The following is a 44,433-nucleotide window of genomic DNA, read 5'->3' on the forward strand; positions in this document are numbered from 1 at the left end:
AATATCTTCCCAGCCCTCGCTGCCTCCTATGACCGCCACCACTGTTAAAAACAGTACATCGAACAAGGGATAGGTAACTTTGGTTGCCTGTCGGTGGTCTTCAATACGTTCGAAGTGCTTGGTAAGGGAAAGAAGGCTCATGATAGGGTCTCAGCAAAAGAGAGTATAAGATCACAACGCCATCAAATTGAAAAGCTTTGCCCATTTGATTGGCTAAAATTTGTTCGCGATCTCACCCTGGGGTGCCGCCTTTGTACTCACGGGTTGTGATAATGAATATGCATTTGCCGAGTTTCGTTGTTTCTTAATTTCGTTAGGAAAAACCTGGTTTGAGCGGATATTGGTAGAGCCCGATTATCTGGCGGAGCTGCCTGAGTTTCCGATGAGAGATAATTTTCCCTATCCCTTTGTCGACGAATATGATTTGGTGGCTGGTCAATTATATGAAGAGCGTACCGGTGAGGAATTACCTTTTGTACCTTCGGCGGGGCGTCGCCCAGAAGGTAAGCGGTTTGATGACAGAAAGAGAATGTTAATCAAGCATTATCCAGGGCTATGTCAGCGATTTCCTTTCTGAATAGTGGCCTAGCAATGTCATGTAATTGCTTACATTTATTGAATATATATTGAGCGATTCTTTGTGGTAACATCTAGACTATAATCTGCGATCAATGTTTCCAGCTTAGGGGCGGGCCCCTATGGCTAATTAAGGAGGTCATAATGAGAATAAGAGGTTACGTTTCACTATTGGCATTAGCGGCGCTAGCGCTCGGTGGTTGCGCTCAACAATCGAGTGAAGTTACCCCTGAGGTGAGTCCAGTGACTCAGGCTGGCCCGGTCCAGATTGAGTGGCTAGATCCTAATAAATACACTGATATAACTTCATCCTCTGAGTTGCAATCACGTTTTTCTCAGCGGGTGTTTGACACCTTAACCGCCAATCTTGCGCAAGTGGCGACACCGGTACTCGAGCCGAATGAGAAACTGCAATTGGTGGTGACCAATGTAGACTTGGCGGGCGATGTGAGACCTACCTTTGGCGCGGCGCTCAATGATATTCGCATTGTCAGTAATTTATATCCGCCAAGAATTACCTTCACCTATAAAGTATTGAGCGGTAACCAAGTGGTGATGTCGGGGAGCGAGAAACTGCAAAATTTGGGTTTTCTAGATGGCATTCAACCGATCATCGAACGCCCTTTTATGTATGAGTCAGCGTTATTGACCACTTGGTTTAATCAAACGTTAGCGCCCACATTGCAAGGGACACCCCCCCAATAAACGTTAGCGTTTTTTCACATAAAAACAGCCGCAGATGCGGCTGTTTTTGTTGATTAACTTTGCTGTTTAAAGGCTTGCAGGGTCGATAAGACTAAGGCTAATTTTTTCACTAGGGCCTGTAGTTGCTCAGTATCAACGGCATCTTGCGGCAGCTGGGCTAACTCTTGGGCTAAATCTTTTACATACGGCAAAAAGCGTTTACTGTTGTGAGTAAAACCTTGCTCTGGCTTAAAAATAGTCGTGAACTTTGCGTGTCCAGCGTGTTGTAATGCATCCAGTTTGGCATCTGCATCGATGGCTTGACGGTAAGCAAGCTGCAGATTTTGCTGAAGTTGCTCCAGAATTCGTGAATAAGGCATAGGGTTCTCTCAACAAAGGTCAGTTAGGGATTATATATGAAATGGTCTGCACCTCGCAAAACTCCACTCCACATGCTGCTGATGGTTTTACTCTGCTGGGGAGTGGCGCCAGTCGGTCAAGCCCGCACGACGGAGGCTAATCCGGTATTTTATCGCTTAGAACATCTAGGTCAGACGTTATATTTACTGGGTTCTATCCATGTTGGGCAAGCCAGTTTTTATCCGATGCACCGCCTGATTGAGTCGGCATTCGCTGGCGCAGATACCTTAGTTGTCGAGGTCGATATTCGCCAGCCAATCTCGGCGCAGCAGCTCATTAAGTATGGCAAGGTGACGCCGCCGGCTCAATTGCCCGCGACCACACAGGCACTATTAGCGCAGTATTGCCAACCGCGTCAGGCCTTTTGTCAAAGTCTTAAGCCGTGGGCACCGTGGTTGCAATCATTGCAAATTGGCATGATGCGCTATCAAACACTGGGTTATCAAGCCCAGTTTGGGGTGGATCTCTATTGGCTCAACCAAGCTGCAGATAAGCGGGTGTTGGCTTTAGAAACCAGTGATTTCCAATTAGGCTTACTGGCTTCATTTACTGATCCAACCCAAGATTATTTAATGATTCAGGCCATCAGTGCGAGCGATGCCGATATGCTGGCCTTAGTTGATGCTTGGTATGAGGGGGATGATGAACAACTCGTCGAGTTATCGCAAACCCAAGTGTTAGCCTATCAGCAACAGAGTTTAGTCGAGCGTCTCTTATGGCAACGCAACCATACGATGGCGCAAGGGCTGCTGGAGATCATGAGCCAACATCAAGGTCAGGCGCCTATCTTTGCCGTTATCGGTGCTGCGCATGTGGTGGGGCCAAAATCGGTGGTGTCGATATTAGTCGAGCGAGGTGGGCGCTTGATAGATTGCCGTTTGGAGCCTAAACGCTGCGGGTCGTGAATATTAGCTATACTGATTAAAAAATGAGCATGGAGGCTTAATTTTGCAATCAACTTCTTCGCTGGTTTATCCTGGATTTGAAGAAATAAATCGCACTTGGGATAAAAAACACGGCAAATTTGTCGCAAGGGTAAATCCTGGTGAATATTATTTAACTGGGATAGATGAGCTAGTATTCACTCGCTTAGGCTCGTGTATTGCCGCTTGCATTTATGACAGCGAAATTAAGATTGGTGGGTTAAATCACTTCTTGTTACCCAAAGGCGGAAATTTAGATAGGGCTGATGACGCTGATAATTACTCGTGCCGTTATGGTAATTGGGCAATGGAGCAGCTCATCAATGGTATTTTATCTAAAGGTGGCAAACGCTGTAATTTAAAGGCCAAGGTATTTGGTGGCGCCAGCATTGGCAACCAAATCACCACCAATGTTGGCCAAATGAATATTGATTTTGTTTATCGCTACCTTGCTACTGAGAATATTCCTATTTTATCTCAAGATGTTGGCGGCACTTGGCCGCGCAAAGTCTTATTTAATCCGACCACAGGCAAAGTGCTGCTTAAGCGCTTAGCCAGCGAGCCAATTGAAGTTATTACCAAACAAGAAGGCCGCTACTTTACGAGTATTTGTAAAAAATCTCAAAAAGGCGACATTGAACTATTTGATTAGGTGCGTGGCTTGTGGCCAATAAAATGGACGTAACGGCCCAAGGATAAATAAGGCTCTTGTTGGCAATAGGCCAATTCCATGGCTAACACTTGCTCGAAACTCGCCGAAGCTGGTAAGGAGTGTTTAAGGTAGTCGTTTATCACTCTAACCCCTGATTGACACACTAATGATAATTGCCATTGTTGAAACCAAGCTCGGACCTCGTGAATAAAGAGCGGGTGAGTGGGGGTTAATCTGACTTTTTTCTTGATGTTGAAATCGGCGGCAACATAGTCAAAATTGCCTGAGATTAGCGCATGAAATCGCATGGCTTCTTTGTTAAAAAACATCAAAGAAAACAGACCATCATCATCGAGTAAGGTTAATAATTGGGTCAAGGTACCCTCGGCGTCACTGAGCCACTCGGCCACGGCATGGCATAAGATTAAATCAAATTTACCTGTGACATGCTGACTGAGATCTTGGATTGAACAGTGGATTAACCGCATGTCGATAGCCGGTTGTTTATTGGCTATTTGCGACTCAGCTTCGGCCAACATTTCGGCAGAAATATCGCACAGGGTCACGTGGTGGCCCAGTGCTGCTAATTGTTGACTAATAAAGCCAAAGCCACCGCCAGCATCTAAGATCCTTAATTTTTTGGTTTTTTTTACCTTGCATAGACTCTCAATATGGCAAGTTAAGTCACGCCATAACACGGCTGCACGGATCTTACCTTTGGGCGTGCCGTAAATGTTTTTAGCAAATTTAGAGGTGAGTGTATCGAAGTTTTTATCTTGCACTGGGGGAGTTAGCCTAGGGATCATTGCCTAAATTTTGCCACAGACCGATGATGCCGTCAGGTAAATCTCGATCAATTTTCGCTTGGCAGCGCCATTATCTGAGTAAATGTTAATCAAGCTGATTTTTGTATTAGATTAGCATATAATTTGGGGCTAATTTTTACACAGACACCATGCGAATATGCAACATATAGTTCACCTCAATGAAATGCCATCGTTATTCTCCCTTTATCGCAAGATCATGTTTGGTCGTAAGCCAGGCTGGAATAAAGAGCCGTTGGAATCTATTCAGGTGAATTGTGCGCAAGTGGCTATTAAGGCCGATGCGGTGGAACGTTATGCCTCTGTGTGTGGCTTTCAATTTGATGGTGTTTCTCTTCCGGCAACGTATTTGCACGTGTTGGTGTTCCGTTTACAGGCTGAATTATTTACCCATAAAAGTATTACCTTTCCCTTACTTGGAATGATCCACCTGAAAAATCGTATTCGCCAATATCGCGGCCTCACGATTAATGAACGGGTCGATATGAGCTGTGAGATGCGTGAAAGTCGCATTAGCGACGCTGGGTTAGAGTTTGATCTGTATGCTGTCGCCGAGGTGGATGGCAGTATCGTGTGGGAATCCGTATCAACCTATTTATATCGTTGCCCTATGGCTCATGCCAGTCGCAGTCGACCGCCAAAAGGGTCTGACATCAACTGGCAATCGCCACAACAGTGGCATTTGGATGATGACTTAGGCCGCCGCTATGCACTGGCATCGGGGGATTATAACTTAATTCATCTGCACCCTATTTTATCAAAACGCTTTGGTTTTGACCGAGTGTTAGTGCATGGCATGTGGTCGAAAGCTCGCTGTCTTGCCGCGCTGGAACCGGCCAGTATTGATCGTCCCTTTGAAGTCGAAGTGGCGTTTAAATTACCGTTATTTATGCCGGCGGATATTACCTTTGCTAGTGAATCGATAGCTGATGGCCATCGGTTTGAATTACGGGATATCAAAGGGCGACGTCCTCATTTGATTGGGCAATTGAACTACCTTTAATGCATAAGTAGGACTGTGGGGCTGTGCGCTTGAGCACGCTTATATTAGTAAAGTGCAACTGCCCCTTTGTGCTCGCCGATATTTCCTCTATGATCGTCACGCCCTTGCCGATCCATGAGAATAATAACTAGATGCTATCTGACATTGAAATTTCAAGAAACGCCCAACTACAACCAATTTCATCGCTTGCCCAACGGCTAGCGATCGCACCAGATGAGTTAGTGACTTACGGCCCCTATAAGGCCAAATTATTACCCAGTTTACTGACTCGACTGCAATCATCCCCTCGAGGTCGCACAATTATTGTGACGGCAGTGACACCCACCCCTTATGGCGAAGGTAAGACGGTCACCACCATTGGCTTGACCCAAGGTTTGCAAGCGCTGGATAAAAGCGCCTGCGCCTGTATACGTCAGCCGAGTATGGGGCCGGTGTTCGGGGTGAAAGGAGGCGCTGCCGGCGGTGGTTACGCCCAAGTCGTGCCAATGGAAGAGCTTAATTTACATCTTACCGGCGACATTCATGCCATTAGCAGTGCCCATAATCTGGCCGCGGCGGCCATTGATGCGCGCTTATTTCATGAAACACAGTTAGGGCCTGATGCTTTCGCGCTGCAATCAGGATTGGCGCCATTAAACATCGATCCGCAGCAGATTTTATGGCGTAGAGTTGTCGATCAAAATGATCGCAGTCTGCGTCAAATTGAGGTTGGCTTCGGGACTAACAATGGTCCGGTGCATGCGTCAGGATTTGATATTACCGCCGCCTCTGAATTGATGGCGATTTTGGCATTAAGCCGTGATTTAGCCGATATGCGGGCCCGTATAGGCCGAATAGTGCTGGCTATCTCCACCCAAGGCGAGTGGATTACCGCCGAGGACCTTGGCGTCGCAGGGGCGATGACGGTGATCATGCGCGAGGCGATTGCCCCAACCTTGATGCAGACCTTATCCGGTGCTCCTTGTTTAATTCATGCCGGTCCCTTTGCCAATATCGCCCATGGTAATTCATCGGTCATTGCCGATGAGATTGGGCTGCGTTTAGCCGATTATGTCGTGACCGAAGGTGGCTTTGGTTCTGATATGGGCTTTGAAAAATACATTAATATCAAGGTAAAAACATCTAATACACCGCCATCAGCGGCGGTGTTAGTGACCACTCTAAGGGCGCTTAAAGCCAATGGTGGTGATGCAGTTGCTGATATCAATGAGCCCAATCAACCGGCCTTAGATGCTGGATTTACTCATTTATGCTGGCACATTAACAATGTCAGTCAATATGGTATTCCGGTGGTGGTGGCGATTAATCGTTTTCCTAGCGACAGTGATGAAGAATTAGCGTGGTTGCAACAGCAAGTGGCGCAGACGGCGGCGTTTGGCTGTGAAATCAGTGATGCCTTTGCCCACGGAGCTTCCGGCGCTATGGCATTGGCAGCGACCGTGGTTGCCGCCTGTGAGCAACCGAGTCAACTCACTGAGTTGTACGACGCGAGTTTGCCACTGCTGACTAAGCTTGAGCTTCATATGCAGCGAGCCTATGGTGCAGCGGGCATAGCGTTAACAGAACAGGCACAAAGGCAACTGCAAGGCTTAGCCGCTGACTATGGCCATTTACCTTTATGTGTGGCTAAAACGCCGATGTCCATTAGTCACGATCCTAAGCAAAAAGGCGTGCCGAGCGATTTTGTGGTGCCAGTGACCGAGTTGCGACTACATGCTGGGGCTGGCTTTATTACCGTGCTGACAGGCAATGTCATGACCATGCCAGGCTTGGGGTTACGCCCCGCCTATTTGCACATCGATATTGATAGCCAAGGCGAGATCCAAGGGTTAGCTTAGGCCAGTCGAATACTGACTCGGCTCAGCATAAACAAGGCGCCGAACGGCGCCTTTATTGGGTTTTAGCAATTACTCTTGGCTATCTTGATGATAGATATGCACATCGCGCTGCGGGAATGGAATGGTAATACCTTCCTCGTCGAAACGTATTTTCACGGCTCGAGTCACATCCCAATACACGTCCCAATAATCTTCAGGTCGAGTCCATGGACGAACGACAAAATCGACACTGGAGTTGTTGAGGGTGTGAAGCTTCACTAATGGTTCAGGGTGTTTGAGCACTTTAGGGTGCGTGCTAATAATGTCCATTAGCACTTTCTCAGCGTGAGGAATATCATCGCTATAACCAATACCAAACACCAGATCGACTCGGCGTTCGCGTTCGGCAGTGATGTTATTAATGGTATCGCCCCAAATCTTATTGTTTGGAATGATAAGACGCTGGTTATCAAAGGTCATGATCGTGGTTGAGACCAATGTCATGTGGCTTACCTTACCAGTCACACCGGCAGCATTGATTAAATCACCAACATCAAATGGACGGTAAATCAGGATCATCATCCCAGAAGCAAAATTCGATAAAGTATCTTGCAGGGCAAAACCAATGATCACACCGGCAATACCAAAACCGGCCAGCAGAGGGCCAAGCTCAATCCCTAGCTGCGACAATGCGATCAACAGACCAATGGTAAAGACTACCTTGCCGGATAACTTAATAAAGAAATCTTGCAATAATTGACTGAATTTCAAACGCGAGTTGCTGACGGCGCGTTTCACTATGGTTTCAGCTAAGCGGCCAAATAGCATAGCCAGCATTAAAATTAAGCTGAAAATAACCAGTTTAAATACGAACGATGGACCATTATCGACCAGCTGGGTATAGCCTACGCCAAACCACTGCTCCAATAAGCCTTTTGCAACATCAGCGTTGATTAAGCCCTGGGTCAGATCTCCCGATACGCTGAATAACACTTTCTTTAAATCAGCGGTATTGTCACCCATGGAGTCTAGCAGGGTGATGGTGACATTTAAGCTGCTTGTGCTCTGATTAAGCCACTCATTGAGGGTGGTATGGCGGGCAACTAAATGGGCAGGAACATCCTTGCCAGCGGCACTAATTTCATTATTGACTAATTTCAGTTGTTGTTGAATATACTCGGCTGTCGAGGCCAATTTATGGCCGCGAACCAATAGGTCAGCACTGAGTTGCTGTTGTTGACTATCAGTATTCTCACCCAGTTGTTTCGCCCAATCTAAGGTTTGTAATTGCGCCTCAAAAAAGATATCGCGCTCGCTTTGACGGTTAGCGATTTGCAGCAATACCGATTGGTCGTTATTGGTGTCGAGTTTCTGCTTTAAGTCGTTTATATCATTATTTAAATAGGTATTAATTCTATTTAAAAAATCAAATTGCTGATTGATAAGCGGCAGGGTCGTGGCTTTATCGATATCAGCTTGGGCCATCAGCTTTTGAATATCACCACGAATGGCTTTGATATTACTCAAAATGGTGAACTCAGTGAGTTTTCTCAGTTCTCCTTGAGCGGATTTCAAAATGACGACTTCGTTATCCACACGTTGTTGCAGTGCGTGGATTTGTTGCAAACTGGCAGTATTGGCATCGGTGCTATCGGGCTCGGCTGCCACCATTCGGCTGCACGAGATGACCAATAGCAACAACAGCGACATTATTCTAAATGAAGCTTTTGGCATGGTGTATTCTTCCAAAATTAAACTGGGGCACAATGGTATTCGCTAACGCATGTCGCTGTAAATATTTGCTTCATGAGTTATCCCATCAGCCTAACAGAAAACAGCCAAAAGTGTGGGTTTGCGGGGTGTGAAGGCATCGACTCTCACGTGACAGCGCGGCTAGGATTACGACATGATGGCGTATCTGCTACACTAGCGAATCGAATTTTTATAAGGTTTCCCTATGATTTGCCCTCATTGCCATCAGGCATTTAAAACCCATGCTATTGAGATGACACGCGGGCGTGGCTTGGCGGTTGAATTTCAGTGCCCTAAATGCCAAGCATGGCTGGGTAAGAGTGCCTGGTTACAACGCGGTAAGTTACTAGGATTTTATGGTGCAGTAGCGATGGCGATTGTGGCTTACACTCAGCCGCACTTATTTGGCATGGCGCTGGTGGCTGGGATGTTTTGCGTGATTACCTTGATGGTGTCGCATTTAATGGATCAGTTACAGATCCGCGAAAAACCCGCCGAGTCTAAATAATCTGTTACAACATCGGCGACTTAGTGTGGGCTAAGTCGCTAACGGCTTAGCAGGGCTTAATGTACCACTTGCTCTTGGCTAGCTAATGACGCCTCAACCCAATAAATACCGCCTAAGATCCCTAAGGTAAACAAGCCGATGAAGGTGATAATTCCCCAGTTTGCTTTCAAAAAGTTAATCATCTTATCGCTCCAATGTTTCGATGTTGGCTAAATCATAGCCCGATTGACTTAATGATGTCTTAATTTCTGTTAACCTTGCTATTAACACTAGAGATCTTTTAGACTCTGCAAACAATTACAACTGTTACCAGTGGTAACAATTTGGGAGCGATGCGACTGTGCATACGTTAAGGGGAAGACATCAAGCCTTGATTGGGTTGCTATTAGCATCCTGGTTAATGCTATTTGTGTCGGCTCCGACCCATGCGCTAAGCCATTATGATGATATTGGATTTACCCATTGTGGTTTGTGTATCCATCATCATCAAATGCAAGCCTGTTTACCCCTGAGTGTCACGCCTCTGGCACTCAGCCCGCAAGTCTGTCCTCAGCAAGAACAGCCCAGCGTCTGCGTGTGGCGCCAGCACGTCAATCACTTCCAAGGCCGAGCCCCACCGCAACTCAAATGATTTTATAGTTAATTCTTAGCTCACAAGCCCGTGCTTGTGGAGCTTATTTTTGCATACAAATTTTTTGGGTATTGATATGAATTTTTTATTGTGTGGGCGTAAGCCATGGTGCGCTATTGGATTAATCGTCATGAGTGGCCAGTCTGTAGCCGCCAGCAGTGATACCAATAATCTGCAATTGAGTGCGGTGGTCAATGGGTATTATCAAGATGGCCAACAAGCCTTAGCCGAGTCGAGCGAGGGCTTTGGGCTTGGGGAAACCGAAGTATCACTCGGTGGCAATATTGATGACGCGTTTTATGGCAAGGTCACCACAGTGCTGGCCTACCACGATGGCGATACCGAACTTGAACTCGAAGAGGCCTTTATCCAGACGTTGGCCTTACCCGCGGGATTATCTTTACGCGCCGGCCGTTTTCTTTCCGATATCGGCTACTTAAACAGCCAGCATTTGCATACCGATGATTTTAGTGATCGGCCGTTGCCTTATCGCGCTTTTCTTGGCGATCATTATTTTGATGATGGGTTAAGGTTGGCTTATGTGATGCCGACAGACCTGTATTGGACCCTCGGGGTGGAAGCCTTCAGTGGTGATAAATTACGGGCAGCTGATCCTGAGGGCCATCGCGACTTTTCCAGCGTAGGTGTTTATACCGCCTTTACTAAGGTGGGGGGCGATCTTGGCCTCGAGTCGTCGTGGCAACTCGGGCTGAGTTATCTGCGCAATGAAAATGGTCGGGCAGGTGAGCACCATGAAGAGCATGCCGAGGCGGAAGGTGAGCATGCTCATGGTGATGAAGGCCATGATCATCAGGCAAAATATACCGCTGAAAATACATATATTATCGATGGCGTGTATAAGTGGGCCCCGCAGGGGAATAACAAATATCAACAGTTGACCTTAGCGGCCGAGTATTTTTATCTCACCGGCTTAAATGAGCATGCCGAGCTGGGCGCGGCCGATTATTTCAGTGGCTGGTACTTAAGTGGTCACTATCAATTTAGCCCCCAATGGTCGACAGGCTTGCGTTATAGTCGCGTCGACGTGCAAGAAAGTCACGATGAACATTTTGATGATATTGGCTATCAAGAATGGGATGTGAACCTCGCATGGCATCATAGTCATTTCTCTACCGTACGCCTGCAACTGACTCATCAAAACAATGACATGCTAGGCTTTGATGACAATATTGTTACCTTGCAATACGTCATGTCTCTGGGGGCTCACAATGCGCATCAATTCTAACTGGCTCGCCCTGTGTTTATGGGGCGCGAGCGTAGGTTTAGCCCATGGCGAAATAGCGATTTTTGCCTGCGAACCTGAATATGCGGCGTTAGCGAAGGAGCTGGCGCCAGAGGCGGATATTTATAGCGCGACGACGGCGCTGCAAGATCCGCATTTGGTTGAGGCGCGACCGAGCTTAATTGCCAAAATGCGCCGCGCTGATGTGGCCATTTGTGCCGGCGCTGAGTTAGAGGTTGGCTGGTTACCTATGCTGCAGCAGAAGTCGGCAAACCCTAAAATGCGCTCGGGCGCTTTAGGGCTATTTTTTGCCAGCGATCATGTCGAGACCTTAGATCAGTTAACGCGCACCGATCGCAGCATGGGTGATGTCCATCGCGCCGGTAATCCGCATGTGCATTTATCGCCACCGCGGATGCTAAAAATTGCCGAGGCCTTTAGTGCGCGCTTGCAAGCATTAGATCCAGATAATCAAGCACAATATCAAGCCAACCTGGTGCGTTTTAGTGAGCGTTGGCAGCAGGCAATGAGCCACTGGCAGCAGCAAGGAGAGTCGCTGGCGGGCATGAAGATCATTGGCTTTCACTCCAGCTTCCGCTATCTCTACGATTGGCTTGGCATCACGCAGGTTGCCGACCTTGAGCCTAAGCCTGGGGTATCTCCCTCTAGTGCGCACTTGGCAAGCTTAACTGAGCGAGCGGAACAAGGCGATGTCAGCGCGATTGTGCAGGCCTCTTACCAAGATAAGCGCCCAGGCGCGTGGTTATCTGAGCGCACGGAGATACCGGTGTTGGTGTTGCCGATGTCGGTTGGCGGTGATGATAACAGCCAAGATCTGTTTAGTTGGTATCAGAACCTAGTGACGCAATTGACGAGTGTGCGCTAATGGATAGCGCCTTGCTACTCATCCTGTTGCCGGCCTTAGCCGCCGGCTTACTGGTCCTCGCCACCCACGTGGTGCTGGGGCGGCAAGTACTCAAGCGAGGCATAATCTTTATTGATTTGGCCATTGCGCAAGTCGCCGCACTAGGCACCGTGATGATGCATCATAGCCATGTATTGAGTGAGATCCCATTGGCGACTTGGTGGATGCCGGCGCTATTTGCGTTAGCCGGTGCGGGGTTAATTGCTTGGTTAGCCCAACATTGTCGTGACGAGCTTGAAGCCATTATTGGCTGTATTTATGTGGTCTCTGCCGCGGCGGCGATGTTATTGCTGGCCAATGATCCCCACGGCGGCGAGTTACTTAAACAAGTGTTATCTGGCCAAATATTGTGGGTCAATTGGTCGCAATTAGTCGTCCCGGCCTTGGTTTCAGTGCTGTTGCTACTCTTATGGGCTTATCGGCCCAGCGTGCTCTATGGCAGCTATTTTTACTATACGTTTGCCATAGTGATTACCTTGTCGGTGGAGTTGGTTGGGGTCTATTTAGTCTTCTCTAGTTTGATTTTACCGGCGTTAGCAGTCAACCGCTTGAGTCACTACTGGTGGTTAAATGCCTATGCTGTCGGCGTGAGTGCTTATGTGGTCGGTCTTGGGTTGTCGACAGTTTTCGATGTCCCCGCTGGCGCCACCATCGTGCTGTGCTTGGCGCTGTTTGCGGTAATATTTCGCCTTTGGCGTCATTGGTTAATGGCAAAAAATTAACATAGCGTACACATGTATCTAAAAAAGATTGAGCGTCAGTAGCCCTATGGCTATACTGGCGCCTCAATTTTATAGGGAGCTTGTTGTGCTGTTAATCATCAGGTCTATCGTGCTTGCATTGATGTTATTGCTAGCATTTATATTCGGCGGTCTTTATTGTGTGCTAAGACCGCGCCATCGCGATAATGTACATATGTTCGCCAAGATTTTTTCTTGGGCCGCCCCAGTGGTTGGCATCAAGGTGATCACTCGACGCTCTCCCTTGATTAAAGACGAGCCTTGTATCTACGCGGCTAACCACCAAAATAACTACGATATGTTTACCCATACGGCGGTCGTTCCCTCAGGAACCGTTAGCTTGGGTAAGAAAAGCATTGTGTGGATGCCACTCTTTGGTCAAATTTATTGGTTATCAGGCAATATTTTAATCGACCGAAATAATCGCCAAAAAGCCTTCGATACCATGGCGCAAACGGCGGAACAGATAAAAAACAAATCGCTTTCGGTCTGGATTTTTCCAGAAGGCACGCGCTCGCGCGGTCGCGGCATTCTGCCCTTCAAGAGTGGTGCCTTTCATACGGCCTTAGCGGCGGGGGTACCTATCGTGCCGGTTGTCGCCTCATGCCAAAGCAAAATTAATTTTAACCGTTGGAATAACGGCGTGGTGATTATTGAGATGCTCGATCCCGTACCTACCAAAGACTTCGATAAGTCAGATGTCAAAGCCTTAGTTGCTCAGGTGCATCAATCCATGGCCACTAAGTTTGCACAATTGAGTGAAGAAGCCGAGCAGATGAGTGCCAAAGGCTAAATCTGGATGGAAATCCTAACGGTTCGCTCGATCTCAGCGGGTTTGAGTATATAATTGGCGGCAGATATTTCGGTAGGAGTAAACCATGTCATTACAGCAAGAGTTGCAAGAGCAATTCGAAGAAAACCGCGAAATCGTCGAGGCCTTATTGGCCGATGGTTCCGAGGCCGATGCTATTTATACGATTGAGCACCATTTCTGCTCAACCAATTTTGATAAATTAGAGAAAGCCGCGGTCGACGCCTTTAAGCTGGGCTTTGAAGTGAATGATGCCGAAGAAATGGAGCTCGAAGATGGGGGAACCATTTTCTGTTTTGACGCCATTGCCAAACATTTACTGAATGTCGAAATATTGGATCAAGCCTGTGAGCAATTGATGCAGTTAGCCGATAAGCACCATGTTGAGTACGACGGTTGGGGCACGTATTACATCGGTGACGATGCGGAAAGAGACGAAGACGACGAGCCAGCCGAATCCCCTTGGCATTAATGGGTCGTAAGATTGTAAAACACCGGGCTTGCCCGGTGTTTTACTGTCCGCACCACGCTAAGCGGTTGTACTCGCAGCGGCTTTTGAGGGGCGAGGGGGCTGGCCGCCGGCGCCTATGGTAGCGATTTTATCACCACTTTTGTCTGGGTTTATAGGGTAGCTGCGGCTGTTTGGTTTGACGTTGAGTCGCGATTTTTTGATTGCGACCCAACAACAGTTTGAGTTGGTACCAAGTCTCTCGGCCAAGTAAGCGCGATAACGAGGCAGACCAGCTGCGGTGGGTTGAGAATTTAATCGCCGCCAACGCATCGGGAGAATGTTCAGTTAATTGCTCAATCAATGTGATAGCACAATCCATGGGCTCGGGGCTCACCCGACTGACCAAACCCAGATGATGCGCTTCAGTCGCGGTGATGATATTGGCGGTCATGGTCAGCTCTAAGGCTTTGTCTTTAGGGACTAAGGTGCGCAACATCGCCAAACCTGCCATATCGGGCACTAATCCCCATTTCGCTTCCATAATAGACAAGCGGCACTCTGGACTCGCGATGCGAAAGTCAGCCCCTAAGGCGATTTGCATGCCACCACCCAAACAGTTGCCTTCGATGACGGCAACCACCGGCATGGCTAATCGCTGCCAGCCTAATGACACTCGCTGGGCTAAATTCGCCGCCCCAGGCCGCCATTTGACTAACAGTCGCAACGCTTGGCTTGGGCGCCTCATTACGCTGGCAATATCGAGCCCAGCACTGAAATTGTGCTCGGCACCATGCACTATGACGGCGCGAACATCCCGTCGACGTTTAAGTTGAGTGATGACTCTATCGATAGCTAAAAACATCTCAAAGTTAATGGCGTTGAGTTTTTCAGGGCGATTGAGGCACACATAGGCGACTTGCTTTTCAATGGTAAGCGTGACGAGTGACATACTGACTTTCCTTAGCTGAAACCTCAGAGCTAGGGTGACACTGAGTTTTTAACATTTTTATCACGAGCCATGGTGGTCAGTCCAGTTAAGTTGCTGTTTAACCTTCAACTCGAGATATCCAAATGTAGCGTAAGCAACTACACTTGGGCTATTGGATGTCGATTGAGTGAAGCGGTTTTTGGATGTTAGCTAGCGTCAGTATTGGCTTCACAAGATTTTTAAAGACCTTTATAAGGACATAACACTCCCATGACAACACAAGTGCTTATTTGTGATGATTCTGCCATGGCGCGCAAGCAGATGGCGCGCACACTCCCCCCCGATTGGGATGTCGAGATCACTTTTGCCACTAATGGTGAAGAAGGTTTAAAGGCCATTGTCGAGGGCAAGGGCGAAGTGGTTTTTTTGGATCTCAATATGCCGGTGATGGATGGCTATGAAGTCTTAGAGCAAGTCCAAAAACAAGATTTACCCGCTTTAATCATCGTAGTTTCCGGTGATATTCAGATTAAAGCTCATGAGCGGGTTAAGGCGCTCGGGGCGTTAGACTTTATTCAAAAGCCAGTCAGTGTCGACAGTATTCGTAATATCTTGATGGAATACGGCGTAATCGCTGAAAGCTGTGCTGTCAGTGAGCAAAATACCGAATTGGTCAAGGTTGATTTGCGCGATGCCTGTCAGGAAATCGCCAACGTGGCCATGGGGCGTGCCGCTGATTTGCTGGCCAAACTCCTCGATGTATTTGTGTTGATGCCCATCCCCAATGTGAATGTGCTGGAGGTCAGCGAGCTGACCATGGCGTTAACCTCGGCCAAAGATAACGAGAAGATATCGGCCCTTTGTCAGGGTTTTATTGGCGCCGGCATTCGCGGCGAAGCCTTGTTACTGTTCCATGATTCCTGTTTTAAAGAAATGGCCAAATTAATGCGCTTAAATTTGCCTGATAGCGAAGACATGGAAACCGAAGTATTGATGGACACCGGAAATGTATTAATTGGGGCATTTTTAAATGGCGTCGCCGAGCAACTCGATATGCATTTTAGTCAGTCGCATCCAGTTATTTTGGGGCGTCATTGCAGTTTTGATGAGTTGGTCAGTGAAAATTCATCAAAATGGCAGCGCACCTTGGCAATGGAAATCAACTATCAAATCGAAGATCATCAAGTGCAATGTGATCTCTTGTTGCTCTTTACAGAAGATTCAATACCAACCTTGAGTTACAAACTCGGCTATTTGTTGGATTAAGGGAATAACTATGGCTGACTTGGATGCAATGAATGAACTTCACTGGTTAATCGATATGGTGCAAACCATTGAGGTGGGACTGGTGGTGCTTGATAGAGACTACAACATTCAGTTGTGGAATGGGTTTATGGAAAACCACAGCGGCATATCCCCGAATGATATTAAAGGCGACAACCTGTTTAAACGCTTTCCAGACTTACCTGCCGATTGGCTAAAACAGAAGATGGAAACCGTTTTTACTCTAAAAAATCAAGCATTTATAAGTTATGAGCAACGCCCGTACGTGTTTCAATTTAGTAATTATCATCCGATCACCGGTCAAAGCCGCTACATGTATCAAAACTTAACCCTGTTACCGCTGACCTCGCTCACGGGGAAGGTTAGCCATATCAGTATTATCGTCTACGATGTCACCAGTATGGCGATGACTAAGCGTCAGCTCATTAAAGCCAAGAGCAGCATAGATCAGTTGCAGTCCGCGGACGAGCTGACCGGAATGATGAATCGACGTCATTGGTTACAAGCGCTTGAGCAAGAATTTAAACGCTGTCAGCGTTATCAAAGTAACGCATGTTTGGTGCTGTTTAATCTCGATAATTTTGCCCAAATCAACCATGATGTTGGCTTTGATTGTGGCGATAAGATTTTAGCTTCGGTCGCGCACAAATTAAGCCTAAGTGTGAGGGACACCGATTGCCTCGGCCGCTATGATGGCAATACATTTGCAGTGATCTTACCTAATACACCGCAAGATCAAGCCGAGGTGTTCTGTAAACGCTTTTTGCAAAAACTGGCCACCCATCCATTCAAACTCGATGGCCATTCAATCTTACTCACTAGCAGCGCTGCGGTGGTAGAATTTGGACCGGACTATGATTTGGCGCAGCACTGGTTATTGAAGGCTGAACAGCAGTTAAAACTAGCCAAGAGCAATGGGGGTAATGTTTGCCACAGCGCAGAGTCATGACCCTTAGTCGCCTAAACTGCTGCGGCTAAAACCATAGACTAAGGCCACACATTCTTGCCATGTGCTGGTTTGATTAAGCAGCAACTCTAATTGGTAGTGGCGGTAGCTGTTGGCTGGCTTTTGATATTTCACTGACTGTCGAGCTGCCGCTTGTTGCTTGGATAGCGGATGACCGTCATGGGTTTGAATATCCAGTAGCGGGACAGTTAACGCCATCATTTTCTCGACCAAGCGCTCATTGGCATCTGGCCATGGACTGTAAGGATTGATCACTACGAGCATGTCTGGGGTTGGTAGGCGTTGCTCGCTAAGCATGTTGATCACTATCGCGGCCGTATGATCCATGGCCAATAAAATCCGTTTACCTGGATACTGGCTCCCGATGGCGTCGAGCTGAGTTAATGTCTCGCTTAAATGTTGCTCGCGAGCCGCCATCGCCTCAGTCCACTGCGGCTCGCTCCAGCTCGGACTGGCATGGTTGGGCGCTAAGCTTAATTGGCTTTGGCCGGCTTGGGTGATAGCATCGCCACTGGTGGTGTGCGCCTGCATGGGCAAACTATCGAGCGCTTTGACATTAATGCTGGCCCAGCCGTGGTGGCTGATGGCCTTGCGCAGATGGTTTATTAGCCCAGGATTGTCGGCTTTGGTGCCTGGTGACGCTAACAAAATAATGGCGCCCCGCTGATCTTTGCCTTGCCAAGGGCGGACCAATACGGCTTTGGGTGCTCCCTCAACCTCGATGGATTTCACTTCTTCGGCCGTCAAATAATCATAGGCCGGCAGGCAGGTGGGAGAGAAGCTAGACAAGAGCAGCAGTGCGGCGAAACGCCTTAACGGTAAAGTGAGTGTCGACATCATCCCTGTCATGTAACTAACGCCCTATATCGCCAATAAAATCATACGCTGAAGTATAGAAGTTAGCCGCATAATACAACAGCCCCGCTGGCGGGGCTGGTGTCGTTAAGCTTAAGCGTGGCTGACTAATACCAATCGAATCGCGTCTAACTTTAACGGGCAATCATTGAGATATTGCGCCAATTCAGTCATTTGATTGTCGATATGCTGCAACTCTTCATCACGAATATTGGGGTTGACCGCTTTTAAGGTTTTTAAGCGGGCAAGTTCGTGTCCCAGTTGTTCATTCATGGTGTTGCGGGCGGTGATCAGCAGTTGATCTAGTTGCTGTTGCGCCACTTCTTCTGCCTTGGCAAATAATGGATGCAACAGGGTTTGCGAGGCACTGACCAACTTACCTCCGATATGGCGATTAACCGCACTTAATTGGCGATCAAAGCTATCATAGTCGACGTTAGCGCTAAGATTGTTGCCATTCTTATCCAACAACACCCGGATAGGGGTAGGCGGCAAATAGCGATACACTTGGCTGGCTTTAGGGGCACTGGCTTCGGCTAAATAAATTAACTCAAGGAAAATCGTACCCGCTGGCAAGGCTTTATTTTTTAAGACCGCCACACTGGTGGAACCTGTATCTGAGCCGGTAATTAAATCTAACGCCGTTTGCACTAAAGGGTGCTCTTGGGTGATAAGCGCAATATCGTCACGGGATAACGCGGTGTCGCGATCAAAGGTCACCGTAATGCCATCTTCCGGTAAGCCGGGATACGTTGGGAACATCATGTGCTCGGTTGGCTTAAGGATAATGGTGTTTTCCCCTTTATCCTCTTGATCAACGCCGATGATATCCCACAAACGGATCACAGCCGCGATGAGACTGGTGTTGTTATCGAGTTCGGTTAAGCGCTTCACTAACGCACTGGCCTTGTGACCGCCATGAGAGTTTATCTCTAACAGCTTGTCACGGCCTTGCTCCATGGCGTGCTTGAGGCTCTGATAGCGCGCTTGGGTGTCAGTGATAATGCTATCAATCGTGTCTTGATCGCAGGCAATCAAGGCATCCAATAAGGCCTCACCAAATTCGCTATAAAGCAAGTGGCCGGTAGGACAGGTCAGTTCAAAGGCATTTAATCCTGCCTGATACCAGTGCATTAACTGCTCTTGCGCGGTGTCTTGCAAGTAGGGCAGGTGAATTTCAACGTCATTTTGCTGACCAATTCGATCGAGACGACCAATACGCTGCTCTAATAAATCAGGGTTGAGTGGTAAATCGAACAGTACCAAGTGGCTAGCAAACTGGAAGTTGCGGCCTTCTGAACCAATTTCAGAGCAAATCAGCGCTTGCGCTCCACCGTCTTCTTGGGCGAAGAAGGCACCGGCCTTGTCACGCTCAATGATCGACATGCCTTCATGGAATACGGTCGCCAAAATCCCTTCGCGAGTGCGCAAGGCTTCTTCTAATGCTAATGCGGTTTCGGCTTGGCTGGCGATGATCAGCACCTTTTTACTGCGATGGCTCTTCAAGAAGTCAATTAACCAATCGACCCGTGGATCAAATTTCCACCATGAAGCGTTGTTATCATCGAAGGCTTGGTAAAGTTTTTCCGGGCTCAATACTTGGGCGATTTTTTGTGCTTGGCTCTTATAACCGCCCATCATGGCGTTAACGCGAGCGGCCGTGGCGTATTGTTCTGGCATTTGCTGTGGGTGAGCATGGAAAATACGTTGCGGGAAGCCTTTCACCGACGCACGACTGTTACGGTACAACACGCGGCCAGTACCGTGACGGTCGAGTAACTCTTGGAGCAGGGCGTCGCGGGCAGCACGACTCGCGTCGCTCGCGTCATTGACCGCTTGCAAGTGGGCGTCGACCTCAGAACCGGCTAAAATCTCGGTCAGCTGGCTGATTTGCGCTAGGCTTAATGGCTCGTTGGTAACTAATGAGGCCGCGGCATCGGCCACGTCTTTGTAATGCACTTCTTCTTGTAAGAAGGTGTCGTAGTCATAGAAACGATCGGGATCGAGTAAACGTAACCTAGCAAAATGACTCTGATGGCCTAATTGATCTGGGGTAGCCGTCAGCAATAACACCCCAGGAACCACTTCCGACAACGCTTCGACAATGCGATAGGCGCGGCTTGGCTCATCTTCAGACCATTCAAGGTGGTGCGCTTCATCAACCACCAACAGATCCCAGTCGGCATCCAAGGCTTGATCTAAGCGGCGCTTCTTGCGCAATAATTCCAACGAGCAAATGACCAGCTGCTCGGTATAAAAAGGGTTGTCATGGTCGGCATAGGCTTCGACGCAGCGATCTTCATCGAACACTGAGAAGCGCAAATTAAATCGGCGCAGCATTTCAACTAACCACTGATGGCGTAAAGTATCGGGCACCAGCACTAAGATCCGCTCTGCTCGACCTGTCATTAACTGTTGGTGAATGATCAAGCCCGCTTCAATGGTTTTACCTAAGCCGACTTCATCAGCCAGCAAAACCCGCGGGGCATGCCGACGTCCCACTTCATGAGCAATCCACATTTGGTGAGGAATTAAGCCCACCCGCGGCCCTTGGAGACCGAGCATATCTGAACTGGCTAATTGGTGACGTAGCAGTTGGCTTTTATAGCGCATACCAAAACGATCGAGACGATCAATTTGACCGGCAAACAAGCGATCTTGGGGCTTATTGAAGCGAATGTTGTGATTAAGCAGGGTTTCTCTGAGAGTGGTGACTTCACCGGTATCGGTGCGAGGGCCAGTGTAGTAAATGAGTGCATCGCGTTCTTCAACGTCAGCTACCGTCAGGCTCCAGCCTTCGTGGCTTTCGGCGTTGTCCCCCGGGTTGAAAATCACCCGAGTCAGTGGTGCATCGTTACGGGCGAACATGCGATTTTCAGCCGTGGCAGGAAACATCAAGGTCACCATGCGGGCTTCAACTTGTACCACAGTTCCTAAACCAAGTTCTGATTCAGTATCACTTATCCAGCGCTGACCTAAGGCAAACGGCATCTTTTACTCTCATTTGGGGCTAGTCACAAAGGGCGCGAATCTTACACCAATCGGGGGGACTTTAAAACCGCTGGCTTCAGCATAAGACCTCAGCAGTTAAATCTCAAATGTTAACGCCTGTAACCTCGTTACGGCTTGTCATACTTTGGTCACATTTACAGGGTGTGATAGCAGACAAGCCATTAATAAAGGTTTCACAAAACGGTTGAGATTTATGATCGCAGGTGTAGTATTAACAATGACGTAACATTTAAGTGGAGGAATACAAGGTTGTAATTCAGGACGGCACCTTAGGAAAGCAAATTGGAGGCTCCATGGATAATGACAACAGAAAACTATTTGTATTAGATACCAATGTGCTGCTACATGAGCCCTTGGCGATATACTCCTTTAAAGAGCATGATGTCATCGTACCCATGACAGTGCTTGAAGAATTAGATCAGATCAAAGATAGAAAGCGCGACGTCAGCCGCGACGCACGAGTAGCCATTAGAGCCTTAGAAGACATTCTCGGTGGCTCCATCACACCAGAAGACATTATTAAAGGGGTACGCTTACCGCATCGCGAGGGCCATGAAGATGCCGTCGGCACCTTAGGCATTTTCCCTGACCATCAAATCGAGTTTACCATCGGCGCCTTACCCGGCGACAACAACGACAATCGCATTATCAACACCGCATTGCATTTACAGCGTCAATTTCAGCCTCGCCAAGTGGTACTAGTAACCAAAGACATTAATATGCGCTTAAAAGCCAAAGGGGCCGGCATTGAGCGCGTCGAAGATTACCGTACCGATCAACTTATCGATGACATCCGCTTTTTAACCAAAGGTTTTCATCAATTTGATGGCGGTTTTTGGCAGCATCTAGATAAAGTCAGTACCGAGCGCCATGGCCGCAATACCGAACACCTCATTCCTCATACGGCCTTCGCGACCGACGGCTTATACATCAATGAGTATTTATTGGATGAAGACTCCGACTTTTGTGGCCGGGTTATCTCGTCCGATGACACCAATTTGGTGGTGCGCGATCTTGGCCGTAATCGTTTGCTCAATCAGGATGCATGGGGGGTTAAACCTAAAAATATCTACCAAGGCATGGCGTTACATGCCTTGCTCGACCCTGATATTGATTTAGTGATCCTTACCGGCCCCGCCGGTTGTGGTAAAACCTTATTGGCCATGGCGGCGGCGCTAGAGTTAGTGGTTGAGCGCAATAAGTATGAAAAAGTGATCGTGACCCGAAACACCCCCGAAATTGCCGAATCCATTGGCTTTTTACCCGGTACCGAGGAGGAAAAAATGATGCCGTGGTTGGCGGCCATTACCGACACCTTGGAAGTACTGCACAAGAATGACGTTAACCCTAATGGCAGCATGAACTACATTATGGAAAAGGCGAACATTCAGTTTAAGTCGATTAACTTTATGCGGGGGCGCTCGATCCAAAACTCGGTGGTCCTGTTAGATGAGTGTCAAAACCTCACGGCCTCGCAAATTAAAACCATGATCACCCGCATGGGCGAAGGCACCAAATTAATTTGTTGCGGTAACTTATCGCAGATAGATTCGAACTACTTAACTGCGGTGACCTCAGGGCTAACCTACATTGTTGAACGCTTTAAAGACTTTGAGGGCAGCGCCAATATTTATCTCAATGGCGTGGTACGTTCACGTTTAGCTGAATACGCTGAAGAACACTTGTAGCTCATGTCTGCTGGGTGGCGATAACGGCCAGCGAGTTTGATTGATTAAGTTGCAGCTAGAGAAAATGCCGATCTTATCGGCATTTTTGTTGTTATTGGCGTTCAGAGGCAGTGTTTGCTTTGGTATGCTTGTATCTTCCTGATATTATAATTAATCACCGCAAGAGCCTGAGTAACCAAGACAATGAAGCCAAGCGAACCTGAATACCAACTCAAATCGGCCATTCAGAAAAATTATAACTGGGCAGTATTTTATACTTATATCAGTGTGATTTTATTGTCCGGATTTGCCGCTTGGTTAGCCTTTGATGGTGAAAAGCTCAAGTTGATGAACCTGCGCCAAGAGCAAATTGAGCGTCATGTTTCCCAAATTGACATGCTGCTGGAATCGAGTATTCGAGCGGTGACCAGCCTTAAAGATGTGGCCGAAGATCATTTAGAACTCGGCAATGCCACCCGATTTAGTAAACTCCCGCGAGAAGAGAAATTCGCTAAGCAAGGTGATTTTTTTACCTTGTCACCTAACTATGCCACCAATGGTAAACCTTATATCAATATGGGGCGAATTTCTGGGGCTGGCTCCTTGCAAGGCCGTGATGCTGAGTTCTATCAAGAGCTGGAAATGCTGTTTGAGTTGTCGCTATCATTTCCTGTCGCAAAAGAAGCCGTGCCCAAGGCCTCGGCGATTTATTACTTATCTAAGCGTCATCTGATGTCTTATTACCCTTGGCCACAACACGAGCAAGGGTTTGCAGTGGGCTTACTCAAGCGCAGTCAGTTTTTACTGGCCACACCGGAAATGAACCCGCAGCGCAGTGTCTATTGGTCGGAAGCCTATTCTGATCCTGCCAGTAAAGGACTGCTAACTACGTTAGGGATCCCGGTTTATCAAGAGGACGAATTTATTGGTGCTATTAACCTTGATATGACGCTCGCGTCCTTGGTCAAGCAAATGCGCGCCTATTTTAAGATGCCGGGCACGGTGATCTTGCTCGATCAGCAGAACAATATTTTATCTCACAGCGACTTTAAAGAGAGCGATAACAGCCGTGTTTACCATATTAGCCAGCGGATCCCCTCAGAGCTGCATTCATTGCCTGAAGCTGAGCTATTAAATCCTGGCCGCGGCCAGGTGAAAAATGGCTATTACATTCAGGCAATGCCATTGCAAAATGCCCCTTGGCGTCTGTTGTACCTGCAGGATGTTAATGAGCTCTATGAAGAGTCGTGGAGCAAACTTAAAAATACCTTTTTGATCGTGGTCATGGCCTTGTCATTGCTGGTGACCGTGGTGCATTGGCTGACGCGCCGTTCGTTCGTTAATCCGGCCTCAAAGTTATTGTCTCACCTCGAAGGCTGCTCGATTTCACCGCGCAAGCCCCCGCAGGAAATCAGCTCTGGTTGGGAGCCGTGGTTTCAGTTGGTCAGTCGAATTTTTGAAGAAAACCAGCAATACACCGCGCATTTGTCGGAGCAAAATAAACGGCTCGACAACTTAGTGGCTCGGCGCACCGAGCGCCTTAAGGAAACCACGGAACGGCGCGAGCGCGAATATGCGTTACTGCGATCGTTACTCGACTCTATCCCCGAGGCGATTGTCTTTAAAGACAAAGAAGGCCAGTACCTCGGTTGCAACAAGGCTGCCGAGCGTATGCTGGGCTTTACTGAAAGCGAAATGTTGGGGATGTCGGCCGAAGAAATCACCTCGCCAGATCAGGGCGCTCGCATTCGTTCTGAAGATCTGCAAGTGCTGCGCGATCGCACCTCATTACGCTATCAAGAAAAAGCCGTGCTGGCGGGTAAATCTGTGCTGTTAGATACCTTGAAACTGCCGTTCTATAATCGCCGTGGCGAGTTGCTGGGCTTGATCGCCGTGTGGCGCGATGTCACCCGCGAATACGAATCTGCCGAGCAATTACGCTTATCGGAAGAACGTTATCATCTAGCCATGGATGCGGTAGAAGATGGCTTATGGGATTGGTATTTAGATTCTGAGCAAATTATCTGTAACCCTTCTTATTATTCAATGCTGGGCTATCGCAATAATGAATTCCCGGCGCTGCTCAGCACCATAGATAACTTGATCCACCCAGATGATCGGCTGCGGGTTGAGCAATATCGAGAGCAATACCTAGTTAATCCCGTTGGTGCTTATGAAATCGAATTTCGTATGCGCGCCAAGAATGGCGAATACCACTGGATGTTATCGCGTGGGCGGATGGTTGAGTTTTCCCCCGATAGACAACCGAAGCGGATGGTGGGGACTCATAAGGATATTACCCGTCAAAAAATCAACGAGGTGGCCTTGCTTGAGGCCAAACAAGACGCCGAACTGGCTAACCTATATAAGAGTGAGTTCTTGGCCAATATGAGCCATGAGATCCGCACTCCCATGAATGCCATCATTGGCATGTTACAACTGGCTAGCCGCACCAGCTTAACCGTGCAACAAGAAGATTATCTCGATAAGGCCAGTTTTTCGGCGCAATCCTTGCTGCGCATTATCAACGATATTTTAGATTTCTCTAAGATAGAGGCCGGTAAACTCGAGTTAGAGCGGGTGCCATTCCCGCTAGATAAAGTATTAGATCATGCCCTCGATCTGAATGCATGGAAGGCGCAAGAAAAGGGCGTTGAACTGCTGCTATACGCCCCAGTGACTTCGGGGTTAGTGTTAAAAGGCGACCCGTTACGCCTCGGGCAAGTGTTGATTAATCTGCTATCCAATGCGGTTAAGTTCACCCCTTACGGTGAAATTGAGCTGGGTTGTGAAGATGTTGGCGATCGCGATAGCCGCATTTCACTCAAGTTTTGGGTGCGAGACACCGGCATAGGGATCAGCCAAGAGCAACAAGATAAACTATTTGATGCCTTCTCGCAGGCCGATGGCTCCACCACTCGTAAGTACGGTGGCACCGGTCTAGGTTTGTCCATCAGTAAGCACTTAGTGTCCATGATGGGTGGCACGTTAAGCGTGGAAAGTGAACCCGGCAGTGGCAGTATCTTTTCTTTCACCTTGAGTTTTGAAATTGCCGAAGAATTAAAGCCAGCGGCGTTAACTGTGCCTAAGCCATTACAGAAGTTACGTACCTTAGTGGTTGACGATAACCCCAGCGCCTTGCAGATTTACGCCACCGAATTGCGGGAGCTGAATTTCGATGTTGCCACTGCCGCCTGCGGTAGCGAGGCGCTCTATAAGCTTGAACATCATCCGGTCGATTTAATCTTGCTCGATTGGATGATGCCAGAACTCGATGGCTTGCAAGTGGTGCAAGCCATTGATGAAATGGTGACTGATGGCAGTCTCGCGCTGCGACCGGTGATCATCATGATGACGGCCCATAATACCGACCAATTCCCGGCATTATTAGAAGATGAACGTATTCACGCGGTCTTGCATAAGCCGTTTAAAGCCTCGACCTTGTTCGATGTCATCATGAAGGCGTTCGAGCAATCGAAACCGGTCAAAGAAGCGGCCGCCACGGCGACGACGGTTGCGGTCACTGAAGACACAAAACCTGCGCAGATCTTATTGGTCGAAGATAACTTGATTAACCAACAGGTGGCCAGTGAGCTGCTCAAGAGCGCGGGCTACCAAGTCGATGTGGCTGATAATGGTGAAATCGCCTTAGCGATGATCATGCCGGGCAAATACGATGTGGTATTGATGGATATTCAAATGCCAGTGATGGATGGCTTAACGGCTACCCATGAACTTCGTAAAATTTATTCCAGCCAAGAATTGCCGATTATTGCCATGACAGCCCATGCCATGAGTGGCGATAAGGACAAGAGTCTGGCCGCTGGGATGAACGCACATATTACCAAACCTATTGTGCTAACCGAACTGTTCGAGACCATAGAGTATTGGTTGTCTCAAAAAAGCGCATAACAGCAGTAATGCGAGCAGAGCGGCGCTAGCCATTGGCACGGCAATGATCATTGGGTATCACTTGCCTTTAAGCCCGACTCTAGGATAGGGTTAACCGATAAAAACAAAGCGGCGCAGGCCGTTTTGTTGCCACTGGCGCCCCATCCAAGGAGTTGGAATGAAGCTTAGCCTTACCCCCTTAATGAGTGCACTCTTATTGAGTGTGCCAACCATGGCCCCCCTCGCGGAGGCCTTCAGTCAAGAGCGTTCCTCAACGGCATTTTTAGGGCTTGATTATCAGGCCGATGGCCAGTTATTACTGCAACTGGATGCGGATGCCATTGCCTTTAATCAGCCCTTTATCTTATTGACTGCCTTGCCCCATGGGGTGGGTTCTAATGATATCGGCCTCGATCGTGGTCAATTGGGTTGGACCCGCTTAGTGCAATTTGAGCGCCATGGCGATTTTTTGCGACTGGTGCAATTGAATACTCGCTACCGCGCCGACAGTGACAATGCCGCTGAACAGCGCGCGGTCGAGGAAGCCTTTGCTCAGTCAGTACTGTGGCAAGGCCGTATCAGTGGCACCCCAGCCACAGTCGATATCAGCTCGTTAGTGCTGGCGGATTTACACGGTGTCAGTGCTCGGCTTGCCGCAACCAATCAAGGGCAATATCAACTGGATGTGGGGCGTTCATTGATCTTACCCACCGGCGTAAAAGCCTTTGAGCGCAATGCCGATGTCGACGTATCGCTGACCTTCAGTGCGGCGGTGGCTGGCCCGGAAGTGGCGCAAGTCGCCCCCGATGGCCAGAGCCTGACCGTGCGTATGCGCTACTCTTTTATCCAGTTACCTGACGACGGTTATCGTAGCCGCGAATACGACCCCATGAGTGGCTATTTGTCTGACAGTTATTACGATTACGCCAGCGCCATTACCTCGCCACTGGAGCAGCATAGGTTGCTGCGTCATCGCCTCGAGAAAATTACCCCAGGCCCTGCGCCCTCAAAAGTGGTAAAGCCCATTGTCTATTATCTTGACCCCGGGGTGCCAGAGCCAATGCGTACCGCCTTGCTCGATGGCGCATCATGGTGGCAGACGGCCTTTGACAAGGCTGGCTTTATTAACGGCTTTCAAGTGAAAATGTTGCCTGAAGATGCGGATCCCCAAGATGTGCGTTATAACGTGATCCAATGGGTGCATCGAGCCACCCGTGGTTGGTCCTATGGCGCAGCCATTACCGATCCGCGTACGGGCGAAATCATCAAGGGGCATGTCACCTTAGGCAGTTTGCGGGTGCGACAAGATCATTTAATTGCCCGCGGACTCACTGCCGGTTGGCCAGATAGAGACGAAGCCGCCAGTGCTGCGCTGAGCTTATCCTTGGCCCGCCTCAAGCAACTATCGGCCCATGAAGTGGGTCATACCTTAGGCTTAGATCATAACTTCGCCGCCTCCAGTAACTCCAATGCCTCCGTGATGGACTACCCGCATCCCCGCATTGAACTTAACGGCGAGCGCATTGACATTAGCCACGCCTACACCGATGCACTAGGGCGCTGGGATGATTACGTCATTGCCTATGGCTATGGGGAGGTTGGCCCCAATAACGCCAAACATTTACAGCAATTGCAGCAACAGGCCATCAATCAAGGATTAAGATACATAGGAGAAGCGGACTCGCGCGCGCCCAGTGCCAGTCATGCCTATGCCAGCCTGTGGGATAATGGTGCCGATCCGGTTGCCGAGCTTGAACGGCTTCAACAAGTTCGCGCGCAAGCCCTTGCTCAATTCAATCCCGATGCCATATTAGCCGACGAGCCGCAAGGGGAGTTAGCCGATGCCTTAGTGCCGATTTACTTACTCAGTCGCTATCAAATTAGCGCCGCGGCCAAGTTTATTGGTGGCACAGATTACACTTATCAAAGTGGCCAGCAACGTTGGGATTTTGTGGCGCCAGAGCAGCAGAAGCAGGCCTTAGACGTGCTGTTGCAAACATTAAGTCCCGCCGCACTGCGTGTGGATGATGACTTGATGCGCACCTTAGTCCCCAAGGCCGGTAATTATCAGATCAGTCGTGAAAGTTTTGGTTCGAGTCTTGGGGTGATGAGCGATCCGTTAGCCATGGCCGAAGCCTTGAGCCGACATACCATTAGCGCCATATTGCAGCCGCAACGCTTGAATCGCGTATACCAAGCGGCCATGACCGATCCTGAGCAGCTCACCTTAAGCTCACTATTGGCTGCCTTGCAACAAGCAACCTTAGAGCAGGATAGCGCTGGCCGTGATAATAAGGCCATCATGCAACGGGTGAATGCCGTGATGGTCGAGGAAGTGTTGGCTGCCTATCACCACGCCGACACCAGCAGTGAAGTGCGAGCCTTGCTGTTAATGGAGCTGCGTAATATTGAGCAAAAACTCCAGCGCCTAGCTAAGCGCAGCAGCGATGAAGACGCGGCCCATTATCAATGGTTGTTATTAGGTGTGAGTCAGGGGATTAGCGACCCCACTTTGCGGCTGTTCCCCGTGCCGGCAGCGCTGCCACCGGGGTCCCCGATTTAGGCGCGCCTCGGTGTTTGGCTTGCCCCGCACGCGGGGCAAGCCGTTAGCGCTCGGCGTTTAATGAGTTTGTCAACGGATTACTAGGCGAGCTAACGCCTAAGCGCTGGGCTAAAAAGTAGCAGCCTATTCCCATCAACAGATTGCAGATCGGCAAGGCCGCCAACAATCCGGCCACCCCAAAAAGCTCAGCGCCTAGCCAGGCCATGGGTAACATCAACAGAAATAATCGACAAAGGTTAATCACCAAAGAGGCCATCGGCTTGTGATAGGCATTTAAACTGGTGGCCACAATAATCACGACCCCTAACGGCCCGTAGGCCAGTGGCAATAACACGATATACAGGTGTAGCCACTCAATCACTCGAGCATCGGTCGAAAACAGGTGTGCGATCGGATCGGCTAACAAGGCGATGGGCAGGTACAGCAAGGTCTGAAACACCAGCACAAACTTAAGCGCCAGCATTAACGCCTGATGGGCGCGTGCCGGCTGGTTGGCACCAAGATTTTGGGCAATAAACGGTACTAAGCTTGACGAGAGCGCCATCACCCCCAGCAATAAAATCGATTCTAAGCGAGTCCCAGCTCCAAACGCTGCCACGGCATTCATGTCCATCCGAGCTAGAATGGCCATCATTAATGCATTAAACATGGGATTAATTAGATTAGTCAGGGTCGCTGGCCGCGCGATATGCGCTAACAACTGCCAGTTGTACTTAAGGCGCACAATGCAACATCCACCCCAGGTGACTAACTTGCGTTTAAACAGCAGTAAATACCCTGACCATGACAGCGCCAACACCCAAGAGATCAATGAAGCAATGGCTGCCCCTTGAATCGCTAAACGTGGGAAAGGACCTAGGCCAAAAATGAGTAGCGGATCGAGCACCAAATTGATTAACGCCGCCAGCGCCATGATTTTAGCGGGCGAGCGAGTGTCACCAGTTGCCCGCAATCCTTGGTTACCCACCATGAGTAATACTAACAGTGGCGAACCGAGATACCAGACCAACATATATTGATGGATCAGCGCTAACGCAGCGGGGGTGGCCCCTAACAGGGTAAATAACGGAGTAATAAACACATAGCCCAATAGGGCGAGGAGCGCGGTTAAGCTAAAGGTCAGCAGCAAAGCGTCGCCGAGGAACAGCTTGGCTTTTGAGGCATTGCCCGAGCCAATCAAGCGCCCAAGTTGAGTCGCGACCCCAGCGCCAATACCGATGGCAATACTGGCAACCACTAACGTCATGGGAAAGGTAAAGCTGATGGCCGCCAACGGCAGCGTGCCTAACTGACTAATAAAAAAGGTATCGACTAGGTTGAAGCCCAGCACAGTTAGCATGCCTAATAGATTAGGAAGGCTCATGTTCAGCAGTACACGACTGATGGGTGCCGTTAGCAACCCGTGTCTGTCTCTCATTCAATACTATCTATCGGCTTAAGGAAGGGTCATATTAGCAGGAAAGATCAGGTGAGCCAAAGCCGCAACCCCTAATCAATGAGCCGATAGCGGGCCAATATCACCAGGCTGCTATGGTCCGCACCGCGCAAGGCCTGAGCTTGAGGGTGAGTGACTCTCGCGAACAAAGGCATTGATAAAATTCTTAAAAAAAATCCATCTTCACACTTGAATCTTGGCTAGACGTCCCCATTAAGTACACATCAGATGAGGTACAAACGGGATTTGTATCCATCAATAATCACCCCCAACCTATTTTGGGCAAAAAAATCATTAGGAGAGTCCATAGATGAATATTCGTCCATTACATGATCGCGTTATCGTTAAGCGCTTAGAAGTTGAATCGACTTCTGCTGGTGGTATTGTGCTGACCGGCAGCGCTGCTGAGAAGTCAACTCGCGGTGAGGTTCTGGCTGTGGGCAATGGCCGCATCCTCGAAAACGGTACTATTCGTCCTTTGGATGTGAAAGTTGGCGACACCGTCATCTTCAATGAAGGTTATGGCGTTAAGAAAGAAAAGATCGATGGCGAAGAAGTGCTGATCTTATCTGAAGCTGACGTGATGGCTATCGTTGAATAACCACTCGACATTTCCACTGAATATTAAAAATTAAGGATTATCAAGATGGCAGCTAAAGAAGTTAAATTTGGTAATGACGCCCGCGTAAAAATGTTAGCCGGCGTTAACGTATTAGCTAACGCAGTTAAAGTCACCTTAGGACCCAAAGGTCGTAACGTGGTATTAGACAAGAGCTTCGGCTCACCACTGATCACCAAAGACGGTGTCTCTGTTGCCAAAGAAATCGAACTGGAAGACAAGTTCGAAAACATGGGCGCACAAATGGTGAAAGAAGTTGCTTCTAAAGCCAACGATGCGGCTGGCGACGGTACCACCACGGCAACCGTATTGGCACAAGCTATTGTCACTGAAGGCTTAAAAGCCGTGGCTGCGGGTATGAACCCAATGGATCTGAAGCGCGGTATCGATAAAGCCGTGATTGCTGCGGTTGCTGAGCTGAAAAACTTATCACAAGAATGTGCCGACTCTAAAGCTATCGCTCAAGTAGGGACTATCTCTGCTAACTCTGACGAGTCTATCGGTCAAATCATCGCTACTGCGATGGAAAAAGTAGGTAAAGAAGGCGTTATCACCGTTGAAGAAGGCCAAGCGCTGGAAAACGAACTGGACGTCGTTGAAGGTATGCAGTTCGACCGCGGCTACCTGTCTCCTTACTTCATCAACAAGCCAGAAACTGGCAGTGTTGAATTAGATCAACCGTTCGTGCTGTTAGTCGACAAAAAAGTGTCTAACATTCGCGAATTGCTGCCGATCCTTGAAGGTCTGGCAAAAACCGGTAAGCCATTACTGATCGTTGCCGAAGACGTCGAAGGCGAAGCCTTAGCAACGCTGGTGGTGAACAACATGCGCGGTATCGTTAAAGTGGCGGCCGTTAAAGCTCCTGGTTTCGGTGACCGTCGTAAGGCCATGTTGCAAGACGTAGCGATCCTGACTGGTGGTACTGTGATTTCTGAAGAAATCGGTTTGGAACTGGAAAAAGCCACCTTAGAAGACTTAGGCACTGCTAAGCGCGTGGTGATCACCAAAGACAACACCACCATCATCGATGGTAATGGTGACCAAGAGCAGATCCAAGGCCGTGTGGTACAGATCAAGCAACAAATTGAAGAGTCAACCTCAGACTACGACAAAGAAAAACTGCAAGAGCGCATGGCGAAATTAGCTGGCGGTGTGGCAGTGATCAAAGTCGGTGCTGCGACTGAAGTTGAAATGAAAGAAAAGAAAGCTCGCGTTGAAGATGCTCTGCACGCAACTCGCGCCGCTGTTGAAGAAGGCGTGGTTGCTGGTGGTGGTGTTGCATTAATTCGCGCCGCCTCTAAGATTGGCGAGCTGGACGTGATCAACGAAGATCAAAAGCACGGTGTGGTTATCGCCCTGCGCGCCATGGAAGCCCCACTGCGTCAAATCGCGACTAACGCCGGTGAAGAAGCGTCAGTGGTAGCTAACACTGTCAAAAACGGTAACGGTAACTTCGGTTACAACGCCGGTAACGACACCTATGGTGACATGTTAGAAATGGGTATTTTGGATCCAACCAAAGTGACTCGTAGCGCATTACAGTTTGCCGCATCAATCGCCGGCCTGATGATCACCACCGAAGCTATGGTGTGTGAATTACCACAAGAAGCTGCAGCTCCAGACATGGGCGGCATGGGTGGTATGGGCGGTATGGGCGGCATGATGTAAGAATCAGCCCAAAAATACAATCCAACAAAAACAAATAGTTAGGTGGTGGTGTGACACGTTTTGTAGAACGGAATGTATCACGTTTTATATCTCGAAAAACAGTCTAATTTCTGACTGATTGAGGTCTATCTAACTTGCCCCTCAGAGGCTACTGAGTTTAACCACTTGGTAGCCTCAATCCTGCTCAAAACAAAATCCTCCCTGTATCGCATTCTAAGCTACTTTAAAACACCAAGTAGTACCATCGCATTCCTGCACCTCCAAAAGCCTCTTAAAATCGCTTACGGAGCGTTTTAGAGCCGTATTGGATTGATTTGTGAGGTGGTGTTATTAGGTTTGTTGAGAATTACCCCTTAAAACGCCCTGTATGCAGTTCTAAGCGTGGTGGGTGTGTGGTGTGGACTTCTAGCCCGTCTTAGTGGCTCTGAACGAAGTGAAGAGACACTTGATGTTATTCCTTGATGATTACCTCAAGATTCCTTTAAGTAATCTTAAAGATATATCAAGACTCATTTAGTAGTCCAAAGGGGATTAACTTAGGGAGTATCACTTGAGGGGTTACACAAGGGGATTCATCAAGTGACTTCCAAGCGGTAATAACCACTACAGATAATCACTATCAAGACACATAACCTCAAGGGTTAACCAAGTGGTACAGCCACCACAAAGACTAACAAAACCTTGAGGTTCTTTTAGGGACGACCCTAGGGGGGAGGGTGTGGGGTGTAGACACTCCTTAGCGATTGCGGCGTCCCATTACTTACACAAAATATGTGTTTTAAAAAAGTTGAAATTTTATGCGTATTCTTCTAACTCTTCATCAGGCGCTAGGTGACTCCAACAAACCTCACAAAGAGACCATAAATCAATGGTTTTGCCTTTGTTTTCGTGGCCACATTCACCGCATTTGCAGACTTCAAGAATACCAACTGAGTTAATCATTTATTCAATCTTTTTTAATTTTTATTTATCGTGGGATTGCAGCATACGCAAGCTTATCCGCTTCTTCATTTAGAGGGTTTCCATTATGACCCTTGACCCATTCCCAAGACACGTTTAGGGCTTGGTTTAATGCGTCCAACTCTTGCCATAAATCAGCGTTCTCCACGGGCTTCTTAGAGGCATTACGCCACCCGTTACGCTTCCAGTTCTCTAACCATTCAGTAATCCCCTTGACCACATACTGACTGTCTGAGTAGACCACCACTGGATTATCTGGATAACGCTTTTGTAGTTCTTCAAGAGCCTTAATCGCTGCGGTTAATTCCATGCGGTTGCTGGTGGTCTGTAACTCACCTCCAGACCTCTTTAAACGCTTCTCACCCCTAGCCAATACAAAGCCCCAACCACCTCGTTTCTCTTGAGTGATACACGCTCCGTCTGTGTATGCGTAGTTGGTTTCAGTCACGTTGATTGTTTTTGTTGTTGTCATACTAGGTCTTGCTTCTTAGCGTCAGCAAATAGACGCTTAACGGTTGATTCTGATACGTTTAATGCTTCTGCTGTCTTGGAGATTGAAAGCCCCTCAGAGCGTAACTTAGCTACTTTCTTAGCGGTTGCTTTGACTGGACGACCAATCACTTTACCTTGCTTTCTAGCCCTTGCTTGTCCCTCAATGGTGCGTTCCCTAATACGATCTCTTTCAAACTCAGCAAACGCAGTAAACATACGCAACATTAACTTACCCTCTGAGGTCGTAAGGTCTCTTGTTGGTAGGTCTAGGCTGTGTACCTTAACGCCAATCTCTAAGAGCATTTCAATGGTCTGCTGTACGTCTATGTTGTCACGCCCTAAGCGGTCTAACTTCAAGACCACCAGCGTATCTCCTTTCATGAGTTTATGTTCAACCATAGCTTTAAAGCCTTTACGCTCCATTGCACAGACTGAACCTGATACTGTTTCCTCAACCACGAAAGAGCTATCAACCTCGTACCCCTTGTCTTTAAAGGCTTGCACTTGGTTTTCTGTGGTCTGCTCCGTTGTGGATACACGGCAATAAAAATAAGTTCTGTTACTCATACTCCCTCACTTGAAAATTAAAAGTAGGGTCATTTTATGCGCCTAGCTTAAAAAGTCAATAGGGGTATTTTTGAACCCCTAGCTGCTTGGTTCAGGTAAAGGGGTTCATAAACGAATGTTTTTGAGCTAGGCATAGCCTGACCACTCAATCAACTAGCCACTCTCTTTCAACTTGGTTAGCAATTACCGTAGCGGATTCTAAGAGCTTCTTAACGTCACTCTTAGCGTAATAGCCGTAACTCATGGTTTGCCCTGCTTTGTGCCCTACAAGCGTAGCTGTCTCAAATTCTTCCACTTTGGCTCTTTGTGCTGCGGTTGTGTAGTGAACACGTAGAGAGTGGAAAGACCTTGTTTTATCGTCTGTGATTCTCTCGACTTTGAAACGGGAGAATGCACGACCTGTCGTTTTTGTTTCAATACAAAGGGGTAGTGTTATGTCGTCCACTTGAGGCGGTAGAGGGACAACCCTCACGCCTGATGCGGTCTTACTCTTTTTTATGACCATACACCGCACACCATCAATTAACTCCTCATGTGCGTTACATATTTCGTTTAGACGTGCCCCTGTAAACAGACCTAACCTAACAACATTCTTAATGTTTTCAGGGCATTCCCTTAGTATTTGCTGTAACTGATGTTTGCTAAATAGTTGCTTTTGCTGTGTACCCTCACCACGATATTTACTCAAATCATGGTCACAGAAAGGGCTAATCTTCTGGTCTATCTCACCTAGCTTGTAAGCGTGAACCCATACAGATTTAAGACGGCTTAAATGCGCTGTAATTGTTCCGTGTGCATACTCTTGACCTAGATAGTCTACATACTCGACCACTTGTTTTTTGTGTATTTCTCTCAGGGGTATGTCTCTGGCTTTTAAGAACAATAAGAATCTTTCAGTAGCGTTTCTCAGCTTGCTAACCGTGTCAGGCGTAGCGTTACTACTACGACCTAATAAACTATTTAGCCCCTCCAAAAGCGTGTATGAGTAAGCGTGTTGGTTGTCTCCGTAAACCTCTTGCCTAAAGGCTGCTTTTGCAATGTCATTACGTGGTAGCACATCGTCAAAATCAATAGCTGAATCATTGGCTTGTAGTGCCCCAACATAAGGCTTTACTTGCTCAAGATATTGCTTGAATTGCATTCTGTCAGGGCTGTAAGCGCCTTGCAGTTGTGCAGCTAGTTCCCCGTTGAGCTTGTCACGTTTGATGCGTGCAGCTTTGACAGAACTGGTCTTTAAACTGATGGTTATATTTGTTTTGTTTGGGTAAAGGTGCTTGAGGTCTTTAGGTACTCTACGACAATAGACCCAAGTGTCGTGGTGAAGTTTTAGATAGCGGTTATTTGCTGATTTGCTGTTAGTTGACATAGGTATTAAACACTCGATAAGTTGCACGTAGTGTATCACGCCTTGTGTCCTGTAGCCCTTTGATAATAGGCTTTCCCAGAGGTGGTGGGGTTTTGGGGCACTTTGATGTAACCCAGTCCGGCCTTCTGTAGCCATTATACATCAACGGTTTATTAAAAGGTGTTATACACCAATGTTATACAGTTGAGTGCTGCAAAAAGTTGTCACCGAAAGGGGAGTCGTAAGGCTCCCTTTTTGTTACCCATAGAAAAATTAGCGTTGACGAATATTAATTGAGAAGTCCAAGGAGGAAGAATGTCACCAACAGAGAAGCAAGTTGGGTTGCTCTGTCCAATCTGTGGTAACGACCAGTTTGCATACGGTGATGATGAAAGGGTTAAGTGCTCTGAGTGCCGAGGGTAAGCTGATGTTGCAAATGTTTTCAGCCTTCGCAGAGTTTGAGCGAAACCGTATCAGAGCGCGAACAAAAGAAGGTCTTGAGCGAGCTAAAACTCAAGGGAAAAAGCTGGGCCGGCCAGAAGCCCATGCCACCACTCAAACAGTGCAAGTAAAAAAAAGCAGAGGGCTTTTCTCAATCAAAAACGGCAGAGGCACTAGGGCTGGGATTAGCCACAGTGAAAAGGCATTGGAATAAGTAAGCGTCCAGCATTTTTATGCTTTCCCAGCAGACCTAGCTCTTACGGCTGTTAGAGTGCTCACCCATTTCTGCCCTTAAAAGTATTAGCTTAGCGCGATGTGTCATAAAAAGGATAATGTTTAGCCTTAGTTTCTCTATCTGTTATCAACATAACAGAATGTGGTAAGTGACGGTCTTTTTTAATGTTTAAAATTTAAGGTGGTCTACTGGACTTTCTGTGTTAACAAATCTTGTACCCAATACGTGAGTGTAAATTTCTGTTGTTTTTACATCAGCATGTCCGAGCAAGTCTTGAACTGTTCGAATATCAGCACCGCTTCGTAAAATCTGAGTAGCAAAAGAATGACGAAATGTATGTGAGGTAACACGTTTAGCTATACCACTCATAATTACCGCTTGGCGTAATTGCTTGCGGTAAGCGGTTTCGTGAAGGTGGTGTCGGCAAACATAGCCATCGTAGGGGTGTTCGCAGCGAACTGATGATGGAAAAATATATTGCCACGATAAATCGTTAGCTGCACTCCCGTATTTTCGGATAAGCGATGCTGGCAATGAGGTGAGGCCGAACCCTTCACACTGATCGAGTTGGTGTATTTGTTTTGCTTGTTCAATTTGTTTAGTCAATATGCTATCAAGGGAATGCGGTAATATGGAATACCGGTCTTTACCACCTTTACCTCTGAAAACAAAAAGGGTGTGATTATCAAAATTAATGTCTTTTATCCGCAACTTTAACGCCTCATTGATTCTTAAGCCGCAGCCATAAAGTAACGCTGTGATAAGCCAATATTTACCTGATAAGTTGGCTAAAATCTGCTGCACTTCTGCTTGACTCAGCACCGTTGGCATCCGCTGAGGCTTTTTGGTGAAGGAATAAGCTAAACCATTAATTTCCCTCTTGATAATATGTTTGTACATAAAGATCAGCGCACACAAAGCTTGGTTTTGAGTTGCACTGCTGACTTGCCGAATGTTGGCAAGGCTAGAAAGAAATTGTTCGATTTCTTGGTTACCCATATCAATTGGATGTTTTTTGTTGTGGAAGTAGATGAACTGTCGTGTCCAATAAAGATAAACCTTCTCAGTTTGCAGGCTATACCGCCGAACCCTTAATTCCGCTCGGATTGATTCAATAAAGGGAGATGTTGCCATTTTTTTCACCACAACTGTGTTTATATACAGTTATAATGCTGTGGTGATGAAAAATCCAGCAAACAACCTAGAGATCGAGTAAAAAAGTCTCGCTTTTTTCTCCATGAAAAATGTAATTGTTTGAAAAATTTACCTTTAATTTCACGGTGAATCTATATGTCGCGCCATTAGTATTCTCGGTATGTAGAAGTCTCGCTTTCTCTTGAGAAGAATCTCTTGAAAACTGCGCTATAACAGTGCTAACTTGTTGGCATATATGAATTATTTATCTTTGGCTTTCGAATTCTTAGCTGTTTCTGGTTTGGGTGTAACGAGAAGTCCGGGTAATACACTGTTAGGGCAAGGGAGAATTTTAGTGCCAGTAAGAAGTTTTGATTTAGCTAGTATAGAGTCTTTGTCAAAGATATTGGGAGACACATCCCAAGGGCTTACTGGCTCTGAAATATCCAAATTCCTTGCAGAATGTAATGTCCCCGATCCAGGTCTTAATTCTACAAAGTGGAGGCGGCTATACGATTCACTATCGCAAAAGCAACAAAATGATCGGTGTGCAAATAATATCGTGTCCTTCATTCAACATGTAATGCGACCGTCGAGACATTTCGATAATCAAGAGTGGTTTGAGGATACCAGAGCTAAATTAAATAAAGTGTTGTCCTTTGAGGGGCTTGAGCTTGAGGAGGCTGGCAATGTAAAGCAGGTGCTCAAAACAAAGACCATATCAGAGTCGGAGGCTAGAGCAACTAAGCTCAAGCAGAATCTACTGTCTAGGCGTGTTCATACAGATGTCCTTTACTTTTGTAGAGCTGAATTGTTAGTAGATAATTACTTCCACGCCGTATTTGAAGCCACAAAAAGCATCGCTGAGAAGATCCGTTCTAAAACTGGATTAACTTCAGATGGCTCTGCTTTAGTTGACGAGGCTTTTTCGTTTAAAAGCAAAATACCCCATTTAGCCTTGAGCTCATTGCAAACTGAGAGTGAGCAGAGCGAACAAAAAGGCTTTGCTAACTTATTAAAAGGTATATTTGGTACTTTTCGGAATACGATAGCTCATGCGCCCAAAGTAACGTGGATAATTGAAGAGCAAGATGCTTTGGATATACTATCAACTGTTTCATTAATTCATAGGCGTCTGGATGGTGCAATTGAAGCCCAAAAAATGTACCAAGGCAGGCCCTAACAAGCGCATGTTGTCGGACTGGTTTTCCGCTGCGCTCCAAACCAGCCGCAAATGCGGGCGTTACACGGCTAAAGTGGTTCAATGGAAAATTATCACGATTCTTTTAAAAAATATGAGTCTGTGCTTTTAGAATGTACAAAGCTGTCTCAAGAGTATGCTGGAATACCATCACCAACCAGTTCTCATTTTTATGCTTCGCTGTTGTTTACGAAGTTATGTAATTGCGCTCACTCCATTGGTCGCTTGGCTCCAAAACCCGACCAGATTGGTAAGGATGCTCACTGGGATTACAGTTCTGTTGCATCTTTAACTAGAGATCTTATTGAGTGTTATCTTACTTTTTATTACCTGTGTATTGATAAATGCTCAAGTGAAGAGTGGAATGCTCGTTGGCAATTGATGAATCTACACGATCATCTATCAAGGGTTAAAATGTTCAATGCGTTAGGCATGGACTACGAGGAAAAGGAAGAAGCTAAGAGCGTAAAAAATGAAGTCATAGAAAATTTAAAATCAAACAAATGGTTTCGTAAATTATCTGATAAACAACAAACACACTTTTTAAAAGGCAAAAATGCCTTTTTCAAAAGTCAGGATGAAATTCTGACTGCAAGTGGTGGTAACGTCTCAGACTTCAGGTTTAAATACATATTTGCATCTAACCATACCCATACTTTCCCTATGGGCTTCTATAGAATGGCTGATGGTAATAGAGGTCGTGGTGTCGAATCACAAGTAGAGATTCAATACACAGGACTTTGTTTAGAGTGGGTTTCGGAGTATTTGCTTAAAGCAAAAGCAGAATTCGGCGGTAAATTTGAAAACCAGAAATAGTGTAACCTGCCGTGTAACAAGCGCTTCAACAAGGGCAAATACTGGTTGGCTCCTACGCTGCGCTTCGGATATTAGCCAACCAGCATTTGCCTGTTAAGCGGGCGTTATATGCTCGTGTGGGAGTAGATATTGAGCTCAAATTTCAACTACCGAATTGATGCTCCATTTAGCGAAAAGAACCGCTTTTTTAGGGTATGCGTTTATCTTGTCTTATTGCCGTTGTTTACCGGATTAAGCACAGGAATGATCTATGTATTAGGTGACTTGATGAATTTTGATATCAATGAACCTATTCGTAGCAGTGAGTTATCAGGTATAGAAATAACAATGTTTTTTGGTAGTTTTGGCCTTGTCATGTTAGCGCTTTTTGGCTTGATGCTATTCATCGCCAAAAAAACGTTTCAGAGGTTCAAAATTTAATGCAATCGCATATAACAAGCAAAGCCAGCCGACGCATACAGCGCGGCTGCTTTGAGCGTTAAGTGGCTTGGAGGCCGCATTTGATATTCGAATTTATTAGAAGCCTTTTTTCCTTCGATCTGCTGGTAGAGTTGAGTGAAAATAAAATCACTATGCAGAAATTTTCAACCGGGCAATTTATTGAAATTGAACCTTGGATAGCGTTGGAAGGCGCAAGGGGAAAAGAAAAGATTAAGGCTATTGGTCGAGAGGCTAAATCATTATCGGGGCCAACTGTTCAGACAACGAACCCTTTTTCACACACAAGAAGTTTTATCGGAAATTTCATGCTAGCTGAAAAAATTTTACAGCATGGCATTTTTACTTTTAATAACTCAAAGTTAAGAGCTGCGCCGAGAGTAATCATGCATCAACTAGAAAAAACTGACGGTGGTCTCAGTGATATAGAGGATCGTGTTTTACGTGAACTTGCAAGCGGGATAGGCGCAAGGGAAGTGTTGATCCATACTGGCAGTAAAATCAATGTGCGTGTCCAGAGCTATGATGATGTTAAAGCTAAAATCAAAGCCACTTAACAAGTTACTTAATTTTGTTCCGGCCACAAACAGCGTGGCCTCCACGGGACTGCCTACGCTGCGCTGCGGCAGCCCATTAGTAATGCGTTATAAATATAGTCAAAATCATCGCTAGGGAGCAGCAATGATAATTAGCAATAAATTAGAACCTGGAGATTTAGGTCATATCGTTAAGCAACATGGCTTACTCTATTCCAAAGAGTATGGGTATGACGTTACCTTTGAGGCATATGTTGCCGAACCCTTAGCTCAGTTTGCAAAACGTAATTGTAAACGGGAACGAATCTGGTTAGCCCGACTCAATGGCGAATTGGTCGGTACGATTTGTATTTGTGAAAATTCAAATACTGAAGCTCAACTTCGCTGGTTCTCAGTAGACCCAAAGGCTCGCGGCAAAGGTTTAGGGAAAACTCTAATTGAGCAGGCACTTAATTTTTGTATTGCGGAAAACTACTCCAAAGTAATTCTTTGGACGGTTGCAGGCTTGGCTGCTTCAAAGTCTCTTTACATCAAAAATGGATTTCAGTTAATCCATGAGGAAAAGTGCAAACTTTGGGGGCAAGCTCAGCTTGAACAGTGTTACGAAAAATATTTATAACAAAGCATTTAAGAGTGATTCCCAACGCTTGGCATTTTTCATTCCATCGTTGGGCTTTGTGTTTACGGTGGCGTGGTTTAGGCTAGATGGTAGCGTTGCTCACACCTTAATGCGGCGTTATAAGTCTAAATCTAGCATGGAGTGCTAATGTCAGAATCATGTAGTTGCGGCGAGAAGGTCGAAATTGGTGCAACAGTTAAATTTCATTGTAAAACCTGTGCAAGTGTTATTGAAAAATTCACGGTGAAAAAGCCACTGAAAGCTGCAGGTATAGCGGCGATACTTGCTTACGGTGGTAGTCAATTTATTGATTATGCAATAACCGATAACCGTTATCCTCTAGACATCGAATACGCAGTTTTAGAAGCGTGCTCTAGTTCATATAAGGAACCGCTATCATATAGCAGTTATGGTTCCAAGAAGAAGTTATGTCTTTGTGCTTTTGAGGATACGATGAACGAAATTTCATATATTCGATACAAAGTTGATGAAGAAGGGTTTTTGAAAGCTTTTGAACCGAATGTTGAGCAATGTAAGTAGCTTGGGCAAGCCCAAGCTACTTTTATTTAATCATCCAAGTAATCGTCGTTGTTTGGATTATGGGCATCAGCCCAGTCATCCATATCAGCATCATTATTCGGATTATTGATATCTGACCAAAGGTCTAGCTCCTCGTCAGACATAGTTGATGTATCTGGCATAGATCCCCCTACTTGCTTTTTGGTGGATTGTTACCGCGATCACCGCCAGAAGGATTGCCAGTTTTACTTGGACCGTTAGGTGGAGGAGTGGAGCCTGATTGGCTTGCTGCAGATTGCGCTCTTCCAGCGAATGATCCTTTTGGGACAACTCCGCCATTTGCTTTTGCAGTTGCCGACTGAATTCGAGCAGCAGCGGCTTTTGACATTGAGTTTTTAGACATGATTTACTCCTATTGAGTTAAAGAATACTGTCCCCGCTGGGACAGCCAGTTAAAAGTAACAGAGGTACCAGAGACAAATGGGGACAACGGAGCTTCAGGAAGAAATTAAAAGGTTGTTAGGTAAGTTAAAGTGGTCGCAAAAAAGGCTTGGTCGAGAACTTTATTATGCAAAATATGATGACGATGATGTTGTTGAAATAAGCCGCCATGAAGAAAAAGTAAAAAAAGATCTAATAAGAAAAAGCACTAAGACTGAGGTGTTACAATCCTACATGGATATCATTGTGAATCATGATGAATTTCAGAAGCTTGATACCATGGTTCCTACATACCAAAAAACTGGTGTGTTAAGTGAACGTATAGAAAGTGGTATGAATAATATTTCAAAGCTGGTTGGTGATCTAATTTCTAAGTAAACGACTTATAACAAGGCAATAAAGTCGGATCCGTAACAGCTTGCTCGGTTCCACTTCGTTTCACATTTTAGCAAGCTATTACTCACCGCTTATTGAAGCGTTAACTGCTTCTCGGTTTAAATTAATTCACCGATACTAGCTCTAATATCTGCAATTGTAATAAACAGTTTGTTATCAGCGTCTTTGAATGCGGTAAAACCGTATTTTTCATAGAAATATTCAGCGCCATCTTTTGCATCAACAATGACGACAGGGAAGGCGACGGTTTCACTTGCCATTAATAGCTTTCTAAGCGCATCAATCAAAAGCCACTCACCGAAACCTTGACCTTTGTAACTATGGTCAACGGCTAAGCGGGCAATTAAACCACCAGAAGTTACAGTGTGATGTTTCTTCTGTAATTTAAGAGGTAAATCCTGAATATCAATGGGTGTCATTGTTAATGTGTAATAACCAATAATGTGCTCAGGACATTGTTTATCTTCAAGAACAAAGGTACGAGTATTGTCTTTCTTAGCTTGTTGGCTTGCCATAACTTTTAAGTAATTGTTGAGTGCGGTAATGCCACAATCAAAACGATTTCGGTCATGTTTAGCTTTTTCTAATTGGACAGTATTCATTATTGAGTTTTATTCATATAACGTGAAGCTGCTTTTTGTAACTTGCTATTTGGTTTAGCTGGTTGGTCTAACGCAGTCATTAACGTCATAGCATCTTGCTGACTTAGTTGTAGGGCACGTTCACGTTCCATAATAGTTTTTGCTTTTTCTACAGCGGCACTAAGCACAAATGAGTTAATGCTAGACATACCAGCAATAGCCGCAGCTTGAGAGAGTAGTTCTTGTGTATCAATATCTACACGTGCTGTAATACGAGGTAATGCAGTCGCCATAATAATCTCCATTCGGTGTCAAAGTGGCACAAGTGAATTGTAGTGTAAATATTATACGCTGACAAGTTTCGTGTCATTTTGGCACGCAGTTAACAAATGCATCAACACGATTTGCTACACTCGGCGTTGTCAGTTTGCCTTTAGTTTCTGTGATTAAGGCGTAAAAATTCAGCTAGGTCTGTATCGTAGCAAACGTGTTATGCAGGCGTTAGCCGACAATCAGAAATTTGAGTTATGGAGAACTAAGTGAACGTAAGGAGAGCGATCAAGCAAGACTCCAGTAGGCTATTTGACTTAATTGGGCACAAAGCCGAGTTTGACCGGAGCATGAAAGGGTTTGACGGCGAAATTTCTACTACCATAGAGAAGATTGAACGAACCTTGTTTGGTGACTATCCGTTTGCTCATGCTTTGCTATTGGAAGTCGGTAGTGAAGTTCAGGGGCAGGGCGTCCGCATGAATGGTTAAGATTTAGGCGCTGATGTAAATCCGGCCACAAGGACTTGCTCCAAGAAGGCGGGGCTCATCATGCAGCGTTTCTGTTTCATCGGCACACTAATCTTAGTCGGC

The 44,433-nt window shown here is 46.9% G+C and carries 47 protein-coding genes; 29 read left to right on the forward strand and 18 right to left on the reverse strand.

All coding sequences use genetic code 11. The features are described from left to right. The coding region (locus KU855_RS11030; protein WP_218530377.1) for a transposase family protein at nucleotides 1-141 on the reverse strand (141 nt) is incomplete at its 3' end. A gap of 79 nt (nucleotides 142-220) precedes the next feature. On the opposite strand from KU855_RS11030, the gene KU855_RS11035 reads away from it, so the two are divergent. Further along, nucleotides 221-577: a DUF4240 domain-containing protein gene (locus tag KU855_RS11035; RefSeq protein ID WP_256260983.1), complete on the forward strand. Its 357-nt coding sequence runs from the start codon at nucleotides 221-223 to the stop codon at nucleotides 575-577. Between the two features lie 143 nt (nucleotides 578-720). Continuing rightward, nucleotides 721-1,281, forward strand: a complete 561-nt coding sequence (locus tag KU855_RS11040) for a DUF3016 domain-containing protein (RefSeq protein ID WP_218530340.1) — start codon at nucleotides 721-723, stop codon at nucleotides 1,279-1,281. A gap of 53 nt (nucleotides 1,282-1,334) precedes the next feature. On the opposite strand, the gene KU855_RS11045 is transcribed toward KU855_RS11040, so the two are convergent. Continuing rightward, complete coding sequence (locus KU855_RS11045; RefSeq protein WP_218530341.1) at nucleotides 1,335-1,640, reverse strand: prephenate dehydrogenase; 306 nt, start codon at nucleotides 1,638-1,640, stop codon at nucleotides 1,335-1,337. Nucleotides 1,641-1,676: 36 nt separating this feature from the next. Between KU855_RS11045 and KU855_RS11050 the strand changes: the two genes are divergently transcribed. Both KU855_RS11050 and KU855_RS11055 read left to right on the forward strand, forming a co-directional pair. After that, nucleotides 1,677-2,585 (forward strand): TraB/GumN family protein, encoded by a 909-nt coding sequence (locus KU855_RS11050; RefSeq protein ID WP_218530342.1) that lies wholly within the window; start codon nucleotides 1,677-1,679, stop codon nucleotides 2,583-2,585. Nucleotides 2,586-2,628: 43 nt separating this feature from the next. Beyond that, entirely contained in the window at nucleotides 2,629-3,255 is a 627-nt protein-coding gene (locus KU855_RS11055; protein WP_218530343.1) for a chemoreceptor glutamine deamidase CheD, read from the forward strand. Here the strand turns inward: KU855_RS11055 and KU855_RS11060 are convergent. Further along, nucleotides 3,252-4,037 carry a methyltransferase domain-containing protein gene (locus tag KU855_RS11060; protein WP_218530378.1) on the reverse strand — a complete coding sequence of 262 codons (786 nt, stop codon included), beginning with the start codon at nucleotides 4,035-4,037 and terminating at the stop codon, nucleotides 3,252-3,254. The genes KU855_RS11055 and KU855_RS11060 overlap by 4 nt on opposite strands. A gap of 208 nt (nucleotides 4,038-4,245) precedes the next feature. Between KU855_RS11060 and KU855_RS11065 the strand changes: the two genes are divergently transcribed. Both KU855_RS11065 and KU855_RS11070 read left to right on the forward strand, forming a co-directional pair. Continuing rightward, nucleotides 4,246-5,082 carry a MaoC/PaaZ C-terminal domain-containing protein gene (locus KU855_RS11065; RefSeq protein WP_218530379.1) on the forward strand — a complete coding sequence of 279 codons (837 nt, stop codon included), beginning with the start codon at nucleotides 4,246-4,248 and terminating at the stop codon, nucleotides 5,080-5,082. A gap of 131 nt (nucleotides 5,083-5,213) precedes the next feature. After that, nucleotides 5,214-6,920 (forward strand): formate--tetrahydrofolate ligase, encoded by a 1,707-nt coding sequence (locus KU855_RS11070; protein ID WP_218530344.1) that lies wholly within the window; start codon nucleotides 5,214-5,216, stop codon nucleotides 6,918-6,920. Between the two features lie 69 nt (nucleotides 6,921-6,989). Here KU855_RS11070 and KU855_RS11075 read toward each other — a convergent pair whose 3' ends face one another. Further along, on the reverse strand, nucleotides 6,990-8,633 hold the full coding sequence (locus KU855_RS11075; RefSeq protein ID WP_218530345.1) for a mechanosensitive ion channel family protein: 1,644 nt from the start codon (nucleotides 8,631-8,633) through the stop codon (nucleotides 6,990-6,992). 223 nt (nucleotides 8,634-8,856) lie between these two features. Between KU855_RS11075 and KU855_RS11080 the strand changes: the two genes are divergently transcribed. Continuing rightward, entirely contained in the window at nucleotides 8,857-9,159 is a 303-nt protein-coding gene (locus tag KU855_RS11080; RefSeq protein WP_218530346.1) for a hypothetical protein, read from the forward strand. A gap of 56 nt (nucleotides 9,160-9,215) precedes the next feature. Here KU855_RS11080 and KU855_RS18875 read toward each other — a convergent pair whose 3' ends face one another. Beyond that, complete coding sequence (locus KU855_RS18875) at nucleotides 9,216-9,341, reverse strand: hypothetical protein (RefSeq protein WP_256260986.1); 126 nt, start codon at nucleotides 9,339-9,341, stop codon at nucleotides 9,216-9,218. Nucleotides 9,342-9,559: 218 nt separating this feature from the next. Between KU855_RS18875 and KU855_RS11085 the strand changes: the two genes are divergently transcribed. From KU855_RS11085 to rraB, 6 genes are all read left to right on the forward strand, one after another. Continuing rightward, the gene (locus KU855_RS11085; protein WP_218530347.1) at nucleotides 9,560-9,790 is read left to right on the forward strand and encodes an ABC-type zinc uptake system zinc chaperone; all 231 of its coding nucleotides are present in this window, start codon (nucleotides 9,560-9,562) and stop codon (nucleotides 9,788-9,790) included. 76 nt (nucleotides 9,791-9,866) lie between these two features. Next, nucleotides 9,867-11,036: a hypothetical protein gene (locus tag KU855_RS11090; RefSeq protein WP_371316355.1), complete on the forward strand. Its 1,170-nt coding sequence runs from the start codon at nucleotides 9,867-9,869 to the stop codon at nucleotides 11,034-11,036. Next, nucleotides 11,020-11,919, forward strand: a complete 900-nt coding sequence (locus tag KU855_RS11095; protein WP_218530348.1) for a metal ABC transporter solute-binding protein, Zn/Mn family — start codon at nucleotides 11,020-11,022, stop codon at nucleotides 11,917-11,919. Before KU855_RS11090 ends, KU855_RS11095 begins: the two co-directional genes overlap by 17 nt. Beyond that, entirely contained in the window at nucleotides 11,919-12,680 is a 762-nt protein-coding gene (locus KU855_RS11100; RefSeq protein ID WP_218530349.1) for a metal ABC transporter permease, read from the forward strand. The genes KU855_RS11095 and KU855_RS11100 overlap by 1 nt, the downstream gene beginning before the upstream one ends. 85 nt (nucleotides 12,681-12,765) lie before the next feature. Beyond that, the gene (locus KU855_RS11105; RefSeq protein WP_218530350.1) at nucleotides 12,766-13,491 is read left to right on the forward strand and encodes a 1-acylglycerol-3-phosphate O-acyltransferase; all 726 of its coding nucleotides are present in this window, start codon (nucleotides 12,766-12,768) and stop codon (nucleotides 13,489-13,491) included. Nucleotides 13,492-13,576: 85 nt separating this feature from the next. Then, on the forward strand, nucleotides 13,577-13,981 hold the full coding sequence (rraB, locus tag KU855_RS11110; protein WP_218530351.1) for a ribonuclease E inhibitor RraB: 405 nt from the start codon (nucleotides 13,577-13,579) through the stop codon (nucleotides 13,979-13,981). A gap of 130 nt (nucleotides 13,982-14,111) precedes the next feature. On the opposite strand, the gene KU855_RS11115 is transcribed toward rraB, so the two are convergent. Continuing rightward, on the reverse strand, nucleotides 14,112-14,909 hold the full coding sequence (locus KU855_RS11115; RefSeq protein ID WP_218530352.1) for a crotonase/enoyl-CoA hydratase family protein: 798 nt from the start codon (nucleotides 14,907-14,909) through the stop codon (nucleotides 14,112-14,114). A gap of 249 nt (nucleotides 14,910-15,158) precedes the next feature. On the opposite strand from KU855_RS11115, the gene KU855_RS11120 reads away from it, so the two are divergent. Both KU855_RS11120 and KU855_RS11125 read left to right on the forward strand, forming a co-directional pair. Next, on the forward strand, nucleotides 15,159-16,154 hold the full coding sequence (locus KU855_RS11120; RefSeq protein ID WP_218530353.1) for a response regulator: 996 nt from the start codon (nucleotides 15,159-15,161) through the stop codon (nucleotides 16,152-16,154). A 10-nt stretch (nucleotides 16,155-16,164) separates the two neighbouring features. After that, nucleotides 16,165-17,121, forward strand: a complete 957-nt coding sequence (locus KU855_RS11125; RefSeq protein ID WP_218530354.1) for a diguanylate cyclase — start codon at nucleotides 16,165-16,167, stop codon at nucleotides 17,119-17,121. A 3-nt stretch (nucleotides 17,122-17,124) separates the two neighbouring features. Here the strand turns inward: KU855_RS11125 and KU855_RS11130 are convergent, their stop codons facing one another. Then, nucleotides 17,125-17,988: a DUF3530 family protein gene (locus KU855_RS11130; RefSeq protein ID WP_218530355.1), complete on the reverse strand. Its 864-nt coding sequence runs from the start codon at nucleotides 17,986-17,988 to the stop codon at nucleotides 17,125-17,127. Nucleotides 17,989-18,087: 99 nt separating this feature from the next. Next, nucleotides 18,088-20,985: an RNA polymerase-associated protein RapA gene (gene rapA / locus KU855_RS11135; protein WP_218530356.1), complete on the reverse strand. Its 2,898-nt coding sequence runs from the start codon at nucleotides 20,983-20,985 to the stop codon at nucleotides 18,088-18,090. A gap of 314 nt (nucleotides 20,986-21,299) precedes the next feature. Here rapA and KU855_RS11140 point away from each other — a divergent pair, with 314 nt between their 5' ends. The 3 genes from KU855_RS11140 (at nucleotide 21,300) to KU855_RS11150 (ending at nucleotide 29,127) form a co-directional block, all read left to right on the forward strand. Then, nucleotides 21,300-22,694 carry a PhoH family protein gene (locus KU855_RS11140; RefSeq protein WP_218530357.1) on the forward strand — a complete coding sequence of 465 codons (1,395 nt, stop codon included), beginning with the start codon at nucleotides 21,300-21,302 and terminating at the stop codon, nucleotides 22,692-22,694. A 183-nt stretch (nucleotides 22,695-22,877) separates the two neighbouring features. After that, nucleotides 22,878-26,585 carry a response regulator gene (locus tag KU855_RS11145; RefSeq protein WP_218530358.1) on the forward strand — a complete coding sequence of 1,236 codons (3,708 nt, stop codon included), beginning with the start codon at nucleotides 22,878-22,880 and terminating at the stop codon, nucleotides 26,583-26,585. A 157-nt stretch (nucleotides 26,586-26,742) separates the two neighbouring features. Continuing rightward, nucleotides 26,743-29,127: a zinc-dependent metalloprotease gene (locus KU855_RS11150; protein ID WP_218530359.1), complete on the forward strand. Its 2,385-nt coding sequence runs from the start codon at nucleotides 26,743-26,745 to the stop codon at nucleotides 29,125-29,127. A 43-nt stretch (nucleotides 29,128-29,170) separates the two neighbouring features. Here KU855_RS11150 and KU855_RS11155 read toward each other — a convergent pair whose 3' ends face one another. After that, the gene (locus KU855_RS11155) at nucleotides 29,171-30,544 is read right to left on the reverse strand and encodes an MATE family efflux transporter (RefSeq protein ID WP_218530360.1); all 1,374 of its coding nucleotides are present in this window, start codon (nucleotides 30,542-30,544) and stop codon (nucleotides 29,171-29,173) included. 328 nt (nucleotides 30,545-30,872) lie between these two features. Here KU855_RS11155 and KU855_RS11160 point away from each other — a divergent pair, with 328 nt between their 5' ends. Next, complete coding sequence (locus tag KU855_RS11160; protein WP_218530361.1) at nucleotides 30,873-31,163, forward strand: co-chaperone GroES; 291 nt, start codon at nucleotides 30,873-30,875, stop codon at nucleotides 31,161-31,163. 45 nt (nucleotides 31,164-31,208) lie between these two features. Further along, nucleotides 31,209-32,849: a chaperonin GroEL gene (groL, locus tag KU855_RS11165; RefSeq protein ID WP_218530362.1), complete on the forward strand. Its 1,641-nt coding sequence runs from the start codon at nucleotides 31,209-31,211 to the stop codon at nucleotides 32,847-32,849. A 795-nt stretch (nucleotides 32,850-33,644) separates the two neighbouring features. On the opposite strand, the gene KU855_RS11170 is transcribed toward groL, so the two are convergent. From KU855_RS11170 to KU855_RS11185, 4 genes are all read right to left on the reverse strand, one after another. Further along, complete coding sequence (locus tag KU855_RS11170) at nucleotides 33,645-33,791, reverse strand: hypothetical protein (protein ID WP_218530363.1); 147 nt, start codon at nucleotides 33,789-33,791, stop codon at nucleotides 33,645-33,647. A 25-nt stretch (nucleotides 33,792-33,816) separates the two neighbouring features. Beyond that, a complete protein-coding gene (rnhA, locus tag KU855_RS11175) occupies nucleotides 33,817-34,281 on the reverse strand; it encodes a ribonuclease HI (RefSeq protein WP_218530364.1) in 465 nt (154 codons plus the stop codon). Next, nucleotides 34,278-34,868: a recombinase family protein gene (locus KU855_RS11180; protein ID WP_218530365.1), complete on the reverse strand. Its 591-nt coding sequence runs from the start codon at nucleotides 34,866-34,868 to the stop codon at nucleotides 34,278-34,280. The genes rnhA and KU855_RS11180 overlap by 4 nt, the downstream gene beginning before the upstream one ends. Before the next feature lie 145 nt (nucleotides 34,869-35,013). After that, entirely contained in the window at nucleotides 35,014-36,234 is a 1,221-nt protein-coding gene (locus tag KU855_RS11185; protein ID WP_218530366.1) for a DUF6538 domain-containing protein, read from the reverse strand. Between the two features lie 406 nt (nucleotides 36,235-36,640). Here KU855_RS11185 and KU855_RS11190 point away from each other — a divergent pair, with 406 nt between their 5' ends. Then, nucleotides 36,641-36,868, forward strand: coding sequence for a recombinase family protein (locus KU855_RS11190; RefSeq protein ID WP_256260988.1), 228 nt, complete (start codon nucleotides 36,641-36,643; stop codon nucleotides 36,866-36,868). A gap of 189 nt (nucleotides 36,869-37,057) precedes the next feature. On the opposite strand, the gene KU855_RS11195 is transcribed toward KU855_RS11190, so the two are convergent. Then, a complete protein-coding gene (locus KU855_RS11195) occupies nucleotides 37,058-38,023 on the reverse strand; it encodes an integron integrase (protein WP_218530367.1) in 966 nt (321 codons plus the stop codon). 256 nt (nucleotides 38,024-38,279) lie between these two features. On the opposite strand from KU855_RS11195, the gene KU855_RS11200 reads away from it, so the two are divergent. The 6 genes from KU855_RS11200 (at nucleotide 38,280) to KU855_RS11225 (ending at nucleotide 42,173) form a co-directional block, all read left to right on the forward strand. After that, on the forward strand, nucleotides 38,280-39,206 hold the full coding sequence (locus KU855_RS11200; protein ID WP_256260989.1) for a TIGR02391 family protein: 927 nt from the start codon (nucleotides 38,280-38,282) through the stop codon (nucleotides 39,204-39,206). 81 nt (nucleotides 39,207-39,287) lie between these two features. Next, complete coding sequence (locus KU855_RS11205) at nucleotides 39,288-40,040, forward strand: DUF5677 domain-containing protein (protein ID WP_218530368.1); 753 nt, start codon at nucleotides 39,288-39,290, stop codon at nucleotides 40,038-40,040. Between the two features lie 129 nt (nucleotides 40,041-40,169). Beyond that, a complete protein-coding gene (locus KU855_RS11210; protein ID WP_218530369.1) occupies nucleotides 40,170-40,460 on the forward strand; it encodes a hypothetical protein in 291 nt (96 codons plus the stop codon). 80 nt (nucleotides 40,461-40,540) lie between these two features. Beyond that, entirely contained in the window at nucleotides 40,541-41,035 is a 495-nt protein-coding gene (locus KU855_RS11215; protein ID WP_256260990.1) for a rod shape-determining protein, read from the forward strand. A gap of 124 nt (nucleotides 41,036-41,159) precedes the next feature. Next, nucleotides 41,160-41,633, forward strand: a complete 474-nt coding sequence (locus KU855_RS11220; protein WP_218530370.1) for a GNAT family N-acetyltransferase — start codon at nucleotides 41,160-41,162, stop codon at nucleotides 41,631-41,633. Between the two features lie 147 nt (nucleotides 41,634-41,780). Beyond that, on the forward strand, nucleotides 41,781-42,173 hold the full coding sequence (locus KU855_RS11225; RefSeq protein WP_218530371.1) for a hypothetical protein: 393 nt from the start codon (nucleotides 41,781-41,783) through the stop codon (nucleotides 42,171-42,173). A 26-nt stretch (nucleotides 42,174-42,199) separates the two neighbouring features. On the opposite strand, the gene KU855_RS18880 is transcribed toward KU855_RS11225, so the two are convergent. Next, nucleotides 42,200-42,334 (reverse strand): hypothetical protein, encoded by a 135-nt coding sequence (locus KU855_RS18880; protein WP_256260991.1) that lies wholly within the window; start codon nucleotides 42,332-42,334, stop codon nucleotides 42,200-42,202. A gap of 8 nt (nucleotides 42,335-42,342) precedes the next feature. Continuing rightward, a complete protein-coding gene (locus tag KU855_RS11230; protein ID WP_218530372.1) occupies nucleotides 42,343-42,555 on the reverse strand; it encodes a hypothetical protein in 213 nt (70 codons plus the stop codon). Between the two features lie 77 nt (nucleotides 42,556-42,632). Between KU855_RS11230 and KU855_RS11235 the strand changes: the two genes are divergently transcribed. Continuing rightward, a complete protein-coding gene (locus KU855_RS11235) occupies nucleotides 42,633-42,971 on the forward strand; it encodes a hypothetical protein (protein WP_218530373.1) in 339 nt (112 codons plus the stop codon). Between the two features lie 116 nt (nucleotides 42,972-43,087). On the opposite strand, the gene KU855_RS11240 is transcribed toward KU855_RS11235, so the two are convergent. Together KU855_RS11240 and KU855_RS11245 are read right to left on the reverse strand one after the other, a co-directional pair. Next, a complete protein-coding gene (locus KU855_RS11240; RefSeq protein WP_218530383.1) occupies nucleotides 43,088-43,594 on the reverse strand; it encodes a GNAT family N-acetyltransferase in 507 nt (168 codons plus the stop codon). Next, nucleotides 43,591-43,863 (reverse strand): DUF1778 domain-containing protein, encoded by a 273-nt coding sequence (locus KU855_RS11245; RefSeq protein WP_218530374.1) that lies wholly within the window; start codon nucleotides 43,861-43,863, stop codon nucleotides 43,591-43,593. Before KU855_RS11245 ends, KU855_RS11240 begins: the two co-directional genes overlap by 4 nt. 246 nt (nucleotides 43,864-44,109) lie before the next feature. Here KU855_RS11245 and KU855_RS11250 point away from each other — a divergent pair, with 246 nt between their 5' ends. Beyond that, nucleotides 44,110-44,331 carry a hypothetical protein gene (locus KU855_RS11250; protein WP_218530375.1) on the forward strand — a complete coding sequence of 74 codons (222 nt, stop codon included), beginning with the start codon at nucleotides 44,110-44,112 and terminating at the stop codon, nucleotides 44,329-44,331. Nucleotides 44,332-44,433: the final 102 nt, after the last annotated feature.

Origin of the sequence: Shewanella sp. NIFS-20-20 (genome assembly GCF_019209865.1) — a bacterium.
Lineage (GTDB): Bacteria > Pseudomonadota > Gammaproteobacteria > Enterobacterales > Shewanellaceae > Shewanella.

Coding starts and splice junctions, on each gene's coding strand:
- KU855_RS11050 (WP_218530342.1), top strand. CDS start 1,677: ATGAAATGGTCTGCACCTCGCAAAACTCCACTCCACATGCTGCTGATG.
- KU855_RS11150 (WP_218530359.1), top strand. CDS start 26,743: ATGAAGCTTAGCCTTACCCCCTTAATGAGTGCACTCTTATTGAGTGTG.
- KU855_RS11065 (WP_218530379.1), top strand. CDS start 4,246: ATGCCATCGTTATTCTCCCTTTATCGCAAGATCATGTTTGGTCGTAAG.
- KU855_RS11100 (WP_218530349.1), top strand. CDS start 11,919: ATGGATAGCGCCTTGCTACTCATCCTGTTGCCGGCCTTAGCCGCCGGC.
- KU855_RS11095 (WP_218530348.1), top strand. CDS start 11,020: ATGCGCATCAATTCTAACTGGCTCGCCCTGTGTTTATGGGGCGCGAGC.
- KU855_RS11205 (WP_218530368.1), top strand. CDS start 39,288: ATGGAAAATTATCACGATTCTTTTAAAAAATATGAGTCTGTGCTTTTA.
- rnhA (WP_218530364.1), bottom strand. CDS start 34,281: ATGACAACAACAAAAACAATCAACGTGACTGAAACCAACTACGCATAC.
- KU855_RS11130 (WP_218530355.1), bottom strand. CDS start 17,988: ATGACAGGGATGATGTCGACACTCACTTTACCGTTAAGGCGTTTCGCC.
- KU855_RS11220 (WP_218530370.1), top strand. CDS start 41,160: ATGATAATTAGCAATAAATTAGAACCTGGAGATTTAGGTCATATCGTT.
- KU855_RS11160 (WP_218530361.1), top strand. CDS start 30,873: ATGAATATTCGTCCATTACATGATCGCGTTATCGTTAAGCGCTTAGAA.
- KU855_RS11235 (WP_218530373.1), top strand. CDS start 42,633: ATGGGGACAACGGAGCTTCAGGAAGAAATTAAAAGGTTGTTAGGTAAG.
- KU855_RS11190 (WP_256260988.1), top strand. CDS start 36,641: ATGTTGCAAATGTTTTCAGCCTTCGCAGAGTTTGAGCGAAACCGTATC.
- KU855_RS11075 (WP_218530345.1), bottom strand. CDS start 8,633: ATGCCAAAAGCTTCATTTAGAATAATGTCGCTGTTGTTGCTATTGGTC.
- KU855_RS11045 (WP_218530341.1), bottom strand. CDS start 1,640: ATGCCTTATTCACGAATTCTGGAGCAACTTCAGCAAAATCTGCAGCTT.
- KU855_RS11040 (WP_218530340.1), top strand. CDS start 721: ATGAGAATAAGAGGTTACGTTTCACTATTGGCATTAGCGGCGCTAGCG.
- KU855_RS11090 (WP_371316355.1), top strand. CDS start 9,867: ATGAATTTTTTATTGTGTGGGCGTAAGCCATGGTGCGCTATTGGATTA.
- KU855_RS11080 (WP_218530346.1), top strand. CDS start 8,857: ATGATTTGCCCTCATTGCCATCAGGCATTTAAAACCCATGCTATTGAG.
- KU855_RS11200 (WP_256260989.1), top strand. CDS start 38,280: ATGAATTATTTATCTTTGGCTTTCGAATTCTTAGCTGTTTCTGGTTTG.
- KU855_RS18880 (WP_256260991.1), bottom strand. CDS start 42,334: ATGCCAGATACATCAACTATGTCTGACGAGGAGCTAGACCTTTGGTCA.
- KU855_RS11120 (WP_218530353.1), top strand. CDS start 15,159: ATGACAACACAAGTGCTTATTTGTGATGATTCTGCCATGGCGCGCAAG.
- KU855_RS18875 (WP_256260986.1), bottom strand. CDS start 9,341: ATGATTAACTTTTTGAAAGCAAACTGGGGAATTATCACCTTCATCGGC.
- KU855_RS11115 (WP_218530352.1), bottom strand. CDS start 14,909: ATGTCACTCGTCACGCTTACCATTGAAAAGCAAGTCGCCTATGTGTGC.
- KU855_RS11140 (WP_218530357.1), top strand. CDS start 21,300: ATGGATAATGACAACAGAAAACTATTTGTATTAGATACCAATGTGCTG.
- KU855_RS11195 (WP_218530367.1), bottom strand. CDS start 38,023: ATGGCAACATCTCCCTTTATTGAATCAATCCGAGCGGAATTAAGGGTT.
- groL (WP_218530362.1), top strand. CDS start 31,209: ATGGCAGCTAAAGAAGTTAAATTTGGTAATGACGCCCGCGTAAAAATG.
- KU855_RS11145 (WP_218530358.1), top strand. CDS start 22,878: ATGAAGCCAAGCGAACCTGAATACCAACTCAAATCGGCCATTCAGAAA.
- KU855_RS11230 (WP_218530372.1), bottom strand. CDS start 42,555: ATGTCTAAAAACTCAATGTCAAAAGCCGCTGCTGCTCGAATTCAGTCG.
- KU855_RS11225 (WP_218530371.1), top strand. CDS start 41,781: ATGTCAGAATCATGTAGTTGCGGCGAGAAGGTCGAAATTGGTGCAACA.
- KU855_RS11180 (WP_218530365.1), bottom strand. CDS start 34,868: ATGAGTAACAGAACTTATTTTTATTGCCGTGTATCCACAACGGAGCAG.
- KU855_RS11070 (WP_218530344.1), top strand. CDS start 5,214: ATGCTATCTGACATTGAAATTTCAAGAAACGCCCAACTACAACCAATT.
- KU855_RS11155 (WP_218530360.1), bottom strand. CDS start 30,544: ATGAGAGACAGACACGGGTTGCTAACGGCACCCATCAGTCGTGTACTG.
- KU855_RS11125 (WP_218530354.1), top strand. CDS start 16,165: ATGGCTGACTTGGATGCAATGAATGAACTTCACTGGTTAATCGATATG.
- KU855_RS11085 (WP_218530347.1), top strand. CDS start 9,560: ATGCTATTTGTGTCGGCTCCGACCCATGCGCTAAGCCATTATGATGAT.
- KU855_RS11245 (WP_218530374.1), bottom strand. CDS start 43,863: ATGGCGACTGCATTACCTCGTATTACAGCACGTGTAGATATTGATACA.
- KU855_RS11185 (WP_218530366.1), bottom strand. CDS start 36,234: ATGTCAACTAACAGCAAATCAGCAAATAACCGCTATCTAAAACTTCAC.
- rapA (WP_218530356.1), bottom strand. CDS start 20,985: ATGCCGTTTGCCTTAGGTCAGCGCTGGATAAGTGATACTGAATCAGAA.
- KU855_RS11170 (WP_218530363.1), bottom strand. CDS start 33,791: ATGATTAACTCAGTTGGTATTCTTGAAGTCTGCAAATGCGGTGAATGT.
- rraB (WP_218530351.1), top strand. CDS start 13,577: ATGTCATTACAGCAAGAGTTGCAAGAGCAATTCGAAGAAAACCGCGAA.